General features: G+C 59.9%; 38 protein-coding genes and 2 pseudogenes. 29 read left to right on the forward strand and 11 right to left on the reverse strand.

Translation table 11 applies throughout. The features are described from left to right. A partial coding sequence (locus tag AC1DDS_RS22945; RefSeq protein ID WP_477480963.1) for a calcium-binding protein occupies positions 1 to 1,262 on the reverse strand: 1,262 nt, incomplete at its 3' end. Positions 1,263 to 1,828: 566 nt separating this feature from the next. Between AC1DDS_RS22945 and AC1DDS_RS22950 the strand changes: the two genes are divergently transcribed. Beyond that, positions 1,829 to 1,987: an entericidin domain-containing protein gene (locus tag AC1DDS_RS22950; protein WP_477480964.1), complete on the forward strand. Its 159-nt coding sequence runs from the start codon at positions 1,829 to 1,831 to the stop codon at positions 1,985 to 1,987. A gap of 189 nt (positions 1,988 to 2,176) precedes the next feature. After that, the gene (locus AC1DDS_RS22955; RefSeq protein WP_477480965.1) at positions 2,177 to 2,572 is read left to right on the forward strand and encodes a PRC-barrel domain-containing protein; all 396 of its coding nucleotides are present in this window, start codon (positions 2,177 to 2,179) and stop codon (positions 2,570 to 2,572) included. A gap of 53 nt (positions 2,573 to 2,625) precedes the next feature. Here AC1DDS_RS22955 and AC1DDS_RS22960 read toward each other — a convergent pair whose 3' ends face one another. Further along, complete coding sequence (locus AC1DDS_RS22960) at positions 2,626 to 3,090, reverse strand: BA14K family protein (protein WP_477480998.1); 465 nt, start codon at positions 3,088 to 3,090, stop codon at positions 2,626 to 2,628. A gap of 306 nt (positions 3,091 to 3,396) precedes the next feature. On the opposite strand from AC1DDS_RS22960, the gene AC1DDS_RS22965 reads away from it, so the two are divergent. From AC1DDS_RS22965 to AC1DDS_RS22975, 3 genes are all read left to right on the forward strand, one after another. Next, on the forward strand, positions 3,397 to 3,675 hold the full coding sequence (locus AC1DDS_RS22965) for a DUF982 domain-containing protein (RefSeq protein ID WP_477480966.1): 279 nt from the start codon (positions 3,397 to 3,399) through the stop codon (positions 3,673 to 3,675). 894 nt (positions 3,676 to 4,569) lie between these two features. Beyond that, on the forward strand, positions 4,570 to 5,565 hold the full coding sequence (corA, locus tag AC1DDS_RS22970) for a magnesium/cobalt transporter CorA (RefSeq protein WP_477480967.1): 996 nt from the start codon (positions 4,570 to 4,572) through the stop codon (positions 5,563 to 5,565). Between the two features lie 187 nt (positions 5,566 to 5,752). After that, positions 5,753 to 6,193, forward strand: coding sequence for a hypothetical protein (locus AC1DDS_RS22975; protein ID WP_477480968.1), 441 nt, complete (start codon positions 5,753 to 5,755; stop codon positions 6,191 to 6,193). A gap of 105 nt (positions 6,194 to 6,298) precedes the next feature. On the opposite strand, the gene AC1DDS_RS22980 is transcribed toward AC1DDS_RS22975, so the two are convergent. Next, positions 6,299 to 6,511 carry a hypothetical protein gene (locus AC1DDS_RS22980; RefSeq protein WP_477480969.1) on the reverse strand — a complete coding sequence of 71 codons (213 nt, stop codon included), beginning with the start codon at positions 6,509 to 6,511 and terminating at the stop codon, positions 6,299 to 6,301. Positions 6,512 to 6,735: 224 nt separating this feature from the next. Between AC1DDS_RS22980 and AC1DDS_RS22985 the strand changes: the two genes are divergently transcribed. From AC1DDS_RS22985 to AC1DDS_RS23000, 4 genes are all read left to right on the forward strand, one after another. Continuing rightward, positions 6,736 to 7,956 carry an efflux RND transporter periplasmic adaptor subunit gene (locus AC1DDS_RS22985; protein ID WP_477480970.1) on the forward strand — a complete coding sequence of 407 codons (1,221 nt, stop codon included), beginning with the start codon at positions 6,736 to 6,738 and terminating at the stop codon, positions 7,954 to 7,956. Positions 7,957 to 8,018: 62 nt separating this feature from the next. Further along, a complete protein-coding gene (locus AC1DDS_RS22990; protein ID WP_477480999.1) occupies positions 8,019 to 11,156 on the forward strand; it encodes an efflux RND transporter permease subunit in 3,138 nt (1,045 codons plus the stop codon). Positions 11,157 to 11,234: 78 nt separating this feature from the next. Further along, positions 11,235 to 13,832, forward strand: a complete 2,598-nt coding sequence (gene mprF, locus AC1DDS_RS22995) for a bifunctional lysylphosphatidylglycerol flippase/synthetase MprF (RefSeq protein WP_477480971.1) — start codon at positions 11,235 to 11,237, stop codon at positions 13,830 to 13,832. After that, a complete protein-coding gene (locus AC1DDS_RS23000; RefSeq protein ID WP_477480972.1) occupies positions 13,829 to 15,193 on the forward strand; it encodes an AcvB/VirJ family lysyl-phosphatidylglycerol hydrolase in 1,365 nt (454 codons plus the stop codon). The genes mprF and AC1DDS_RS23000 overlap by 4 nt, the downstream gene beginning before the upstream one ends. Positions 15,194 to 15,310: 117 nt before the next feature. Here AC1DDS_RS23000 and AC1DDS_RS23005 read toward each other — a convergent pair whose 3' ends face one another. The 3 genes from AC1DDS_RS23005 to AC1DDS_RS23015 form a co-directional block, all read right to left on the reverse strand. After that, entirely contained in the window at positions 15,311 to 16,918 is a 1,608-nt protein-coding gene (locus AC1DDS_RS23005; protein WP_477480973.1) for a DUF1254 domain-containing protein, read from the reverse strand. A gap of 431 nt (positions 16,919 to 17,349) precedes the next feature. Next, a complete protein-coding gene (locus tag AC1DDS_RS23010; protein WP_477481000.1) occupies positions 17,350 to 18,033 on the reverse strand; it encodes a B3/B4 domain-containing protein in 684 nt (227 codons plus the stop codon). A 43-nt stretch (positions 18,034 to 18,076) separates the two neighbouring features. Then, positions 18,077 to 18,700 (reverse strand): FMN-binding negative transcriptional regulator, encoded by a 624-nt coding sequence (locus AC1DDS_RS23015; RefSeq protein ID WP_477480974.1) that lies wholly within the window; start codon positions 18,698 to 18,700, stop codon positions 18,077 to 18,079. A 74-nt stretch (positions 18,701 to 18,774) separates the two neighbouring features. Between AC1DDS_RS23015 and pdxR the strand changes: the two genes are divergently transcribed. Then, positions 18,775 to 20,232: a MocR-like pyridoxine biosynthesis transcription factor PdxR gene (pdxR, locus tag AC1DDS_RS23020; protein ID WP_477480975.1), complete on the forward strand. Its 1,458-nt coding sequence runs from the start codon at positions 18,775 to 18,777 to the stop codon at positions 20,230 to 20,232. 81 nt (positions 20,233 to 20,313) lie between these two features. Here the strand turns inward: pdxR and AC1DDS_RS23025 are convergent, their stop codons facing one another. Then, positions 20,314 to 21,054: a sulfotransferase family 2 domain-containing protein gene (locus AC1DDS_RS23025; RefSeq protein WP_477480976.1), complete on the reverse strand. Its 741-nt coding sequence runs from the start codon at positions 21,052 to 21,054 to the stop codon at positions 20,314 to 20,316. A gap of 615 nt (positions 21,055 to 21,669) precedes the next feature. Here AC1DDS_RS23025 and AC1DDS_RS23030 point away from each other — a divergent pair. From AC1DDS_RS23030 to AC1DDS_RS23075, 10 genes are all read left to right on the forward strand, one after another. Continuing rightward, a complete protein-coding gene (locus tag AC1DDS_RS23030) occupies positions 21,670 to 23,103 on the forward strand; it encodes an extracellular solute-binding protein (RefSeq protein WP_477480977.1) in 1,434 nt (477 codons plus the stop codon). A gap of 10 nt (positions 23,104 to 23,113) precedes the next feature. Next, a complete protein-coding gene (locus AC1DDS_RS23035; RefSeq protein ID WP_477480978.1) occupies positions 23,114 to 24,064 on the forward strand; it encodes a carbohydrate ABC transporter permease in 951 nt (316 codons plus the stop codon). Between the two features lie 7 nt (positions 24,065 to 24,071). Next, the gene (locus AC1DDS_RS23040; protein ID WP_477480979.1) at positions 24,072 to 24,878 is read left to right on the forward strand and encodes a carbohydrate ABC transporter permease; all 807 of its coding nucleotides are present in this window, start codon (positions 24,072 to 24,074) and stop codon (positions 24,876 to 24,878) included. 31 nt (positions 24,879 to 24,909) lie between these two features. Then, positions 24,910 to 26,358 carry a sulfatase family protein gene (locus tag AC1DDS_RS23045; protein ID WP_477480980.1) on the forward strand — a complete coding sequence of 483 codons (1,449 nt, stop codon included), beginning with the start codon at positions 24,910 to 24,912 and terminating at the stop codon, positions 26,356 to 26,358. A gap of 75 nt (positions 26,359 to 26,433) precedes the next feature. Next, on the forward strand, positions 26,434 to 27,504 hold the full coding sequence (locus AC1DDS_RS23050) for an ABC transporter ATP-binding protein (RefSeq protein WP_477480981.1): 1,071 nt from the start codon (positions 26,434 to 26,436) through the stop codon (positions 27,502 to 27,504). Positions 27,505 to 27,581: 77 nt separating this feature from the next. Next, entirely contained in the window at positions 27,582 to 28,475 is an 894-nt protein-coding gene (locus tag AC1DDS_RS23055) for a formylglycine-generating enzyme family protein (protein ID WP_477480982.1), read from the forward strand. 261 nt (positions 28,476 to 28,736) lie between these two features. Next, a complete protein-coding gene (locus tag AC1DDS_RS23060; RefSeq protein ID WP_477480983.1) occupies positions 28,737 to 31,772 on the forward strand; it encodes a GAF domain-containing protein in 3,036 nt (1,011 codons plus the stop codon). After that, positions 31,769 to 32,158 (forward strand): response regulator, encoded by a 390-nt coding sequence (locus tag AC1DDS_RS23065; RefSeq protein WP_477480984.1) that lies wholly within the window; start codon positions 31,769 to 31,771, stop codon positions 32,156 to 32,158. The genes AC1DDS_RS23060 and AC1DDS_RS23065 overlap by 4 nt, the downstream gene beginning before the upstream one ends. Beyond that, the gene (locus tag AC1DDS_RS23070) at positions 32,155 to 33,408 is read left to right on the forward strand and encodes an adenylate/guanylate cyclase domain-containing protein (protein ID WP_477480985.1); all 1,254 of its coding nucleotides are present in this window, start codon (positions 32,155 to 32,157) and stop codon (positions 33,406 to 33,408) included. Before AC1DDS_RS23065 ends, AC1DDS_RS23070 begins: the two co-directional genes overlap by 4 nt. Before the next feature lie 505 nt (positions 33,409 to 33,913). Further along, complete coding sequence (locus AC1DDS_RS23075) at positions 33,914 to 34,180, forward strand: hypothetical protein (protein WP_477480986.1); 267 nt, start codon at positions 33,914 to 33,916, stop codon at positions 34,178 to 34,180. A gap of 158 nt (positions 34,181 to 34,338) precedes the next feature. Here the strand turns inward: AC1DDS_RS23075 and AC1DDS_RS23080 are convergent, their stop codons facing one another. Continuing rightward, positions 34,339 to 34,608 (reverse strand): helix-turn-helix transcriptional regulator, encoded by a 270-nt coding sequence (locus AC1DDS_RS23080; protein WP_477480987.1) that lies wholly within the window; start codon positions 34,606 to 34,608, stop codon positions 34,339 to 34,341. Between the two features lie 176 nt (positions 34,609 to 34,784). Between AC1DDS_RS23080 and AC1DDS_RS23085 the strand changes: the two genes are divergently transcribed. Next, a complete protein-coding gene (locus AC1DDS_RS23085) occupies positions 34,785 to 35,084 on the forward strand; it encodes a DUF6634 family protein (RefSeq protein WP_477480988.1) in 300 nt (99 codons plus the stop codon). Position 35,085: 1 nt separating this feature from the next. Further along, positions 35,086 to 36,948 (forward strand): AAA family ATPase, encoded by a 1,863-nt coding sequence (locus tag AC1DDS_RS23090; RefSeq protein ID WP_477480989.1) that lies wholly within the window; start codon positions 35,086 to 35,088, stop codon positions 36,946 to 36,948. Positions 36,949 to 37,601: 653 nt separating this feature from the next. Here AC1DDS_RS23090 and AC1DDS_RS23095 read toward each other — a convergent pair. Both AC1DDS_RS23095 and AC1DDS_RS23100 read right to left on the reverse strand, forming a co-directional pair. Beyond that, a pseudogene (locus AC1DDS_RS23095) lies at positions 37,602 to 37,862 on the reverse strand (PBP1A family penicillin-binding protein); the annotation flags it as partial. Positions 37,863 to 37,877: 15 nt separating this feature from the next. After that, complete coding sequence (locus tag AC1DDS_RS23100) at positions 37,878 to 38,474, reverse strand: helix-turn-helix domain-containing protein (protein ID WP_477480990.1); 597 nt, start codon at positions 38,472 to 38,474, stop codon at positions 37,878 to 37,880. Positions 38,475 to 38,674: 200 nt separating this feature from the next. Between AC1DDS_RS23100 and AC1DDS_RS23105 the strand changes: the two genes are divergently transcribed. From AC1DDS_RS23105 to AC1DDS_RS23135, 7 genes are all read left to right on the forward strand, one after another. Next, entirely contained in the window at positions 38,675 to 39,703 is a 1,029-nt protein-coding gene (locus tag AC1DDS_RS23105) for an ABC transporter substrate-binding protein (protein WP_477480991.1), read from the forward strand. A gap of 78 nt (positions 39,704 to 39,781) precedes the next feature. Next, complete coding sequence (locus AC1DDS_RS23110; protein WP_477480992.1) at positions 39,782 to 40,954, forward strand: ABC transporter permease; 1,173 nt, start codon at positions 39,782 to 39,784, stop codon at positions 40,952 to 40,954. Then, a complete protein-coding gene (locus AC1DDS_RS23115; RefSeq protein ID WP_477480993.1) occupies positions 40,954 to 41,736 on the forward strand; it encodes an ABC transporter permease in 783 nt (260 codons plus the stop codon). The genes AC1DDS_RS23110 and AC1DDS_RS23115 overlap by 1 nt, the downstream gene beginning before the upstream one ends. Positions 41,737 to 41,761: 25 nt before the next feature. Further along, the gene (locus tag AC1DDS_RS23120) at positions 41,762 to 42,835 is read left to right on the forward strand and encodes an ABC transporter ATP-binding protein (protein ID WP_477480994.1); all 1,074 of its coding nucleotides are present in this window, start codon (positions 41,762 to 41,764) and stop codon (positions 42,833 to 42,835) included. 14 nt (positions 42,836 to 42,849) lie between these two features. Further along, positions 42,850 to 43,209, forward strand: coding sequence for a cupin domain-containing protein (locus AC1DDS_RS23125; protein WP_477480995.1), 360 nt, complete (start codon positions 42,850 to 42,852; stop codon positions 43,207 to 43,209). A 51-nt stretch (positions 43,210 to 43,260) separates the two neighbouring features. Next, positions 43,261 to 44,565, forward strand: a complete 1,305-nt coding sequence (locus AC1DDS_RS23130) for an NAD(P)/FAD-dependent oxidoreductase (RefSeq protein WP_477480996.1) — start codon at positions 43,261 to 43,263, stop codon at positions 44,563 to 44,565. Between the two features lie 13 nt (positions 44,566 to 44,578). After that, positions 44,579 to 45,460 carry a DMT family transporter gene (locus AC1DDS_RS23135; protein ID WP_477480997.1) on the forward strand — a complete coding sequence of 294 codons (882 nt, stop codon included), beginning with the start codon at positions 44,579 to 44,581 and terminating at the stop codon, positions 45,458 to 45,460. Between the two features lie 78 nt (positions 45,461 to 45,538). Here AC1DDS_RS23135 and AC1DDS_RS23140 read toward each other — a convergent pair. Then, a pseudogene (locus AC1DDS_RS23140) lies at positions 45,539 to 45,871 on the reverse strand (integrase core domain-containing protein); the annotation flags it as partial. Positions 45,872 to 46,262 lie beyond the last annotated feature (391 nt).

The following is a 46,262-nucleotide window of genomic DNA, read 5'->3' on the forward strand; positions in this document are numbered from 1 at the left end:
GTGAAGGCCTGGTCGCCGCCGGTCTTCGTGCTGGCGTCGATCGCCTTGAGGTCGATCTTATCCTTCTGCGTGCGGTTGAAGTCGTAGATGACGTCGCTCGCAGTCACCGTGGAGTCACCTATCGCCGCGAAAACGAAGGTGTCGGCCCCGGATCCGCCGTAGAGCTTGTCTGTTCCCGCACCGCCATAGAGTCGGTCGTTGCCGGCTTCGCCCATCAGAGTATCGTTGCCGGCGCCGCCCTTCAGAGTGTTGATCCCTGCGGTTCCCTTGATCACGTTGGCAAGCCCGTTGCCAGTGCCGTCGATGTTTCCCGTCCCCGTCAGCGTAAGGTTTTCGACATTGGCTGAAAGGCTATGGCTGACGGATGCTTTGACGAGATCGGTGCCCTCATCAGCATTTTCGATCACCTTGTCACCGGTGCTGTCGACGACGAAGGTATCGTTCCCCAGGCCGCCGGACATCGTGTCCGCACCCACGCCGCCATCCAGCAGATCTTTGTCAGCTCCGCCGTTGAGCGTGTCGTTGCCGACACCGCCATAGAGCCTGTCATTACCTGCCTCGCCGTCGAAAGTGTCGTTGTCGATGCTGCCGCGGATCTCGTCGCTGCCTTCTCCGCCATAGACTTTGCCCGATAGGCGTCCGTTCGTGCCGTCGTACACATCGTCGCCCCGATAGAGATAGACGTCCCCGATCATACGGCCGGTGTTCGCGATGAGGTCCTTCGCCACGGCGCTACCTCCGCTGTATGAGGAAGTGCCTCCGGATATGGTTCCACTGTTTTCGAGTGAAATGATCCCATTAACATTGCCCGCGTTGTACCTGGTTATACCGCTGCCGTTGCTGGCGATTGTTCCTGTATTCATGATTTTCGACGTGGTCTCTCCATAGGAAAGCATGATAACGCCTGTATTGGCTCCCCATATGTCTCCGGCGTTGATGAGTTGGTTTGCTCTGCCGCCCATGCGAACACCGGCTGAAGACCACTCGTACCCCCGCACAACGCCGCTTGCCGCGATGTTCACGATGTTCCCAGAATCTTCCTCCGAATCGCCGATCTCGATTGCGATTTCGGGACCGAGAACCGTACCGGCGACGTCTACCCGGTGCTGGCTACCTGTGCCGACGATCGTGAAGTCCAAACCAACTGTGGCGTCGGTTCGAGCGACTATAACCCCCGCGCCAACATAAACGTCGTCACCCGTTGCAAGATTGACGCGAGCGCCCGTGCCGATCGAGTCGGCTGTTAAGACCTGAAATGCCATGCGTACTATCCTTGTTTGTACTACATCGCGAGGTTCTACGGCTGGGTGCACCCAGATATTCGCGGCTTTCTGCTGAAATCGACGAGTTCATTCCCCATCCAACCGACGTGGAGCCCTATTTCGACCGAGCAAACACAGAGTTCGTGATGTTTTGAACGAACCGAGTGCTCGACGGACTGGTGTTGCCGGCAGGCCGGACGAAACCGGCAGCAGCCGAGGGGACACGCGCCCGCACCCGCCGCTACCAACGCCGACGTTCATTCACCTGTCAGGAAGAGATGCACACCATGCCGGTCGGGGCCCCCATCGGGGCGCCGGCTTGACTTGGCGGTCGAGCGTGACCGGCGGGAGATGAGCTTCCGCCGGTCGCTCCATCGGTCTACGCGAGTAGTTCCATTTGGCTATCGCAATGATGGCAGGTGAAGGGTATACCTTAACTGTGGCGGCTCCCTTCCGCCACTTGCTTCCAACCGTGCTTTTGCCCGGCGTTTGCCCACAACGCCGGGCACTTTGGGAAAGCCGCTCTGTTGTCGCATTGTCCCCAAGTCTTCCAGAGGACATCTGCCATGACCAAGTCAACAATCGCCGGCATCGGCATCGTCTGCATCGCCATTTCGATGCTTTCCGGATGCGCCAATACCATCAGAGGAATGGGGCAGGACACCGCCAACACTGTCAACGCGACGCAGTCTGCTGGACGGTCGGTCGAAAAGGCCGCCCAATGACGGCATGCGTCGGCGGAGCGTCGCGTGGCCTACCGGATGAGACGCCGGACGCGGCACGCTGCTCAAAAGCGGGGCAAGCCGCTCGTTCACCGCAACGAATCGATCGCTGATTCTTGCAAACTCGTCGCTTCCGCCCGGAACTCTGGTCGCGTCACCGACGTTGGGGGAGTTTCACCGGAGGTGGTCGCCATGCGAAATTTATGGATTGCACTTGCTACGACGACGATGCTTGTCAGTGCGGCTCACGCCCAGACGGCACAAACCACGACGACCGAGACCTTCGTCTCGGCCCAGCCGACAGACGTCCTGAGCTACAACCTCATCGGCCTCAACATCACCAACGATGCCGGCGACACGATCGGGGAAATCAAGGACCTCGTCATCGGCGAGGGCAAACTGAACGGCTATGTCGTCTCGGTCGGCGGCTTTCTTGGCATGGGCGACCACTACGTGATGGTCGGCCCGTCGGCGGTAAAAGTCACCTACCTGGAAAACGACAAGAAGTGGACGGCCGTGATGAACGCGTCCAAGGAAGAACTGAAGAAGGCCCCTGCCTTCAAGTACGAAGGTCGTTGGGAGCGCTAACGGCGTCCAAAAAATTGCCCGCCGCGGTTGCCGCGGCGGGCCGGCCTATCGGGTCAGTAATAGGGCGAGACGCATTTCGCTCTGTAGCCGACCTGCGGGACATACGTGTTGTCGTACGCCCTGTAGGTGCGATAGCGCGATGCGCACCATTCGACATGAGCTGAGGCGTAGTTCGACCGCGGCGGCGGAGGCGCATATCTCGGAGGGCTTGCAATCGCTCCACCGATGATGGCCCCGGCTCCGAACGCAGCCAGCGGATACCACCAACCATCATTGTGACGACGATAACCCGGTCGGTGGTCTCTGTAGCCCCTGTGACCGTTATGCCAGCCATGGCGTGGTGGCGCGCGCCGATAGTCATGGCGCCGGTCATGACCGTCGCGCCGGTACTGGACGTCGTGCACATCAGCGGCTGCGCTCGCAAGCGGAGGAGCGACGTTGAACGGTGCTGCACCGGCGGGCAAAACGCCCGAGAAAGCGGTTAGCGCAGCCAAGACAACAACAGAGAGTTTTTTCATTTTCTGCCCTTTCAATTTGCGCCCCTAAAATGCGTGCGCCAGTTGAACAGGGCATGAACGGCTGCTGAGGGCCCTCCTCACAATCTCGTGAGGCGTTGCGTCGCGACGGTTGCGGAGGCTTGAAATCCGTGAGCATGCGGCTTGCCTTGCCTGCTTCGGCCTTCGCCACGCGGCGCGGCTGCACCTGCACTCGGTGTTGCGCGGTCGCGTGACTTGGTCTCTGCGAGTCCTCAAAAACCGTCGGTAGCGACGGGAACCCTCCTCATGCTTTCGAGGTTTTCCTGCTGCACGAACGGGAGACCGCTCATGAATGAGAACGAGCCTAAATCCGGGACGAACTGGGACACTCCGATCTGCATCAAGACACCCGGAGGCATGGCACTGCTGGTGCGTGGCCCGAACGAAGCGCTCTACGCACTTTCCCATGTTTGGTCGTCGACCGACGGGCCACATTGCAGAACGGCCAGGCGAGCCTGCATTGCTACGCTTTGCGGTAACCGAACGACGCAGGAGTGCCGCAAAGCTTTCCTCGCCGCATGCCGGGAGGCCGGAGTGTTCCTGGCAGAGTTGCCTCCCATCGAATAGCTGTGCGCTGATGGGCCGCTACCCGCCATCCTCCTGCTTCCCGGCACGGGCAGTTTCCCCTCCCAAGCCCCAAACCCGCCTTGGCGCGTTTCTTCTGGCCTGGTCGGTCAATTGACCGTCACGCCGGAGTGATCGTCTGGAACCGTGAAGTTACCGCATATATTGCACAGAGGGGTGTATATTATTGTTAGAGGATACGTGTTGGAAAAACGCGATGCCATAGTCATCTTTATGTACTGTTTTCTTTCAATGCACAAAAGAACCTGGAGATGTGCCATGCGCTTAGCCATAACAATCGCTTCGATAGCAACGATAGCGCTCGCTGCTTCATCGACTGGAGCACTGTCCAGAGAAAGTGGCTCCCATCACGAACATAACGAACGTAGCGAGCATGTTTTCCACGACAGTAATCTGGTCGGTCATTCAAACCAAGGCCAAGATCACTACGTCGACGAGTTCTGCAACCGGGCTTGGTGCCCGTGGCCTGCGCACTAGTCGATGCGAACTACACCGAACACTAGCGTTGCCGAGATCCGCTGTCGGTTGGACGAGTGATCGCCAACCGGCAGTTCCGCGAGTGCGGTTCAACACAGGGACCGGCCGACTGCTCTAACTGATTGCACGGGTGATTCTTTCCGGGTATCGCGCCGAGGCTGAGGTCCCCTTCCCCAGGGCGACAACATTTCCGCTTCACATCGGGCCCTTATCTTGCTTGACGACGCTCATTTTTGGGCGCATCGGGTAACCGTTGCGGCGCTTCACACCGCAGTTTCTGAGGACATGTTAATGGACCCCTCTAGTCGAACATCGACCGCGTTTTGCCGAACTGTCCGGTAAGGGATTCATTCACTTGATCCTGCTCCGGATGGCGAAAGCCCTGAAGGAGCGAATATCATGCTGCAAATCTTCGTCCGCGAAGCAGACCACATCGTTCTGAGCGAGAACAATAGTCTCGTCCACGTCGAGGCTGCACTTCCAGCGTTGTGGTACGACCTTATCCGTCCATCATCTGCCGAGCGCCACCACGTGGAAGAGGCTCTGGGGATTTCAATCCCAACGCGCGATGAGATGGAGGAGATCGAGCCATCCGCCCGCCTCTACCAGGAAAGCGGGGCGGAGATCATGACGCTCACCGCGCTTACGAACCTCGATGGCGATGGGCCAGTCAAGACCCCGGTGACCTTCATCCTGAAGGACCGGACACTCGTCACGGTCCGATATGCCGACCCGAAACCGTTCCAGATGTTCGTACATCGCGTCTTGAGGTCGAACGGCTCGAGCAGTTGCGCGTCCGGAGAAGAAGTCATGCTCGGGATCATCGAGTCCATCATTGACCGGATGGCAGACGTGCTCGAGCGCATTGGCAATGAAATCGATCTCATTTCGCGCGAGGTGTTCCGGAGCAAATCCAAGTCCTCGATCAAAATGACCAGCAACCTGCAATCCCTTATCGAGCAGCTTGGACAGAAGGGAGAATTCTTGAGCAGTGTTCGGGAGAGCCTGGTCAGCATATCTCGGCTGGTCGCCTACCATGTTGCCATCGAACATCCGACGACGAAACCATCCAAGGAAGTGCGACAGCTAACAAAGCTCCTGCAACGCGATGCAAGTTCACTGGGCGATCACGCTGCCTTCCTGTCGGGGAAGATCAACTTCCTGCTCGATGCGACCTTGGGGCTGATCAACCTTGAGCAGAACCAGATCATCAAGATTTTCACGGTGGCGTCGGTGGTGTTCCTGCCGCCAACGCTGGTGGCCTCGGTCTACGGTATGAACTTCGAGATCATGCCAGAATTGAAATGGGGCGCTGGATATCCCTGGGCCATCCTGCTGATGGTGCTCTCGGCAGCCCTTCCGTTCCTCTATTTCAAGCGTCGAGGCTGGCTGTAGCGGCAAGTTCGGGCAGCTTGTTCTTGCGTCGAGCCCATCGTCGAACTTGGACGAGCCGCCGCGAACGATCCGGTTGTCTCCGGAATCGCTGACAGCGAGACCGGGGACAGCTCTGTCAACTGCAACTGACATCAATTTGGCGTAGTTTGGTGGTGGCATGATCCGAGCACCATCGGAGGATATCGCCATGATGTCTCGTGTTGCACTCCTTGCCTCAATCGCCCTGCTTACCCTTGGAAGCGTTTCGATCGCAACGCCGGCGGCTGCCCTCACCATGAAGGAGTGCAGCGCGAAATACAAAGCCGCGCAGGGGAGCGGCAATACCATGAAGTGGAACGATTTCAGAAAAGCGGAATGCGGGCCGGACGCCACCGCTGAGCCGGATGTTACGCTGAATGCAAACGACAACACCGAGCCTGAAAAGCCAACGATGAAGGCACCTACGGGCGTCCAGTTCCCTTCAAAAGTTTCGACCAAATACTCAAGTGAAACACCCGGAAAGGCACGCATGCACACCTGCGTTGATGCCTACCATCAGAACAAGGATGCCAATTCACTCAATGGGTTGAAATGGATCCAGAAGGGCGGCGGCTTCTACAGCCTGTGCAACGCGAAGCTGAAGGGATAGGCCATCCGCAGACAGCAGATGCATTAGACGTATAGCGCACTCAAGATTCGCGCACGTCACTTAAAGGTAGAGCGGCGCTCTATGCGAACGCCGCTCTGTTTTGCGTCAATAACCGCACTCATGCGCCGACTTCATCGCATGTTCGGCTTCCGCCATCGTCTTCCATGCCGCGCCTATCTGCATCTCAGACTTGCCGTTTGGCTTGTGTTCCGAAACCGTGCACTTCCCGCCGGGCTTGTGTTGTACGAAGTATTCGGTAGCTGCGAAGGTCGACCCTGCGCTCAGTATCATACAGGCTGCTAAAACAATCCTGAACATGACGTTCTCCTTGCTTGGGAAACGCCGCTCGCTACGGCGGCGGTCAGTATACTCCGGCTCGGCAGTCAGAATTCTTACATCCCGTTAATCTTGATCACATTATGGGGACCACGCAGCCGAAACCCCGTCAGAGCGCGACATCTCCGGTTAAATCTCTGTAATCTGCTTGAAAGAGCAGGATTGGGGGGCCAATTTTTGAGTCTTGGCCAAACCCAGAGGCCGCCATGGTCAGCCTACGCGCCATCCTCATCGTTGTCTTCATCGCGCTCTTGGACGCTGCAGCAATCGTCTGGATCACGTCTGGCGCCAATTCGCCGCTCGCCGCAACCGGGTCAGGTTCCGGGGCTCATGATGCCGTTGTCGCCGAAAAGCAACGAAACCGGGGCCCGGTCGCGCCCCGGACCGATGGTATTGCGGTGCAAGCAGCGACCGTTGAAAGTCGTGATTTTCCGGTTGTTTTGCATACATTCGGCAATGTCGTGGCGCCCGACACGGTCGTCGTCGCAGCGAGGGTTCCAAGTCAAATCACGGCGATCCCCGTGAAAGACGGACAAATGGTCAAAGCGGGCGATCTGTTGTTCAGCCTCGATGACCGCCAGGCCAGGACGGACCTCGCGCGGGATCAGGCGATCCTTGCAAAGGACCAGGCTTTGCTCGCTGCCGCGAATACCGAGCTTGTGCGAACACGTACGCTTCGTGATGAAAGCACCGGCACCCAGCAAGCCTACGAGACTGCCCTTTCCGTGCAGCAATCCACCGAGGCTACCGTGAGCGCGGATCATGCAACGATCGAGGCGGACCAGGTCGCGCTCAGCCTCATGCAGATCACCGCACCGATCGACGGTCGCCTTGGCGCACTGCAGGTGGCGATCGGTGATCTTGTCGGACAGACCGGAACGGCGGCGACGAACCTCGTGACGGTCACGGCCATCGACCCGATCGATGTCAGTTTCCGCCTGCCGGAAGAAAAGCTGCAAGCCTTCAAGAAACGGCTCGACGCCGGCAATCCACCAGGCGTGGAAGCGAAGGTCAGCGGCACCGACACAGTGATTGGCCAAGGCAGGCTCGATTTCATCGATTCCGCTGTCGATACCGCCTCGGGCACGATCATGATGCGCGCCAGCTTCCGCAATGACGAGCAGAAGCTCTGGCCTGGTCAATATGTGGACGTGAACGTCGAAGAGGAAACGCTGCCGCAGGTTCCGGTCATCCCGACGGTGGCGGTGCAGTTCGGCCAGAACGGTCCCTACGTGTACCGGGTGAAGGACGACAAGACCGTGGAGACGCGTTCCGTCATCGTGGCAACCGACGATGGAACGCTTTCGGCGATCCGCACGGGACTGGCCCCCGGAGACCAGGTCGTGGTCGAAGGACAGTCACGGCTGAAGCCCGGCGACAGGGTTACGATTACGGCGGCAGGCGCGAGCCCGTCGGCGATGGACTGATGGTTTCGGTCGGGACGAGCGGCGTGCCGCATGATGGTCCCGGCCCATGGAAGTGAATGGCCATGGCGCTTTCGGAGTTCTGCATCCGTCGTCCCGTTGCAACGATCCTTCTGTCGGTTGCCCTGGTGATCGCCGGCCTGTTCGGCTATGCCGCCCTGCCGATCGCAGCCCTGCCGCGCACCGATTTTCCGGTCATCAATGTTTCGGCAAGCCTGCCGGGTGCATCCCCGGACATCATGGCGACCTCGGTCGCAACGCCGCTGATCAAACAGTTTGCCACCATTGCCGGAATCAACACGATCTCGACGACCAACGCGCTTGGCTCTACCTCAATTTCCATCCAGTTCGATCTCGGCCGCAACATCGATGCCGCCGCCGCCGATGTGCAGGCGGCCATCACCCGCACGCTGAGGACCTTGCCGCAGGATCTGCCGGCGCCGCCGAGCTACCGCAAGGTGAATCCGGCCGATGCGCCCGTGCTGCTGCTGGCGCTGAGAAGCGAATTGGTGCCGCTGACACAACTCGACGCCATTGCCCAACAGGTCATCTCGCCGACGCTGTCGACGCTGGAGGGCGTCGCCGAGGTATCGATATTCGGCAGCCAGCAGTACGCCGTGCGCATCCAGATCGATCCCGATGCACTCGCTTCCCGGGGCATCTCGTTGAACGACCTCAAGTCTGCGGTCGCCGCGGCGAACGACAGCTCGCCCCTCGGCACCGTGCAAACCAGCGGCCGGCAGACGTCGATCGTCGCAAACACACAGCTCGACAACGCTGCAGCCTTCGCCAAGGTCGTCATCAAGAGCAGCGACGGCAAGGCCGTACATCTCGGCGAAGTGACGAAGGTCATCGACTCGGTCGCAAACAACCAGACCGCCAGTTGGTCCGACGGCTCGCGCGCCATTATCCTGGCCATCCAGCGCCAACCGGACGCAAACACCGTCGCGGTGGTCGACGAGGTGATGGCGATGCTGCCGTCGCTGCGTCAATCATTGCCCGCGCAAGCGTCGATCAACCCATTGGTCGACCGCTCGGTCTCGATCCGCGGCGCCGTTCGGGACGTGCAGTTCACGCTCGCCTTAACGGTCGGCCTGGTGATCCTCGTCATTTTCGCCTTCGTCCGGCGCCTGTTCGCCACGGTCATCCCGGCGCTCGCCGTGCCGATCTCGATCATTGCCACCTTCGCGGCGATGTATCTCTTCGGATTTTCCATCGACAACATTTCGCTGATGGCATTGACGCTGTCGGTCGGCCTCGTCGTCGACGACGCCATCGTCATGCTGGAAAACATCGTTCGCCATATGGAGGAAGAGGGAAAATCCGCCTTTGCGGCCGCACTCGACGGCGCGCGAGAGATTGGATTCACCATCATCGCGATCTCGCTGTCGCTGGTGGCCGTGTTCATTCCCGTGCTGCTGATGGGCGGCGTGATCGGCCGCATCTTCAACGAGTTCGCCATCGTCGTCACGGTCTCGATCCTTGCCTCGGCCTTCGTCTCCCTGACCCTGACCCCGATGCTGGCCGCCCGCCTGCCTGACAAGGTGGACACGCGCACCGGCGGCGGCCTCACCGGATGGCTGGACAAAACATTCGAGCATGCTTTTAACGCCCTGCTGAAATCCTATGACCGGGCCCTTGCGGTCTGCCTGCGGTTCCGCGGCCTCATGCTCGTGCTGTTCCTCGCCACCTTGGGCATCACCGCCTATCAGGTCGGCACGATCCCCAAGGGCTTTTTTCCGCAGGAGGATATTGGCCAGTTGCAGGTGACGACCCGCGCCCGCGAGGACGTGTCCTTCGCCGCCATGTCGGACCTGCAGGCCAAGGTGGAGGCCGTGTTTGCCGCCTCACCCTATGTCACCCATGTGGCAAGCTCGGTCGGCTCGGCCGGTGGCGCGGCCGCCAGCCTCAATTCCGGACGGCTGTTCGTGGAACTGAAGCCGCAGAAGCAACGTCCGCCGCTGCCGGTCATCCTGTCCGAACTGCGCGCACAGCTCGCCCCCATCCCCGGCATCCAGACCTTCATGACCCCGGTCCAGAACCTTTCCGTCGGCTCGCGCGCATCGGCCAGCCAATACCAGCTCGTCGTCCAAAGTCTCGACGAGACCATGATGAACCTGTGGGCGGAGAAGCTGTCCGAAGCGATGCGAGGCGACCGGGCGTTCTTTGCCGATGTCAACAACGACCTCCAGAACGATGCGCCGCAGACGCGGCTTGTCGTCGATCGCGATAAGGCATCGGTGCTGGGCGTCAGCGCCAGCGAACTGCGTTCGACGCTCTATGACGGCTTCGGCACCGAGCAAATCTCGACGATCTACACCCCGAGCGACAGCTACGACGTCATCGTGGAACTCGATCCGAGGATCAACTGGTCCGCCGGAAAGCTGGCCGAGCTGCAGGTCGGCACTGCCGGCGGCGGGCTTGTGCCGCTTGGAGCCTTCGCGCGGATCGAGACCGTGCCTGGGCCGCTGACCATCAACCAGCTCGGCCAACTCCCGGCCGTCACGATCTCCTACAACCTTCCAGAGCATGTGGCGCTCGGCGACAGCATCCAGGAAATCAACCGGTTGAAGGACCGGATCGCCATGCCGCCGGCCGTAACCACGCGTTACTACGGCACCGCACAGCTTTTCCAGGACGCCGCGGCCAATCAGGGCATGCTGATCCTCGCAGCGGTGGTGACCATCTATATCGTCCTCGGTGTGCTCTATGAAAGTTTCATCCACCCGCTGACCGTGCTGTCCGGCCTGCCGTCGGCCGCGTCCGGCGCATTGCTTGCCCTGTGGCTGTTCGGGTTCGACCTCTCGATCATCGCCGTCATCGGCCTGTTGATGCTGATCGGGATCGTCAAGAAGAATGCGATCATGATGATCGACGTGGCACTGTCGCTGCAGCGCGACGGCACGCCGGCGGAAGAGGCGATGCGCAGGGCCTGCCTGATGCGGTTCCGGCCGATCATGATGACCTCCGTCGCCGCGATCATGAGTGCGCTGCCGATTGCGCTCGGCAGCGGGACCAGTGCCGAGCTGCGTCAGCCCCTCGGTGTGGCCGTCGTCGGCGGACTGCTCGTCTCCCAACCCCTCACCCTGTTCGTGACTCCCGTGATCTATCTCACCATGGAGCGTCTCAAAGCCTCGGTTGCGCAGCGGTTTCCGAGGCACCGCCGGACGGACCGTGACCGCGGCAGGGTTGCACTTGACTAGGGGCTCGCGAGGCATTTCCCTAATGCGATGGCCTGATGCGCACACCGATCGATTTCCAGGATGTGAGACAAAAGGGCAATGACAACTGAAAGCCATTCGGCGGGCGAACTTTCCAACAGCCATGTCGGTCAATTCTTCGTCCGGTATCGGCTGTATGTAACGGCGGCAAGCGTCATCGCCGTCTCCGGCCTGGTCGCGGCGGCCATCTACCGGCTGACCTCTGAGGTCCGTTACGAGGACGTGCTGGCAGCCCTGACCGCGACGCCGTGGTCCGCCATCGCGCTTGCCATCTTCTTCACAGGCTTGAGCTTTGTAGCCCTCGTCTTCTACGACATCAACGCGCTGGACTACATCGGTCGCAAGCCGCCTTTGCCGTCCGTGGCGGCGAGTGCGTTTGTTGCCTATGCTGTCGGAAACACGGTCGGCTTCGGACCCTTGAGCGGCGGGGCCATCCGCTTCCGCGCCTATTCGCGGCTCGGCCTCGTGCCCGGCGAAATCGCCCGCGTCATCGCTTTCGTCACCCTGTCATTCGGCCTCGGGCTCCTGATGGTCAGCGCATTGTCGACACTGACCGTGGCCCCGCAGATCTCACGCACGATCGGCATGAACCCTGCCTGGCTGCAGGGGGCGGCCCTCGCCGTCGTTGCGGTCATGGGGCTCGTCCTGTTCCTGTCGCGCAACGGCAGGACCGTTCAGCTCAAGGGCTTCACGCTGCGCCTGCCCGACAGCCGGACATCGTCCCGCCAGTTTCTCGTCTCGGCCTTGGATATAGCAGCTTCCGCCTCCGCGCTCTATGTCCTCTTGCCGGAGACACACGTCAGTTGGCCGACTTTTCTGGCAATCTATGCGACCGCTGTCGGCATCGGCGTGCTCAGCCACGTGCCGGCCGGCCTGGGTGTCTTCGAAACGGTGATCATGGCGGGCCTCTCGAACGCCATCAGCGTCGACCAGCTCCTTGGCAGCCTCGTGCTGTACCGGCTCATCTACTACGTCCTGCCTCTGCTTCTTGCCGTTGTCCTGATGCTGGTCAGCGAGATGCGCCAGCTCGCGTCGAGACCGTTTGCTGCCGAGGTCGGACAGATCGCGATGCGGCTGTCGCCCGCCCTGCTCTCCGCATTTTCCCTGCTGCTCGGAACGATGCTGATCTTCTCGAGCGTGGTGCCGACGCCCGATGCCGACCTCGACTTTCTCGCGGCGCTCCTGCCTTTGCCCATCGTGGAAGCGGCGCACTTCATTTCGAGCCTGTTGGGCCTCGGATTGTTCGTGACATCGCGTGGTCTCGGGCTTCGACTGGACGGGGCCTGGTGGATGGCACTCGTCTGCGCCGCGGCGGCACTTGTCCTCGCCTTTCTCAAGGCGATTGCGGTTTTCGAGGCTGCGCTGCTGGCGCTGTTCATCATCGCCCTGCTCTTCAACGCTGGCCGCTTCACCCGGCCGGCATCGCTGATAAGGCAAGCGCTCGGCCCCACCTGGCTCGCCGCAATTGCCGTCATCATCGTGGCCGCCCTCGTCATCTTGCTGTTCATCTACCGCGACACCGAGTACACCCATGAACTCTGGTGGCAGTTCGAGTTTTCGCAAGGAGCGCCGCGCGGCCTGCGCGCGTTGCTCGGCCTTTCGATCGGCGCCTCGGTGGTCGCAATCTTCAGCCTGTTGCGCCCGGCAGCCCATCGACCAAAACCGCCAACCCCCAAGGAGATGGCGCGTGCCATCGATATCGTCGCGAGGCAGGGCGTTGCCGACGCAAATCTCGTCAGGATGGGCGACAAGAGCATCCTATTCTCCCAGTCGGGCAACGCCTTCATCATGTATGGCATACAGGGGCGCTCGTGGATCGCGCTGACCGATCCGGTTGGCGCGAAGGAGGATTTCGACGAACTGGTCTGGCAGTTCGTCGAGGCTGCACGGACGGGCGGCGGGCGCGCTGCCTTTTACCAGCTCTCGCCGCTGCTGCTGTCCTCCTGCGCCGACGCCGGACTGCGGGCATTCAAGCTCGGGGAGCTTGCAGTCGTCGACCTTGCGCGCTTCGATCTGAAGGCCAGCGGCTTCTCCGGCCTGCGGCAGTCCTTCAATCGCGGCGTGCGCGAAGGCCTGTCCTTTTCGATAGTCGAAGCGCCAGACGTAGCCGGCATCATCGACCAGTTGCAGGCGATATCCGATGGCTGGCTCGCGCATCACAACACCCGGGAGAAGACATTTTCCCTCGGCGCCTTCGAGCGGGACTATGTGATGTCGCAACCCGTCGCGGTGGTCCGCAAGGATGGCGATATCATTGCCTTCGCCACGTTGCTGCTGACCGACTTGATGATCGAGGCGACCGTCGACCTGATGCGGTTCAGCCAGGACGTGCCGCGAGCGACCATGGACTTTCTCTTCGCCAGCATCCTGAACCATTCGAAAGCTGCGGGCTATCGGACGTTCAACTTAGGGATGGCGCCGCTGTCCGGAATGGCGCGCCGCGAGGCAGCGCCGACCTGGGACCGCATCGGCGGCTTGCTGTTCGAACACGGCGAACGCTTCTACAATTTCAAGGGCGTGCGTGCCTTCAAGTCGAAGTTTCATCCGCGCTGGGAGCCGCGATATCTCGCCGTGTCGAACGGCACGGGAGCCGCTCTCGCGCTGATGGATGTGACACTGCTTATTGGCGGCGGCATCACGGGAGTGCTGAAAAAATGAGAGCACCAGAGTTACTTCTGGCCTTGGTGACGGGCCTGCTACCGATCGGCGCTCTTGCCCAGCAGCGGCAAAGCTTCGACACGGGCATGATCCCTGGCGATCACATCCTGTTGCCGGACGTCGAACCGCGCGCCAACGTGTTTCTGATATCGGATGCCGACGGCTGGGATGCCGTCGAGCAGGCGAAGGCCGAGGCGCTGGTCGCGAAGGGAGCAGCCGTCGTCGGCATCGACTTTCCAACCTACCTGAAAGCGCTGCGCGCAGATGCAGGGGATTGCGTCTACATGATTTCCGACGTGGAGGCGGTGGCCCATCAGGTGCAGCGCGCAACCGGCGCTGCCAGCTACAAGCCGCCGGTCGTCGCCGGTGTCGGCGAAGGAGGAGCGTTGGCGCTGGCGATGATCTCTCAAAGTCCTGCCGCAACGATTGGCGAAGCGGTCGCAATCGATCCGCAAGCCGGCATTCCGCTCGACAAGGTCCTCTGCACGCCCGCCGCGAAGACGCACGCAGGTGGAAGAACCATTTACGGTTTTATTGATGGCGACCTGCCCGCGGCGGTTACCGTCCGTTTCTCCGCGGCCGCCACGCAGGCCGGCCGCGATCATGTCGAACAACTGGCCAAGGCACACCCGGATATCGACGTGAACGACGTGGACGCGGCGGCGACGGATGCCCTTTTGCAGATCCTCGCCGATCGCATCGACGTGTCCGGCGACAGCGGCGACCCGCTCGGCCTGCCGATTACGGTGCTCGAGACGAGGCCGACAATGGACGCCATGGCGATCATCTATTCGGGTGACGGCGGCTGGCGCGATCTCGACAAGGAGGTCGGCGGCGCCCTGCAAGGCATGGGAATCCCCGTGATCGGCGTGGATTCCCTTCGCTACTTCTGGTCCGAACGAAAGCCGCAGGAAACGGCTGACGATCTGGCACGGATCATCGAGGCCTATCGGAAGGAATGGAACGTGCGGCACGTGCTGCTGGCCGGTTACTCGTTCGGCGCCGATCTTCTGCCTGCCACCTACAACCTCCTGTCCGAGAAGGACAAGGCGCGCGTGCCGCAGTTGACCCTCATGGCGCTATCCCGACGGGTCGATTACGAGATCTCGGTCGAAGGGTGGCTTGGCCTTGCCAGCGGCGCCAGCATGGGTGATCCGGTCAAGGACATCGGGAAGATCAACCCCCGCATTGTCCAGTGCATCTATGGCAGGGACGAGGATGACGACCCTTGCCCGACCCTCCCCCCCAAGGGCGTAGAAGCGATCGGCATCGACGGCGGTCACCATTTCGACGGCGACTACCAGGCGCTGGCCCAACGCATTGTCGATTCGCTCAAGGCTCGACTGGCCAAACCGCAATAGTGCGGCGGGACAAATCAACGCCTACGGCGGTCAGATGAAGCACGCCGCTGTCAGTCTTCTCGGCGGTCATGTCGCGACACAGCGCGCGACATGGCCGCAACTGGATAAAGCAGTGCCTCACTGGACGAGTTCGATTTCACTCGGCCGCCAAGTCTTCGCAAAAAACGGTTCTAGTGGGCTATAGAGGCGCAGGATCGTGAACCAGCCCTTCTTCGGGTCGGTCTGGATCCAGTTGCCACGCGGAACGCCTTGCGGCTGCTCAGGCGCAAACCAGATGGTTGTCGAACCGTCGGCACCAACCTCGGCAGCGGGTGACGGATAGCTTTGGCTGCCGGCCCGGGGATAGCGCTGCGGCGTGTCGAGCATCGAGCGGGTCATGTTGTCATACACTGTGAACGACCAGAAATTTGCCTCTGGGATGCCCTTCGGCAACGTCACTTTGTAGGTTTTGGCCCCGTCGAAGTGGCTTTTGTCGGCATCCGTCATCGCCAGCAGATACTGTGAACCAATGCCCGGGAGCCGCATTGCCATGGCCGGCGTGATGCCGGTAATGCCGTAGAAGAAGTTCGTCCGCGCATCCATCGTCCGATAGCCGGTTGGCGGAAATGGCTTCACGCCCTCGGCGGTGATCTCCGGTATGGGTGTTTCGAACTCGTAGCCAGTGTTGAAGAGAAAATTGGTCCAGGCGGAGTTCGGGTAGTAGGACCAGCTCGCGTCGCGCGGGGACAGGAAAAGGCTGCGCGAGGTCGCGTTGCCCACCGCGAGCGCCTCGGTCATGATCTTCTTCATGCGCTCATCAGGCGCGAAGGGTTTCCCCTTGACGATACCGATCGCCGCCAGCGGCCCCATCAGCTCCGGGTCGAGCGACGTGGCTGGCTCCCGCTGCACCACCTCGTTCAGCATCTCTAGGTAGCTCCAGTCGTTGGGCGGGATCGTGTTCATCACCTTGCCGCTGCCTTCGTGGAACACGGTGGGCGCCGGCGGCTCGATTTTGCCCAATTTGGCCTTGGCGGCAAGGAACTCGGCAATGGGGGTGCCGACGCCGCCGGGCTCGTACGGGTAGACCTTGGTGAACTTGCGGATTGTCTCGACGACCGGCTTGGGATCGTCATGGTTTTCAAGGAACGATCGGCCGAACCACAGTATCGTGTTGGTCCGGGCGCGGGCGACGTAGTATCCGCCCTGCGGCAGCGGCCCGTCGTAGTCCGGGGGCACAATCAGGTATTTGCCGCCTTCTCCGCGGTCGGGCCCAGGCCCGCCGAGGTCGATGACCCAGCGGAACCAAGCATCCTGGACGACGCCCAGGAACTTGGGCGGAGCCTCCAGCACCACGGGGCCTTTGGAAAGGTCGAGATAACCCATCACATAGATCGTGTCGGCATTGGCTGTGAGAAACAGCGAGTTGGCGTCCATCAATTCGGAGAAGACGAGGACCTCGTTCTCCTTCATACCGATGTCCTCCATGCTCTTGCGCAGCGCATGAATGCTGACGCCGCGCATGTTGTCCATGAAAGCGCGGTAGGCATAGGTAAAGTCGAGATTGTCGTAGAGCCTCTTGGCGGAGGATTTGCTCGGCACACCGTCCTTGAATTCGAACTTGCCGATATTGGTATCGACGACATTCGGTGTTGAAATGGATTCGGGGATCGGCGGTGGGTCCGCCAGCGCGACAGCAGATTGCGTGGCAAGGAACATGACTATCGCTGTCGTGGAACGCCTGATCATAGGTACCCTCCAATTCATCGTTGTCATAAAATCTGTTCAGTTGCCTTGGTTGGCGAAGGGAGTCAGCCAGTCTAATGACCGGATGAATTTTCAGCTTCTGGCCGCTTGCAAACGGCGGCTCACTGAACCTAACCAAATGAAGTCGTTCGGCACGGTCGACTGTTTCAGCCCTATTTATTGCAGCCGACGGAAGTAAAATGTTGCATGACTTGGTTCAGATTGAAAGTTACTGGCTTCTGGCGAATTGAAATTAACTTCAAACTCTCCAGCCATTTTGCAACGGCAGCCCGTGACCGAACTACATCGAATGTGCAGTCGACCAGCCATCCATTACGGATTCTCCGTCACTGATCGGTCAGGAGGGCACTGGGAGCGGCAAGCTTGGTGCTTCGTTTGATGGCTGCTTTGGGCGCAAGCGGACAAACCCATCCTCACACGGCAATCCTTTGGGCTGACACCGAGCAATCAGGCATCAGCATCTTGAGCCCTTCCACCAGCATATCCGACGCCTCTTCAAGTGCGTCGTCAGGCATTGTCTCAAGGCTTTCCAACACGAACCACATGCGGCCAGCGGCAGCCTCCAGTCGGGTGCGCGTCCCCTGTCGCCAGTTCCAGCGCCGGCATGTGACGCCGACGTCGTCTCGCCAGATGACCTCTCCAGGAAGGGGACGCTCGATCGTCGTCTCGCCATTCATGACGGTCTCGAACGTCTCGGTGCCGTCGGCCAGGGTCAAGAACGGAAACCCAGCATAGGCGTCGTAATTCTCGCCACCCACGGGAATGGCATATTTGAGACTGACGGCGTTATAGAGATCGACGACGGGATTGATCGAAGGGATTATGCCATCCTTCAACACCCGCTTTCTCAGCGACTGCGCCGAACATGGTGTGCGATTGGGCTTTGCTCCGAACCGGGTATAGGCATCGGCCCAACTGGTCAAATGAGCGTCAGCCCAAGCTGGACCGCCCTGCAAAACGTACTGGCAGGCATCCGACAGAAGCCCGGTCGGAAGGCTTCCTTGTCCAACATTTGTCGCATCGACATGAATGCTCATTGCTCTGAAACCGGGAGCGATTTCCCTGATCCGTTCGTCGATCACTGGGGCCTCAAACATCATTGCTAACTCCAGAATTCCACTCAAAACTCGATCGCTTATCTCAGACCGGGATCATGCCAGAAACGATCTGATCGGTGGGGTTGCGGCTATCGCCAAGTCCCTGTTTCACCCCTTCACGATCAGCCTCGGGGCGGTTTTGGCTCATCTTTCGTTTCCCCTGCAGCGAAACGACGGGCATGCGAATGCCGACAATGCCGCGAAGCTGAGCCCTGATGAAAGCTTCGGGAGCGTCAGTGACCGCCCACGGCAGCGGGCGCGCTGCCTCGTGAATGGCAGTGAGGCGTGACACCACCTCAAGCAGGCGGTCGGCATCCTGGAAGAACTCGACCGGTCCGCTCGCCTGGACGGCTGTATAGTTCCACGTCGGGACGACCTTCCCATGCTCGGCTTTTGAAGGGTACCAGGACGGCGTCACGTAGGCGTCCGGCCCCATAAAGACTGCAAGTCCATGTCCGATGACAGGAGCCTGCCACTGCGGATTCGGCCGCGCCAGATGCGCATAGAGGACGCCTCTTTCCCCCTCGGCCTCATCGAGGAACATCGGCAAGGGTGTGGCCAACGGGCCATCTGGGGTGGCCGTGATGAAATTGGCAAGGCGGCATTGCCGTATCATTTCATAAAGCTCGGTCGTGTCATCCACGGCAAAGGCAGGTGGGGTGTACATAAGCATCTCCTTGACGTGAACGCATTATTCACATCAGGTGGACCAAGATACACTGCCAGTTTCGGTATATTTCATTGGTCCAGTCTGGAAAAACCTCACGAGAGATCGGTGCGTCCCGCCGCATCTATCTGTCCGTGCGCGATCAGATCACGTCTGGCGTTTACGCTGCGGGCGGCAGATTGCCCTCGAGCCGCGCGCTTGCGGACGAGCTCGGCGTGTCCAGAACCACGGTCACGGCCGCCTATGACCAGTTGATCTCTGAGGGGTACATTCAGGTGCGGCAGGGCGCAAAGCCAACGGTTACAGCCGATGGGAGACCTTCGTACGCCAGATCTGTACCGCCAACTCGGGAAACCACTCCCCAGCTGTCCGCCTATGCCTCCCGTGCAATGGCATTGCCGAAGCATATCAGCGCCGATCAGGCTACGCTTCAATACGATTTCCGATATGGCGACGTCGCTTCATCGGACTTTCCAAAGCAGGCGTGGCGGCGTGCCCTGAACGCCGCAGTTTTGGCGCACCGAGAGCGGCTTGGCTATGAGCATCCAGCCGGAAATCTGGCACTTCGCCAAACCTTGCAAGGCTACCTCTGGCGAGCCCGTGGCATTGAATGCGATGTCGCCCAGCTCGTCATCGTGAGCGGTTCCCAGCAGGCGCTGGACCTGTGTGCGCGGGTACTTGTCGATGACGGAGGCCGGGTTGCTCTCGAGGAGCCGTGCTATGCAATGGCCCGGAACGTGATGCTTGCGACGGGCGCAGATCCCATCGCCGTCCCTTGCGACAAGGACGGAATGGACACCTCCCGCCTTCCCGATCCGAAGGGTGTCGCACTGGCCTTCGTAACGCCCAGCCACCAATTTCCGCTGGGTGGCGTCCTACCCTCCGGACGTCGCAAGGCCCTGATCGAATGGGCGGTCGCCGGGAACACCTACATCATCGAGGACGACTACGACGGGGAGTATCGATATGACGTGCGTCCAATTCCGCCGCTGTGGATGACCGGCCAGGATCGGGTCATCTATGTCGGCACCGTCTCCAAGACGCTCTCGCCGACGCTCCGGCTTGGTTACATGGTATTGCCTGATGCGCTGGTGGAGCCCTTCGTCCGATGCAAGCAGATCACCGATCGTCATAGCACGAGCTTCGAGCAAGAGGCGCTCGCTTCGATGATCGAAACGGGCGCATATGAAAGCCACGTTCGAAAGATGAGGCGACTGAACGCGGAAAGACGTGCGGTTTTCCTCAAAGCTATGGCCGACGCGTTTGGCGACGAGGTCGAGATCGTCGGAACGTCGGCGGGTCTCCATGTCGTCGTGTGGTTCAACCACGTTGCGGCCAGCGATGAAGAACGTTTCGCCGCCTGCGCGAGGCAAGAAGGCGTAGGCATCTATCCGATCTCACGCCTGTTCGCGGCTCCGGCGGACCAACGCGCGGGGTTCATCTTCGGATACGCGTCCATGCCCGTTACGTTGATTGGAAAGGGCATAGATCACCTGGCATCGGCCTGCCGATCCAAACTACGGTTGGACTGACCGCTGGAATGCGCCAGAAGCGGAAATCGCATCAGTGCGCAGAGCTTTGAGATCCCCACTCCTCTCAAGGACATGGACGCTCTAATCGGGAAAACGGTATTTAAAATGCTCGATCTCGGGGCCGAAAAGCCGTTCTACGCGTTCGCGGTCGCCCGGCTTATAGTAGTTGCAAATATCAGGCCTCGTTGGGCTCGCCTTCGCTCTTGTCAGAAAGCGATCATCAAACGGCAGGCAGAGTATGTCGCATATCAAGCGTAGATCATCCGAGAGGCGCTCCTGCCGCCCTACGAAATCCACAACGATCTCGTCGTTGTGGGTGTAGAGCGGCCAGGATTCCCAGTTAATACGCCCCCTCTCGGCGGCACCTTCTTCAATCAAGCGGAGCATTTGCGAGAAGCTCGGTCGCGTTTCCGACTTCCTGTAGTGCCAATTGTAAAGAGAAACGGCACGCTCGAACGGATTCCGCACGAAGCAGAACTTAAAATACTGTTTCCAGGCAGAAGGATCGAAGGCCTCGATTTCGCGTGCGCCTGAGTGATCCGCGAGCTTGCCTGCAAAGCGACGGCTGAGAGCTGCCCCGGCCAATGAATCGACTTTGCCGTAGCGGTTGAGCGTTTTCGCGATCTTTAATGGAGAGAGATGGCAGAAGATAGCGATCAATGCGAGCCGATTTGCACTCGCTCCATTGTCGAGCGAATCTTTCCAGGACCCGAGTTGCATATCCCATGGCCCGAATTCGCGAGCAAGATAGGCGGAGATCGTACTGCCTGCGGTTTTGGGTACGTGGATGAAAATGAATTTATGGCGACGGGATATAATCATTGCCTCGCCAACTCCTTAACCGGGAACGTTGAACCCGCGAGTGATCATACGACCGCAGCAAGCTGACACCAATATCCGCCGTCGTAATGCTCGCCCATGGTTTAGTTTTAATCATCTCGGCCGCACCTGACCTTTTGAATTAAGATTGAAGACAGCTGCTGGGCGGGAATTCTCGTTGACCATCTGCGACGTACTGCCCCCCATCAGTTGGCCGATGAACGTTTCCACAGTGCATACGGCAAGACAATCGATGAAACACGCAGGGCAATTCTTCTCGGCGAACTGATCCTCATCGAACTGTCGAGCTGCGAAATCGAAGCCCTATGCAGAGAGATCATCCTGTCTCGTTAAGTCGTCTGTCCGCCTTGGGCCGAAAGCGGACTTCGGCGGACAGCCAATCCCAGTCCGGAAGGTGCCGTCGGTGCCCTTCTCACTATGGGCGGGAGCGGCGTCGTTCTATGCCTCCTCATTCCCGTCGCGTCGAATTTCGATGCCTCAAAACTTCGCGACCGTGCACCGGCTTTTCTCCTGAAGCACCGTCTTTTAGATCATCGATCCTTACCAACGCTCGATTTCCCATTAATTTTATAGAAATCATCAATTGGGGAAACGACGATGCATATTCCATCACGCCTCATCGCAGGTGCAGCGATCTCACTCGTGCTCGGGAACGCGGCATCTGCGGCCGCCCAGGAGTTCAACTGGCGGCAATTTGAAGGCCAGACGATCAACGGTATCCTGAACGAAGGGCCTTTGGTCAGCGCTTACATCGAACCGCAGTTGCGCGAATTCGAGGATCTGACCGGGATTACGGTCCGGCTTGAAAAGCTTGCCGACAGCCAGGCACGTCAGAAGCTCGACATCGTGCTGTCGGGCAAGGATCCGAGCGTGGATTTCTTCAACGTCCAGATGGATGAACGCGGCGGTGCTTACACCGTCGCCGGCTATCTGGAAAACCTCGAGGGTTATCTAGCCAATCCGGCGCTTACCCCGGCAGACTACAATTATCCGGGCGACTGGGCGAAGGGGTGCCTGGCCACCACGAAGGTCGTGAAGGATGCTCCGCTCAACAACCTCGTCTTTTCGGCCCAGGCACAGCTTCTCCACATTCGCGAGGACCTGTTCTGGCAGCATGGCGTCAAGATCCCCGAAACGCTCGATGAACTGGAGGAGGCCGCGAAGAAGCTGACAATCCGCGACGCCAACGGAAACGTCGAGACCTATGGCTTCATTTCCCGCGGCGCAGGTCTGCAAGCCACGGCGAGCTTCGGAACCTACCTGCGCAACTTCGGCGGTTCCTGGTTCAGGGAGGAGAATGGCGTCAAGACCGCGAACTTCGCGTCGAAGGAATCGATCGATGCCTTCGAATATTACGGGCGGTTGATCCGGGAGTACGCACCGCCGGCCGCGCTCACCAATCAACACGCCGCCAACGCAAATCTCTTTGCGTCCGGCAAGGTCGCCATCCTGTCCGAACTGAACTTCTACATTTACAATTTCAACGATCCGGCGCGTTCGCGGATCGCCGGCAATGCGACCACGATCCTGGTTCCTCGCGGTCCCGCCGGCAGCTATCCGAACATTCCGACGACCTCGTTCGCGATATCGAGCTTTTCGCAGAAAAAGGATGCAAGCTGGCTTTTCCTCGCCTGGATCACCGGCAAGGAGCAGCTCCTTTATGCGCAGAAAAACGGAACTCCCGTGTGCCGTGAGTCGGCCTGGGTCGATCCGAGTTACCAAGCGCCGTCGCCTGCCTGGGGCGAAGCCAGCCGCCTCGCGGTCCAGTATGGCCGGGCGCTGGCGAAGCCGCCGGCGATCGCCATCAACGAAGTCCGCGAAGCTGTCGGCAAAGTCATCGACGTCGCCATACGCGACGGCTCGCGCGCCGCGATCGAGGCGGAAGCCGCCAAGCAAGCTGCAATCGTCGATGAACTGATCGCAAGGACGGAGAAGAACAGCCCGTTCACGGGACCAGAGCAAACTGGCCAGCCGTCGGCTCCAATCGAAGACCAACGTCGCCCGATCGAGTTGATCGGCTTGGCCAACTAGGTCCTGACCGATGGTAGAGCAGGCATTTCATGGCACTTCCGTGCGCGCTTTCCCGCGCGCGGAACGGGCTCGGCCCGCAAGGGCGGCGCTGGAATGGGTCGATCGCAACCTTGCGGTCATCTTCAACATCCCCACGGTCGCTGTGCTGAGCGCACTGGTCGCCATTCCGGCGATCATGGTGGTCTACACGAGCCTTACCGACTGGCATCTCTATCTCGCCGACCAGAGGCAGTTCGTCGGCTTGGACAACTATGTCAGCGCCTTTCGTGACGAGCGCTGGATCACAGCCATTTTCCAGACGATCTATTTCGCTGGTGGCTCGGTGATCCTGCAGTTCTTGATCGGCTTTGCGATTGCCCTGCTGTTCAACCAGAAGTTCAAGGGCAACAGGTTCTATCGCGGCATCTTCATGCTGCCGATGCTGGCGATGTCGACGGCGATCAGCCTTGTCTGGCTCATCCTCTACAACAGTTCGTTCGGCCCGCTGAACTACTGGCTGGTCTCGCTCGGGCTTTCGTCGGTGGAATGGCTCGGCGATCCCCGCTGGGCCATGTCCTCGCTGATCGTGGTCCAGGTCTGGCAATGGACCCCGTTCATGACGCTGCTGCTGCTTGCCGGGCTCCAGTCACTTCCGGACGAGCCGTTCGAAGCAGCCAAGCTCGACGGCGCGAGTGCTTTTCAGTCCTTCATCCACGTGACGCTGCCGCTGATGCGCGGGCACATCGTGGTCGCCTTGGTGCTGCGCTCGATCATCGAGATCAAGGAGTTCGATTCGATCATGACGATGACGGAAGGCGGTCCGAACGGAGCCACCGAAACGATGAACATGAACATCTATCTCAACGCCTTCTCCTATTCGCAACTGGGCATGGCTGCCGCCAAGGGGGTCATCTTCTTTGCCTTCATCCTGCTCATCCAGGCGCTGCTCTTGAAAATACGCGCCCGCCGCTGGTCGTATTGAGGACGTCATGCTCCACTTCAGAACGCTTGTCTTGCATGCCGCCGCGATCGCGGTGATCGCCCCCTTCACCTTCGTTTTTGTGTTCATGGTCTGGAATTCGTTCAAACCCGACTTCCTGTTCTTCGAGCCTGGCGTGTGGTTTTTCGAGCCGACCCTGATGCACTATCGGGACGTGATCCAACAGTCGGACCTGGTCGAGAACATCACCAACAGCCTGGTGGTGTCGGGAATTGCCACAATCATCGGCATCGGTTGTGGACTGATGACCGCCTACACGATCGCCCGCTACAAGCTGCGCAAGCTGGCGCTGGCGATCCTGTTCACCCGCATGATCCCATACATCACCATGCTGATCCCGCTGTGGCTGGTGTTTCGGGAGGCGGGCCTCATCAACACGATCCCCGGCCTCGTTCTCGCGCACCTGCTGATCACCATTCCCTTCGGGGTCTGGATACTGATCGCCTATATCGAGGATATTCCGAAGGACCTGGAAGACGCGGCCTTGATGGACGGCGCCAGCCGCGTCCAGGCCTTCTGGCACGTCGTGCTGCCCCTGTGCCGGCCAGGCATCATCGCAACGGCCATCCTCTGCTTCGTGTTCTCCTGGAACAACTTCCAGTTTGCGCTTGTCCTCGGCGGCATGGACGTCAAGACCGCGCCGGTCTCGGTCTTCCAGTTCGCCAGCCCCGACACCGGCAGCATGGGGGCAATGTTGGCCGCGGCGACCCTCGTCACCATCCCAGGCTTCCTCCTGGTGATGTTCGCCCAGAAGCAGATGGCCGCCGGCCTGACGATCGGCGGCATCTCAAAATGACATCTCCAAAAAGCAAGGACAGGACTTCTTCATGAGCTCAGCAAACAACATTCTCGTCATCATGGCGGACGAGCACGCCAAGCAGGTGCTAGGCGCATATGGCAACACCATCGTGCATACTCCCAATCTTGATCGGTTGGCGTCACAGGGCACGCTGTTCGAGAACGCCTATTGCAACGACCCGATCTGCGTTCCGAGCCGGGCAAGCTTTGCCACCGGCCGCTACGTGCACCAGACCGGCCACTGGGACAATGCGCGCCCCTATACCGGGCAAGAGCCGAGTTGGGGGCACAGGCTTCAACAAACAGGACACGAAGCCGTGTCGGTCGGCAAGCTGCACTATCGCGACCCGTCCGACCCGACGGGCTTTACCGATCAGATCCTGCCGCTGCACATCCTCAACGGGCAAGGCGATATTTCGGGCATCATCCGCGACCATCCCCGCCGTGCCGTCAGCAAGCTGGCGACCGACGCGGGACGCGGCGACAGCACGTACCTGCAATATGATCGGGACATCCGTGACGCGGCGATCGGCTGGCTGAGGCAAGCCGCCGAAAAGTCCAGCGACAAGCCCTGGGCGCTGTTCGTCTCCTTCGTTTGCCCGCATTTTCCATTGGTCGCGCCGCCCGCGTTCTTCGACCTTTATCCGCTGGATTCGTTGCCATTCCCGACCGGGCGCGACCTGGCGGGCGACCATCCGGTGCTCGCCGCCATGCGCGAAAACATCAACTATGACAGCCACTTCCGAGACGAGGCCCACATCCGCACAGCGCTTGCCGCTTATTACGGCATGGTCTCGTTCCAGGACGACAATGTCGGACGTCTGCTGGCCGCACTGGAGGAAACAGGTTTCTCGAAGGACACAGTGGTCGTCTACACCGCCGACCATGGCGACAATCTCGGCAACCGGCGCTTCTGGGGCAAGTCCAACATGTACGAGGAATCGGCAGCTGTGCCGTTGATCCTGAAGGGTCCGGGCGTGCCAGAAGGAAAGCGGGTGCGGACCAACGTGTCACTGGTGGATGTTTTTCCGACAATCGTCGAAGCGGTCGGCGAGCAGGCGCACCCCGAGGACGCGCGATTGCCCGGGCGATCGCTTTTGCAGATCGCCCGCGAACAGGACGACACCGACCGCACCGTGTTCAGCGAGTACCACGCCACAGCCGCCATTACCGGCATCTTCATGGTGCGGTGGGACCGCTACAAATACGTTCATTACGAAGGCTATCGCCCGCAGCTCTTTGATCTAGAAAGCGACCCGAAGGAGCAGAACGATCTCGCCAGCGAACCGGCCTACAGCGACATCCTGGAGGAAGGCGCGCGGCGGCTCGCCGCCATCTGCGATCCGGCGGCCGTTACCGCGGAGGCTTTTGCCGACCAGCAAAGGCGGATCGACGCGCTCGGCGGTCGTGAAGCCGTGAAACAGATCAAGGGCTTCACCTACACGCCGGCACCTGGAGAAATCCCCGTCCTCGCCTGACCCGGCGACAGGGTACCCACAGTTGTCACCACAGTCGCCCGACGCATAGCGGCGGGCGCAATCCCAGGAGTAGAAATGTCCTCCGTCGCAATTCAGAAGATAGAAAAATCCTACGGCGCAGAGCCTGTCCTGCGGAGCGTCTCGCTCGATGTTCCCGATGGTGAGTTCGTGGTTCTGGTGGGCCCATCCGGTTGCGGAAAATCCACGCTTCTGCGGCTCATCGCCGGCCTGGAGGAAATTCAGGGCGGTACCATTACGCTTGGCAGTCGCCTTATCAACTCCGTGCCGCCGCGCGACCGCGACATCGCCATGGTCTTTCAGAACTACGCGCTCTATCCGCACATGACGGTACGCGAAAACATGGCGTTTTCCCTCAAGCTGCGGGGAGCGGACAAGCAGGAGCGCGAGAGAGCGGTTCGCAAGAGCGCGGAAATCCTCAACCTCGAACCCTATCTCGACCGCTACCCCCGCCAACTCTCTGGCGGGCAGAGGCAGCGCGTCGCCATGGGACGGGCGATCGTGCGCAATCCGCAACTTTTCCTGTTCGACGAACCCCTATCCAACCTCGACGCCAAGCTGCGGGTGCAGATGCGTGCGGAAATCAAGGAGCTTCACCAGCGATTGCGGACCACCTCGATCTACGTCACGCACGACCAGATCGAGGCGATGACGATGGCCGACCGCGTCGTTGTCATGAATGGCGGACGCGTGGAACAGGTCGGGGCTCCGCTGGAAATCTATGATCGGCCCGAAAATCTGTTCGTTGCCGGCTTCATCGGTTCGCCGACCATGAACTTTGTCGATGTGACCGTTCGCCACGACAACGGCTTGGCAAGGGCAGTCACCGAAGACGGCACGGTGCTGCCACTGCCTCCAAATCGCGCCTTCGCCGAAGGACGCCACCTCGTCTACGGGATTCGGCCCGAACATGTCGAAATCACGCAAGATGGCGCGAATGCCGAATTGCTGGTCATAGAGCCGACCGGGCCGGAGACGTTGCTCTACGTCGCCTTTGCCGGCGCTCATTGGAATGTCCTGACGCGCGAGCGGCCGATTGCGCGAGCGGGGGACAGATTGTCGCTTTCGCCGCAACCGGAACGCATCCATCTGTTCGACAAGCAATCCGGTCGGAGGCTTGACGGTTGAGCGCGTCTGATCCACGCGCCACAGGCGTCCAGCAGCAGAGCACGTGCTGCGTCCAACCGAACGCAAGGGCGATACCGATGTCGGCACCGTCTGGTATACCGCAGGTCCTGGGCCGCCACCCCGCGCCTGCGCGGGTCGTGCGGCTTCTGGGCGGGCCCTTTGCGATGGGCAGCGATGAGGAGCTTCTGCCGTTGGACGGCGAAGGACCGTCGCGCACCGTCACCGTGAAATCGTTCTCGATCGATCCGTTTGCGGTCACGAACGAGTGGTTCGGCGAATTTGTCCGGATAACGGGCTACGTGACCGACGCCGAACGGCTGGGCTGGTCCTACGTCTTCTTCGCCTTTCTCGGGAACACGCATCGACATTTCCTGTCCCCGCCAGGAACCTCCTGGTGGCGCAACGTGCCGGGTGCCTGCTGGCGCGCACCGGAAGGCGAAGGCTCGACGATAGCAGGTCGTGAAAACCATCCGGTGGTGCACGTATCGTGGAATGACGCTGCGGCGCTCGCAGCCTGGGCTGGAGGCAGATTGCCGATGGAGGCGGAATGGGAGTTCGCCTCTCGCGGTGGGCTGGAACGGCAGCGTTTCCCTTGGGGCGACGAGGAACCCACAGATGCTCGTGCGGAACGCTGCAATATCTGGCAGGGAACTTTCCCGACACAGAACACGATTGCCGACGGCTTTGCCGGCACCGCCCCCGTGGACAGCTTCGCGCCAAATGGCTACGGCCTCTACAACATGGTGGGAAATGTTTGGGAATGGTGCGCCGAAGCCTTTCAAGTTCGGTCGCTCAAAAAGGCTGCGCGGGAAAGAAATCTGATCGCGCGCCGCGAAAACCGCAAGGTTCTGAAGGGCGGGTCGTATTTGTGCCACCGCTCCTACTGCTACCGGTACCGCAATGCCGCACGCACGTCCAATACGCCTGGCACCTCCTGCGGGCACATCGGGTTTCGCATCGTCTTCGACTGACGTTGCGACTGCACGATTGCGTCGCCGTGTCAGTAAGGGACGCACCCGCCAATCGACACCCTAAGGGCCTGCGGTCATCGATCCTCGTCCGCTTCGCGCCAGTGCATTGCCCTGCTTCGACGGCAATCGCATTCTCTCGTCACCGCTGGTCAGATAGGCTATTCTCTCCTTCTGCCGAAGTTGATTGTTGATCACTTGCATGTCGATGCGGATCGCTGGGGGTCCTCTCCGAGCGCGTCGCTGTAGACCGAGGGGGCAGAAATGGAGGTTTCGGACCTCAGCCTCAGGCATCAAGTAAACCTGCTGAAGCGCGAGCTTGCCGAGGCGATCGAACGTCAGGCGGCGACGAGTGAAATTCTGCGTGTGATCTCGACCTCACCGGACGACGTACAGCCGGTGTTCGACGCGATAGCGGAGAGCGCAGCAAGGCTATGCGCGGCGGAATTTTGTTTCGTATTTCGATTTGATGGAGAGTTTCTACATCCAGTTGCGTATCACGGCATTTCGCGCGAGGGCATCGAAGCGGTACGTGCCATGTTCCCGCAGCAACCCAATAGAGGCAACGTCACGGGAAGGGTCTCTATCAGCGGTGTTATCGAGCAGATTCCCGACGTCTTTACTGACCCTGATTATCAGGGGTTGCCGCTGGCGAAGATCGTGGCGTACCACAGCGCTATTGGCGTACCACTCTTGTGGAAGGGGCGTCCGGTCGGATCGATCGTCGTGACTCGGCGCGAGATCGGTTTCTTTCCAGAGCGGCAGGTCGATCTGCTGCGAACGTTCGCCGATCAGGCGGTGATCGCCATCGAGAACGTTCGGCACTCCAATGAGGCCAGGGCACGCAACCAAGAGCTCACCGAGGCCCTCGAACAGCAGACTGCAACAAGCGAAATCCTGCGCGTCATCTCGACCTCGCCCACCGATGGACAGCCGGTGTTCGACACGATCGCCCAGCGTGCCGCCCGACTTTGCGGCGCTCAACATTGCCACGTGTTTCGCTACGATGGCGAATTGTTGCATTTCGTGGCGCATCACGGGTTGAAACCGGAAGGCGCAGTGCCTCCAGCCCCGCCGCATCGAGGCAGTGCCGCCGGGCGTTCGATCCTCAGCCGATCGGTGGAGCAGATAGAGGACTGGCGCGTCGATCCCGAATACACGGCCCATACCGTCATCGGTCCTCAATCCTCGAACTACCGAAGCGTGGTGGCTGTACCGATCATGCGCGAGGGTGTTCCGATCGGAACCATTGTCGTCGCACGACCCGATCCGGGGTTGTTCCCCGTTCGCCAGGTCGCACTTCTCAAGACTTTTGCCGACCAGGCAGGAATAGCCATCGAGAATGCTCGGCTGTTTACCGATTTGGAGGAACGGAACCTCGAGCTGAAAGAATCGCTGCAACAGCAAACGGCAACGGCCGATGTTCTCAAGGTCATCAGCCGGTCGGCCTTCGACCTCCAGACCGTCCTCGACACGCTAGTCGAGTCCGCCGCGCGATTGTGCGAGGCCTACGACGCGGCGATATTCCTCAAACATGGAGACATGCTCCACCTGCGAGCACACCATGGCCCAATTCCGATCGATTTCCCTGGCTGGGCTGTGGCACGGAGCTGGGTGACTGGGCGAGCTGTGGTTGATCGAAGTCCCGTCCATGTGCCTGATATGATCGCCGTGCCCGATGATTTTCCGGACGGATACAAGATGGCGGTTCGCATGGGCCACCGCACAACTCTGGCAGTTCCTTTGCTGCGGCAGGGCGAAGCGATCGGCGGCCTCGTCATTCGTCGGACCGAAGTCCGGCCGTTTACCAGGAAGCAGATCGAGCTCATCCAGACCTTTGCCGACCAGGCCGTCATTGCGATCGAGAACGTGCGACTGTTCGACGAAGTGAAGGCGAGAACGGCAGAGCTGTCCGAAGCGCTGGAGCAGCAGACTGCGACCGCTGAGGTCCTGAAAATCATCAGCCGCTCCGCATTCGACCTGCAGGCAGTGCTCGATACCCTGGTCGCGTCTGCTGCACGCCTTTGCGAGGCGGACATGGCGACGATGACCCGACCGATGGGAGACGCCCACTACCCTGTCGCAGGTTTCGGCTTCTCGCAGGAATTCGACCACTATTTTCGAGCTCTCCCGCTGGAGCCGGGCCGCGCGAGCATCGTCGGGCGAACCCTTCACGAAATCCGACCAGTCCAGGTTGCCGATGTCCTCGCTGATCCGGAGTACGCAATGCCGGAGGCACAAAGACTTGGCGGATTCCGCACCGTGCTTGGGGTGCCGCTCTTGCGGGAAAAAAAACCAATCGGGGTGCTCGCACTAACCCGCACGACCGTGCGGCCCTTTACCGACAAGCAGATCGAGTTGGCGTCAACCTTCGCCGATCAGGCCGTTATCGCCATCGAAAACGTGCGTCTCTTTAAGGAAGTCCAGGCGAGAACCGAGGAACTGTCGCGCTCGCTCGAGGAACTCAAAACCGCCCAGGACAGGTTGATCCAGACGGAAAAGCTCGCCTCGCTCGGACAACTCACTGCCGGCATCGCGCACGAGATCAAGAACCCGCTGAACTTCGTCAACAATTTCTCGGCGTTGTCGGTCGAATTGATCGACGAGCTTCAGCAACTGTTCGACGGCGCGGCAACCGACGACGCGACGCGCGCTGAGATTGCCGAGCGCACGGCGATGCTCAAGGGCAACCTTGAAAAGATCATCCAGCACGGCAAGCGGGCGGACTCGATCGTCAAGAACATGCTCCTGCATTCGCGTCAGGGCGCAAGCGAGCACCGACCAGCCGATATCAATGCCATCGTCGAGGAGAGCCTCAGTCTCGCCTATCACGGGGCCCGAGCCGAAAAGCAGGGTTTCAACATCACGCTGGAGAAATCGCTCGATCCGACAGCCGGGGAGATCGACCTTTATCCGCAGGAGATTACGCGCGCGCTTCTCAACCTGATCTCCAACGGCTTCTATGCAACCAGCAAACGCGCCGCGTCAGAGCGGGGCGACGGTTACGAGCCGACGCTTGCAGCGCTGACCAGAAATCTCGGCGACAGCGTCGAGATCATTATCCGCGACAATGGCCTCGGCATTCCCGCGGAGCTGCGGGAAAGGATATTCAATCCCTTCTTCACGACCAAGCCTGCTGGCGAGGGAACGGGCCTCGGCCTTTCGCTCAGCCACGATATCATCGTCAAGCAACATGCCGGTACGATCGTAATGGACACGGAACCTGGCCGATACACCGAGTTTCGCATCCGGTTGCCGCGGAATGCGGCCGTCATAGCGATACCGGAGGGCAGATCATGAGCCTTCTTATCCTGGTGGTCGATGACGAACCTGACATCGAGCTGCTCTTCAAGCAGCAGTTCCGCCATGACCTGCGCACAGGTCGGTTTTTGATGGAGTTTGCCCAATCCGCGGCGTCAGCACTCGAGCGGATCGCCAATGCGGCCGACGTGACGCTCATTCTCATATTGTCCGATGTCAACATGCCGGGGATGAGCGGGCTCGAATTGCTGCCCAAGGCGAGGAGCTTGCGGCCTGACGTGCCAGTGATCATGATTACCGCCTATGGCGATCCGGACACGAAACGAAGGGCCATCGAAAACGGTGCAGAAGCGCTGTTGACCAAGCCGATCGACTTTGTCGCATTGCGGGAAGAAATCGACATCCGAATTGGGCGCGCCGCATGAGCACGAACATACTCGTTGTGGACGACGAGCCGGACCTGGAGATGCTCCTCGTCCAGAAGTTCCGCAAAGAGATTCGCGACGGCACGCTGCGTTTCCTGTTCGCCCGCGACGGCATCGACGCGTTGGCCGTGCTTGGGGCCAACACCGACGTCGATATCGTGCTAAGCGACATCAACATGCCGCGTATGGATGGTCTGTCGCTGCTGGCGAAGCTTCGGCAGAGGGACGAGGATCTGTCCACGATAATCGTCTCCGCCTACAGCGACATGGCCAATATCCGGATCGCGATGAACCGCGGCGCATATGACTTCATAACGAAGCCGATCGATTTTCCCGACCTGGAGGCGACGATCGTCAAGACGATCCACCACGTTGAGGCGCTGCGCGAGGCGCAGCGCAGGCAGTCGGCGGCCGAGCAGGCGCGCGCATCGCTTTCCCGCTACTTCTCGCCAAATCTCGCCGAACGCCTGGCCAGGAGCGCCGATGCCCCTGATCTTGGCGGAAAGCGCCGGGAAGTTGCGTCGCTTTTTACCGATCTGACGGGGTTCACGACGCTGGTGGAAACGATCGAGCCGAACGTGCTCGGTCAACTCCTCAATGATTACATCGTCGGCATGACGGACATAGTCTTCGCCCATGACGGTACCGTCGCCAAGATCATTGGCGACGCACTCCACGTGCTGTTCGGCGCGCCGGTCGAGCAGCCGGACCATGCCAGTCGCGCGATCGCCTGTTCACTTGCACTTGATGCCTTCGCACGGTCTTTCCGCCAACACTGGTGTCGGAAGGGAATAACCCTTGGCCACACGCGGATAGGCGCGCATGCCGGCACGGCCGTGGTCGGCAACTTCGGCGGAGGAAGGTTCTTCGACTACAGCGCCTACGGCGACACCATCAATGTCGCCGCACGCTTGGAAGCGGCCAACAAGTCGCTTGGCACCCGCATCTGCGTGAGTGCCAGCCTCGCAGCGAACATGCAGCGGTTCTGCGGCCGCCCGGTTGGCGACCTCCTGCTCAGAGGCAGGACCAAGCCGATCCGCGCTTTCGAGCCGCTTGAGGCCGAAAGCTATGCCAGTGCCGCAACACAGGCGTACATGGCCGCCTTCGAAGAGTTGGAGACCGGCGATCCTCGTGCCGTGGCTTCGTTCGCTGCACTGGTTGGTCGCAACCCCGAGGACCCGCTTGCCGGCTTTCACCTGAAGCGACTGATGAACGGCGAATTCAGCACGACCATCGATCTCAAAAATTGATACGCTTTGCAGACGCATCGCCATGGCGGGCGTAATGCCGGTTATACCGTTGAAGAAATTGGTGCACGCATCCATCGTCCGATAATTGGCCCCCTCCCGACTCGCTCGCGATCCCATGTCTCGGTTGACCCAAGAGCATTCAGGGCAAAAGCCGCGTGGCTAAGCCGCCTGGCTAACCACTCTGCAAGTTATTGATTTTAAAGAATTTTGGTGGGCCCGGAGGGACTCGAACCCCCAACCAAGCGGTTATGAGGCGTGCGAGGCAAACACCCAGGAGGGTTCGTAGCCGTGCAGGAACATCGCAACGTCATGAACTAAATGAGCATTATTCGAAACGAGGGGATCGGAAGCGTCCAGGCGCATTCACGGTCGCCGTGCCCGAAGTTGCCATTTCCGATGTCATCTGCGTTGCCACTTCCGTTGTCATAGAAAAGGCCCTACCCGACTGCTGGAAGATCCCGAGGAGGCCATGCCCTCCCGCCCCAGCGCGGCTGCAGAACAACCAATGGCCAGACGCCGGTCAGCGGCCTTTCGAAAGCGTATCCAACGTTGCGAGCAAACGCAGCGAACCGATCCGCGGCGGAAGAGTTGCGAGCGATCTACCACCAGTGTCACCTACCTCGGAAAAACAGCGGAGGGCTTCGAGCCGTGGCTGAACCACCTCACGGCGATTATCGATGCGGACGCGCTGGATCTTGGCGGCAACATGCAGCAGATCATCGGCGCCCTCCCGGGCGCGGCAGGGGAGCTTTCTCCCACGCATTTTCGTTAATCGGCGCGGGTCCACGGTTCAAGCCCGTGGTCATGCGCAGGGCTTCGCCAAAGCTAGACGAGCACAGATCAACGGAAGAATCCCGAACTGAATTCTAAATGCGCGGAGTTGGATGCGCGTGCGGAATAGGGCCCTAAGTCCCGGATTCGAGGCGGCCGCTACCCTTCGATCGAATCTTGCCTGCCAGCCTTGGTCCCCTGCGAATTATCGATCAGCCCCCAACCTTGCCCGCTCGCCGGTCGCATAAACACGACACCCTGCTCCTCGTAACAGGTCTGGAGCAAGATCGACGCACGCGTCCGATCGAGTTCGCCTGACTCGAGACGTTGAATCGTACGCCTCGAGATTCCTGCCGCCTCGGCGGCTTCCACTTGTTTCAGGCCGAGCAGCTCGCGCGCGGCGCGCAGGACATTGGGCGGTGCGATCATCCACTTCAGATCGCACGTGTCACGAGACCGAGCAATCCTTCATAACTTGAGATCGCTTTCTGGAGGGGGAAATCAAGGATTCAAAAAATGAACGACGCCCAAGGCGTCGGTGGTGACGCCATCGAACCTGCGTGCTATAGGGCCCCGGCGAACGATAACCACGAAGGAATGGATCTTTGACCTTTCGATTCGACAGCCCGGCGACGACCCGGCGATTGTTTGACGATCTCAGGCAGCTCGATGACGGCACATTGGACATATCTTCTGTCCTTGCCGATGCCCCGGCGCTGAGCGACCATAAACTTGTCCTTGGTTGGTCGCACGCTCTCAGCGGAGTGGTTCATGGCCATCCCCGTCTGCCCGACGGGAACAAGGTCGTCACCAGCCAGCTCTTCTTCCTTGATCCGCAGCTCGGACTGGCGCGTACGATGAACCGCTGGTACCGGCTCGGCGGTGCCGTGCGTCAGGGGCACTGACATGAGAGACAAGGATTTTGACGTCCAATTCCGCCAGCTCATCAAGAAACCCGCCACCTACATCGCCTATCGTGGCCTGCGTCGAGCTCTGAAGGAAGCCGGCCGACCGCTGCGTCCCGGCTCCGCTGGGTTTGTCATCTTCGTGGTTCCGCCCGGCTATCGAACACATGACTATGAGGTCGCTGCCTACGACGTGATCGCTGCCGACCGGGAGGAGTGGGTGTCGCGGCGTGCCGTGATACGGCTCGCCAGTCCGCCCAGGAAGAAGGGCAAGGCCCACGAGCCCGTGACGGTGTTCGATCTCGAGGGATTGGCGGTATTGATTGCCAAGCACATCAACGAGGTCCCAAAGGACGTCCGGTTTGCTGCCCTGGCGGTGATGTTTGTCAAGCCTCCGACCGCAAGCCACATTCATGCCGCGCGTCGCCTTTCGGGGAGACCTCCGATTTCCGACCAGCATGCCGCTCTGCTCGCTCCGAAACGGCAAAACGTTGTGCTTGCCGCTATCCTCAAAAGCGATCTCGGAACTCAGGAGGTCGCCACGCTCGAAGAGCTGGAACGTCCAGACGCAGAAGGACCAAGCCTTTTCGAGCTGCCGGGATACGACGAAGCGAAGCTCTGGGCGCGAGGACTACGGTCCGACGTGGCCAGATGGCGCGAAGGCAAGTTGCCATGGCAGGAGGTCGGTGGTGGCGCGCTGATTTCCGGCCCTCCCGGGACAGGCAAGACGTTCTTCGCGGCCGCGCTGGCGAGCGCACTGGGACTGAGGCTGATCTCGACGACCATCGGAGAATGGCAGTCGGCCGGAGCCCTCGACGACACGCTGATGGCGATGAGAAGCTGCTTCGAGGATGCGAACGACGGTCGAGGGGCCGTCCTCTTCATCGACGAGCTCGACAGCATCGGCAGCCGAACGAGCAAGCCCACCGGACGCCGCGGCAACCACTATTGGCAGATCGTCCTTAACGAATTTCTGAGCCTGCTGACGGGATTGGGCGAGGGTGTCGTGGTGATTGGCGCCACGAACTTTCCGGACTGGATCGACCCCGCGATATTGCGCGCCGGTCGGCTGGAACAGCATTTCTCCCAGCCGCTTCCGGATAAAATCACACGTACCGAGATCCTGGACTACCACGTGGAGGGAAGCTTGCCGCTCGAATCCTTGGCCGAGATTGCCGAACATTTGGATGGCAAGTCTGGCGCGGCTTTGGAAAAGATCGTGCGCGATGCGCGGAAGACCGCCCGCGATCAGGATCGAGGGCTGGAACTACGGGATCTGAGCGCTCAGCTTCCGAAACGGACACGCTACACACCACAGGACTTGCTTCGGCTGGCGGTGCACGAAGCCGGTCATGCGTTGGTCTCGCTTGCGGTCGGATACGCGACCAGCGCCACCATCGAAATCAAGGACTCGTTTGAATCATCGGCTCAAGCATACCTTGGCGGGCTGACTTCATACGAATTGACGGAAGACCACGTCCCGACGGAAACGAGCCTCCTCAACCGCATGGCAGTGGCGCTGGCCGGCATGGCCGCCGAAGCGGCGGTGTTCGGTGATCGGTCGCTGGGCTCAGGCGGCGCGATCGGCAGCGATATCGAGCGGGCTTCGTCGATAGCTCGGCGGTTGGTCGGCTCCTACGGTCTCGGTTCGACGCCGATCTTTATCGGCCCCGTTGAAGAGCTGGACGAGAAAGGATTGCCCGAAAACCTTGAGAAGGAAGTCAGTGAGATAGTCGCGGCCCAATATCATCGAGTCCTTGCAATGCTCACCGGCGAGCGGGACCGTTTGGCCTCTCTGGCGGCGGATGCGGTCAACCACCGTTCTGTAAGGATTGAGCGCGGGGCGACGGCGGATGCCGCCTAGCTCGCATCTACGTCCCGCCTGGCAGCTCCTAACGGGGAAATATGGATTCGGACAGGTGCGAACCTGTCCGGCCACGCCCTCGCGATCGCGGGCTGGCGAAATAGGAAACTGGCATGCCACACGATGATCATGCCGCAGGCAAAGCCGGGGACGTCGGCCCGATCGGGAAAACGGCAGACGCCAACGAGTCGTTTGGCGAAGCGCTGTCAAAGGCGGAATTCGAGCCGGCCAAAGTCGGGCGCAAGATCGTGTCCCAAGGGAAACGCAGAGAAACGCTGAAGAGGCGGCGAGTACCGGAGCGCTGTTGCGACCCCTCTCCCGGTTCGAAGGATTCGTGCAGTGAGGCTTAGCATAAGTCGGTAGAGCGGTGCTGGGTCGGGCACAGTTCCTGAGGACTCTAATGACTTCGCGTTCGTGCTCGAACTTCGCTCAGCTAAATTCCTGCTCATCAGAAGTGGTCGAGCGAGTTCAAGGGCTGGAACGCAGGTCGCTTGAATTACCGCAATGGGGGTCCAAATGCGACATCTGCACGTGTCCGCTTTGCGCCCCTCATCGGACGTAGGAGCCGTAATCACGCCTGCCTGGAAGCAGACATCGATTTGGCAGCGGCGTGACGGCGCCGGGGCCGCGCCGATGGCCTTTGTGAAACAGCATCATTTCTCGCAAAGCTGCCGTCCCCCAGAATAGGCTGGTAGGTGCAGTCTGACCAGTGATGTTACAGGACTGTGGTGCGGCTTGGCCGCCGAAAACCGGTTCCCGTCGCGCCCCATCCGCCGCAGGGGCGGCCATCCGCCTCCCGCATGAAGTCCCGCCAAATACGTGCCGGCAAGGCCCCACCTGTGACTCCGCATCGGCATATCATCGTCATTGCCCACCCATACGCCGGCGACGAGGGGTTCCGTGAAGCCGACGAACGAGACCACCGCCCTTCAAACCGTCGCGGGGGCCACGACCCAGATCACTTCGCACTGAATATCGCCTACCGCCCAAAAGCGCACCATCGTCGTGGCGGGAAAGGCAAAACTGTCGCCGGTATTGATAACAAATTTCGAGCCGTTCAGCTCGAGGCCTAAGGTGCCGGCCAGAACGATGCCGCACTTGCCGCCTTCGGCATTGCAGTAGGGTTCTCCAGAGGAGGCGCCGGGACTGAGCACAAATCGCAGCATTTGGATGTCTGGCTGCGTGTCAGGGGTCAGAAGTTCCTTCACCAGCGTTCCGTCGTGATAGGTCAACGAGCGTCGCGCGCTCCGCGGTACGATGTATTCGGCCGCCCGGCCTTCTTGCTCTCCGTCCAAATGGAACAGCCAATTGACCGGCATGTCCATCGCGGCGCAGATCGCGCGCAGGGTCTTTATTGATGGCGCGGCAAGTCCACGCTCGACCTGGCTCAACATGCCTACCGAAATCCCGGCTGGTTCGGCGACCTGCTTAAGTGACAGCCCGCGCATTTGCCGGCGCAGCCGCAGGGTCTCTCCAACCTTCACCGTGTCGCCATGCGACTCGTGGGAATTCAGTTCTGATCGCATCAGCATTCCTTCAGGCTTGCGCATCACTATGAATGTAAGCAAACTTAGATTGTTTTACAAGCATTAAAATTTATTGACACTTATTTTAACGTGGCCATAATCTGTTGCCGAGCTGTCCATTTGCAACAAAGGCTTGGAGGAGCCTGCAGCCGTGACCGCTCTTGGCACGCAAGATCTTGCGGATTTTGGGAGGAAACATCATGAGAGCCATCAAGGTTGCGACGTTGTGTGCGATGATCATTTCGGTCTCTGGCATTGCCACGGCCCGGGATCTCACCATCGCCGGCTGGGGCGGTAACTATCAGGACGCCCAGCGTGAAGCCTACTTCGAGCCGTTTACGGAAAAACATGGGCTGAGACTCGTCGAGACCACCTATCTGGGCGGGCTGGCCGAAATTAAGGCCATGGTCGACACCGGCAATGTCACTTGGGATTTTCTGATCATGAGTGGGGACGAGATGCAACTGGCCTGCGACGAAGGCCTGCTTGAGGAACTCGACTGGGAAGCTATCGGTCAGGACAATCTGCTGCCGGGTGCCGCGACGACATGTGGTGTCGGCAATGTGGTAATCGGTAATGGCTATGGGTATAACGCCGAAGCCTTCGCCGAGCCGCCGCAGGACTGGAAAGACTTCTTCGACCGCGAGAAGTTCCCCGGCAAGCGCGGCATTCGCAACAGCCCAAGCATGAACCTCGAATACGCCCTGATGGCGGACGGCGTGCCGCCAGGTCAGGTTTACAAGGTGCTTTCGACACCCGAGGGCGTAGATCGTGCGTTTGCGCAGTGGGACAAGATCAGGGACTTGCTGCAGTTCTGGGAATCCGGCGCGCAGCCGGTGGAATGGCTGGCCAGCAACAACGTGGCGATGTCGACGGGCTACAACGGCCGCTTCGTCATGGCCAAACGCGAGGGCAAGCCGCTCGAATTCGTATGGAAGAACCATCTGGTGAACATGGACGGGTGGGCCATGGTCAAGGGTTCTCCCTACGCGGAAAACCTGACGGATTTCATCAAGACGGTCAACGACCCAAAAAACCAGGCAAAGTTCTCGTCGCTCATGCCATATGGTCCGTCAAATACCGCGGCAGGGGAGCACCTTGCGCCCGAGATCCTCGCCGGCCTACCGGCGGGTGACAACATCAAGGATGCGGCCTTCTATTCAGACGCTTTCTGGATCGACAATCGCGACGAACTGACCGAGCGCTGGAATCGCTGGTCTACCCAGTAGACCGCACAACGCACATTCCCCCCACATACTCCTCCGGCGTGAGCTCGCCGGGGGGCACCGACCGGAAAGGTGATCCGAATGATCGCGGCTTCCCGCAAACCGGGCGGCGCAAGGCTGGCGGCCCTCGTCCTGCTGGTCCTTCCGCTCGCCACCTACATCTTCCTGTATATCATGCCGATCAGCTCGGTCATCTCGCTCAGCTTTGAGAACGGTGCGTTGGGGCATAGCCTATCGAACTATCGTAACGCCGATTCCGGCGATCCCGATTTACGCGCCGCTGCTCTTCTTGCCGACATGCAGGCAATGACCTCCGGCCAGCAAGCGACCGTCGCGCGGGAGCTCAATCAGGAACTCAGTGGATTTCGAACGCTGTTTCTGAACACTGCGCGCAAGTCCGCTGATATTAAGCCAGATGTTGCCGGCTTTGTCGCTTTTGACCCCCGATGGGCCGAGGCGAAGTACTGGGCGGTGATCGATGAGAATTCGGCCACCATCACCTGGCGGCATTTCCAGCGCGCAACCGGACTGGTCGTAGGGGACGACGGGAGGGTTACCACCGGAGGCGATGACATCTACCTGCAGATCATGTTCCGCACACTGGTAATTGCAGTGCAGGTTACCATCGTCACCTTGCTCATCAGTTATCCCTTGGCGTTTGCCGTCGCCAATGCACCGCGAAGACTGGCCGCATTCATTCTGGTTGCGGTCCTGTTGAGTTTCTGGACCTCGATACTGGTTCGAACGACGGCCTGGGTGATCCTGCTTCAGACCGCGGGGCTGGTGAACACCTTCCTTCTGTGGACCGGCGCAATAGCCGAACCTCTTCAACTCATCTTCAACCGCTTCGGCGCGATCGTCGCGATGACGCACGTTCTTTTGCCCTTTGCCATCATTCCGATGATGAACGTAATGCGCACCATTCCGAAGTCTCAGGTCGATGCATCGCGCAGCTTGGGAGCGGGGCCGATCGAAACTTTCCTGCGGGTCTATTTCCCGCAGACCCTGCGCGGCGTGGCCGTGGGCGGGGGCACAGTATTCATCCTGGCACTGGGCTTTTACATCACCCCTGCGCTGACCGGCGGACCGAAGGATCAGATGTTGTCGTTCTACATTGCCGACTTTGTAAAACGGTCGTTGAACTGGGGCATGGCATCGGCCTTGTCGGTTCTACTTCTGTCCACCGTCCTCGTGCTCGTCGTGATCTACGGCACAGTTCGCTGGTTGGTCAGCCGCAAGGGAGCGCAAGCCTGATGTCACGCGTGATCTTCTGGATTTCGACCCTATTGGCTCTTGCGTTTCTCGTCGTCCCGCTCGCGTTGGTGATGCCTTTGGCTTTCAATGAAAGTTCGTTCCTTACCTACCCCATAGAAGGCTTTTCGCTAAAATGGTTTGCAGAGGTCTTCACTCAGGACCAGTGGACTCGATCATTTGTCAACAGTGCGAAAGTCGCGCTCGGGACAACGGTCGTGGGATTGTTGATCGGCGGCCTAGCGGCGACGGGCGTGATGCTGACCAGCCGGTGGATGCAGGTCGTATTGACCGCGCTCTTCGTTTCGCCCCTGGTCGTTCCGTCCATCGTGGTCGGGGTGGCCTTCGCCTATTCCTTTGGCCGCATCGGCTTGTCAGGAAGCTACTGGGGACTCGTTCTTGCGCATTCGATCCTAGCGGTGCCGCTCGTCTTTCTGTCGGTGATGACGTCGTTGCGCGGACTTCACCCCGATCTTGACCTTGCCGCAGCCTCGCTCGGCGCCTCGCGCAGTCATCGCTTCCGGCACGTGACCCTACCGTTGGCGGCGCCGGGTTTCCTGGCCGGCGGGCTCTTTGCCTTCACGACGTCGTTTGACGAGGTCGTCGTGGCCCTTTTCCTGGCCTCACCCGAGTCCACCACCTTGCCAGTGACGCTGTTCGCTGGTCTGCGTGACAAGCTGCAACCGACCCTGGTCGTCGTGGCGCTTCTCCTGTCATTGCTAAGCTTCGCCTTACTCTCGCTGATGTTCTGGCTCCAGCGCCTGAACAAGCCGCACAAGCACTAAATTCCGGACTCGACGGAGACTCTTCATGGCATTCATCGATATCTGCAACATCGACAAGTTGTTCGGCCAGGTGCAGGCCCTTTACGATGTATCTTTGAGTATTCCGAAAGGCAGCTTTGTCACGCTGCTGGGGCCATCCGGTTCGGGCAAGACGACCTTGCTCAAAATACTTGCCGGGTTCGAGGAAGTCTCCCGCGGCGTAATCCGGCTCGAAGGGCGCGACATTACCGCGCTCAAGCCCGAAAAGCGGAATTTTGGACTCGTCTTCCAGGGCTATGCGCTGTTCCCGCACATGACGGTTTTCGACAACATCGCGTATCCGCTGAAGGTTCGTCGCAAGGGCCGCGACGAAATCTATGCGCAGGTGACATCCATGCTTGAGCTTGTCCAGCTTCAGAAATTCGCCCGTCGGAAGCCGCACGAGTTGTCAGGAGGCCAGCAACAGCGCGTCGCATTGGCTCGGGCTCTTGTGTTCGAACCGGACCTTCTGCTGCTCGATGAACCAATGTCCGCCCTGGACAAGAAGCTGCGCGTCGATCTTCAGGACCAGTTGCGCGACATCCATCATAGGTTGGGCACCACCTTCATCAACGTCACTCACGACCAGGAAGAGGCGATGCACATGTCCGACAGCATCGCTGTGATGAACCATGGCCGCATCGAACAATACGACACGGGTCACCGCCTCTACCGCCAGCCAGCTTCGCGTTTCGTAGCGGATTTCATCGGCAAGTCGAACATTTTTGCAGGCAGTATCAGCAGGAATGGAAAGGGGCTGGAATTCACCACCGATGAATTCCGCCTTTCCTTGGGCAAGACAGATGGTGGCGCCACCCGTGAAGGCAGGGCGAATTTGGTGATTCGGCCTGAAGACATCCGCCTTGGTCTTGTTGGTGATGCCGCCCAAGTTACGGGCGGCGTTACGCTGACCGGGGCGGTGGCGGCCTCGACCTATTCCGGAGATCGCGCGCTTTATTCCATTTCGTTGCCCAGCGGTCGCGTGATGCTGACCTATGGCAGCGCCAGGGATGGGGCGCTTCAACCCGGCGCGCCGGTGCAGATCGCTTTCGATGCAATGGACAGCATCTTAATTAACTAGGAGGAAAACGCCCCATGAGCAAACTCAAATCGGCGCAGACCGGTAACCTTGGCGGAGGAGAATCCGGTCTGCCCCAGTTGGACCGGGTACTTGAAGGATCGCCGGAATTCCAGTCGTGGCAGCTCATCGAAGGCCCGATCGCAGCCGGCGTTTGGTCGGCTACCCCCGGGCACCACCGGGTTGTTCGCGACGACGACCTGATTGAGAGCTTTTACATTCTCGAAGGAGAGATCGACGTTTTCGAGGACGGCTCAGAAACACCCAGACGATTTGGACCAGGCGACCTGGTCGTCATGGAACCGGGATTCACCGGCAGTTGGAAGACCATTAACACGGTCAAGAAGATCTATTTCACGACGCGGCTGACCGATTAAAGCCCTGCCTCGGCAGGAATTGCAAAACACCGTTGATCATAGAGGGATACTATGAAGACCACGCCATTCTGGTGGGAAGAAGCTGAACCGCAACACGGCGAGCGTCGGTTTGACAACACAAAGTGCTCCGTCCTGATCATCGGGGCCGGTTATACTGGCCTGTCGGCCGCCATAACGCTGGCCGAGGCGGGGCAGACAGATATCATTGTGGTCGATGCCATGCGGATCGGCGAAGGCGCCAGTTCGCGCAACGGCGGTCAGATCGGCAATGCCGCGAAATTCACGCTCGCTCAGGCGACGGCTCGCTTCGGCGAGAAGCGAGCAAAAGAGATCATGGACGACTACGGATCATCGATGAATTTCATGATCCAGCGCGCTCGATCATTGAAGGACCCGATCGACCTGAACCTGAGTGGCAGTGTTGTGGGCGCACACACGCGCAAGGACGTCGCCAAGCTATCCGAACTGCGCAATCGTCTAGCACCGGAGGAACGGCAGAATTTCGAAATCCTCGAGGAATCGCAGGTCCACAAGGTTCTGAAAACAAACATCTACCTTGGGGCCATGGTCCGGCATGATCACGGCACGATCCATCCTGCAAAATACGTCCAGGCGCTTGCTAACCGCGCGCGCGAACTGGGTGTCCGCATTTTTACCGGTTGGCGTTACAAGGGTGCTCGGAAAAGCAGTCCGGGCCATGTTGCACTGTTGGAGAGCGTGCAGGATCAGTCCATGGTGGAAATCCAAGCCGATAAGATCCTGCTGGGCATGAACGGCTACGTGGGCTCCGAGGTGCCTTGGCTACGTAGGCGCACGATCCCGGTGCAAAGCTACATGATTGCCACCGAAGAGATGCCCTACGATTTGCTGGAAAACCTGATCCCCAACAATCGTGCGGTCGCTGACACCAAGCACATTCTTTATTATTTCCGCCGGTCCCCAGACGGAAAGCGCATACTGTTCGGCGGGCGCGCACGGTTCCGAAACTCGACCGAAGCGCAAGGCGCAGAGGGTTTGCGGCGGTTCATGGAACACACCTTCCCAGAAACGCGCGGGGTGAGACTGTCCCATGCCTGGCATGGAAATGTCTGCTTTGCCTATGACTTCTGTTCGCATGGCGGGCGGATGCAGGACGGAATCTACTATCAGTCCTGCTGCAACGGCGGCGGCATTTCGAACCAGACCTATCTAGGTCACCGTATCGCGGAATACATGCTCGGCGTGCCCAACAGCGATCGTGGCGTTATCGGTAGCCATTTCCCACGGCTGTATTTCTACAACGGCCATCCGTGGTTCCTGCCAATAGTCGGTAGCTGGTACCGGCTTCTGGACAAATCTGCACGTTGGTTTGACTGAACGGCACCCAGGCATGTCGATCGAAGTCACCGCTGCGCGCCACGGCACCAATGGCGCAGGTATTCTGACGATGGTGTTGGCGATGGCGCTGGTGCCGATGATTGACGTCCAGGCCAAGTTTCTGGTCGTCAACGGCATCTCGGCCATGCAGGTCGTCTTCCTGCGCTTTCTGTGCGGCACGCTTCTTCTGCTGCCGGTCATGCTGGCCGGTCGGCAGACAGAGATCGTACCGCCGCAGGGCTGGCGAAACGCCTTCCTCTTGGGGTTCTTCTCCATCTGCTCCGGCTTCTGCTTCTTTGGAGCGCTCGAATACCTGTCGATCGCCGACACGGTGGCGATCAGCTTCGTTCAACCACTATTCGTTACGCTCTTTTCGAGTCTGTTTCTGAAGGAAAAAGTGGGCGCAGCGCGCTGGGTTGCCCTTTTCGTCGGCTTTTGCGCAGCGCTTCTGATCATCCGGCCAAGCCACACCTCGCTGGAAATTGGAAGTCTTCTCGCGTTGGGGTCAGGAGTGACGATGGCGTGCTATGTGATTCTGGTCAAAAAGGGGACAAGTGGCCAGCGTCGGGTTTCGCCGATCACTCTAAGTTTTCAAACCCATCTCACCGCAGTGCTGGTGGCATGGCCCCTGATGATCTTGACTTGGAATGGCCTGAGTCTTTCCGAATGGGGGATGGTGCTGGGGATGACCCTGTTCGGTCTGATGGGCCAATATCTGATCATCAAGGCCTACGATTACGGAGACGCGTCCCTTGTCGCACCCTTCGCCTATATCGAAATCATCACTTCAACGTTCGTGAGCTGGTTGTTCTTCAGCGAGATTCCGGACCAGATCACCTTCGCCGGAGTCGCAATCCTGATCTGCAGTTCTCTTTATATAGCTTGGCGACGCTAGTTAGCTCAGGATGGGTTTGCCGATGTGGTCGGTTACCTGCCATTGAACTTTCATCCGGCGGCGACGATCCCGACATAGCCTGCCCGGGGTCTGGTATCCGAGCGAATGAGTGCATTCGGCGATGGCGGGCATGATCTGTGCCGAAGATCAGGCTTTCGTGCAAGAGCTCGGCACGCATGCGGCCGTTGGAAGGACTCGACACCAGCGGTTCTGCATCGGCTTTCCTGGTGCGATGCAGTGCCACTCGACCTTGTGATCCCTCAACCGGGCCAGGATCGCGTTGGAGGTGAACTCCATGCCGTGGTCGGAAACGATCGTGCCAGGCCTGCCGCGCCGTTCGAGGAGCGAGGTAAGGTCGCGGCGACGCGTGAGGGCGCGGAAGCGCCTGCTACAAGCGAACTGATCTTCTAGCCCTCTTAGGGTGCAATTTGGCTACCTACTCGTGACTACCAAAAGCTCTGGGAAGAGCGGCCACGTCGCTTTGATGCTGCTGCGCGTAAGCTGACCGGCCGTCGGCAGGCCGGGCGGAGGTCTCGTGAGAAGGCGACACCAACCGCTTTCAGGATTCGCAGCAAAATTATTGAACCACCTAAATGGGAAGCGAAGCCGCCGGGCCAATTGCGCGCGACGGCATACAATCAGTCTGTCCGCTTTGACGTGCTCCCGCCAATTTAGGCCGATCGGAACTGGAATTTTCCACTTATGATCCCGCTGGGGACAGGAGAAGAGTTCCATGAAGGCATCGAAGTTTTCGGAGGCGCAGATCGCCTTTGTTCTGAAGCAGGCGGAGGACGGATCGTCG

It is taken from the genome of Mycoplana sp. 10N416 (assembly GCF_056394765.1).

What these genes read in the sequence shown, in the direction of transcription:
- AC1DDS_RS23105 (WP_477480991.1), top strand. Translation starts at nt 38,675, where the DNA reads ATGAGAGCCATCAAGGTTGCGACGTTGTGTGCGATGATCATTTCGGTC.
- AC1DDS_RS23100 (WP_477480990.1), bottom strand. Translation starts at nt 38,474, where the DNA reads ATGCGATCAGAACTGAATTCCCACGAGTCGCATGGCGACACGGTGAAG.
- AC1DDS_RS23040 (WP_477480979.1), top strand. Translation starts at nt 24,072, where the DNA reads ATGCTCCACTTCAGAACGCTTGTCTTGCATGCCGCCGCGATCGCGGTG.
- AC1DDS_RS23005 (WP_477480973.1), bottom strand. Translation starts at nt 16,918, where the DNA reads ATGATCAGGCGTTCCACGACAGCGATAGTCATGTTCCTTGCCACGCAA.
- AC1DDS_RS23045 (WP_477480980.1), top strand. Translation starts at nt 24,910, where the DNA reads ATGAGCTCAGCAAACAACATTCTCGTCATCATGGCGGACGAGCACGCC.
- AC1DDS_RS23015 (WP_477480974.1), bottom strand. Translation starts at nt 18,700, where the DNA reads ATGTACACCCCACCTGCCTTTGCCGTGGATGACACGACCGAGCTTTAT.
- AC1DDS_RS23025 (WP_477480976.1), bottom strand. Translation starts at nt 21,054, where the DNA reads ATGATTATATCCCGTCGCCATAAATTCATTTTCATCCACGTACCCAAA.
- AC1DDS_RS23055 (WP_477480982.1), top strand. Translation starts at nt 27,582, where the DNA reads ATGTCGGCACCGTCTGGTATACCGCAGGTCCTGGGCCGCCACCCCGCG.
- AC1DDS_RS23000 (WP_477480972.1), top strand. Translation starts at nt 13,829, where the DNA reads ATGAGAGCACCAGAGTTACTTCTGGCCTTGGTGACGGGCCTGCTACCG.
- AC1DDS_RS23030 (WP_477480977.1), top strand. Translation starts at nt 21,670, where the DNA reads ATGCATATTCCATCACGCCTCATCGCAGGTGCAGCGATCTCACTCGTG.
- AC1DDS_RS22965 (WP_477480966.1), top strand. Translation starts at nt 3,397, where the DNA reads ATGAATGAGAACGAGCCTAAATCCGGGACGAACTGGGACACTCCGATC.
- AC1DDS_RS23050 (WP_477480981.1), top strand. Translation starts at nt 26,434, where the DNA reads ATGTCCTCCGTCGCAATTCAGAAGATAGAAAAATCCTACGGCGCAGAG.
- mprF (WP_477480971.1), top strand. Translation starts at nt 11,235, where the DNA reads ATGACAACTGAAAGCCATTCGGCGGGCGAACTTTCCAACAGCCATGTC.
- AC1DDS_RS22955 (WP_477480965.1), top strand. Translation starts at nt 2,177, where the DNA reads ATGCGAAATTTATGGATTGCACTTGCTACGACGACGATGCTTGTCAGT.
- AC1DDS_RS22985 (WP_477480970.1), top strand. Translation starts at nt 6,736, where the DNA reads ATGGTCAGCCTACGCGCCATCCTCATCGTTGTCTTCATCGCGCTCTTG.
- AC1DDS_RS23080 (WP_477480987.1), bottom strand. Translation starts at nt 34,608, where the DNA reads ATGATCGCACCGCCCAATGTCCTGCGCGCCGCGCGCGAGCTGCTCGGC.
- AC1DDS_RS22990 (WP_477480999.1), top strand. Translation starts at nt 8,019, where the DNA reads ATGGCGCTTTCGGAGTTCTGCATCCGTCGTCCCGTTGCAACGATCCTT.
- AC1DDS_RS23090 (WP_477480989.1), top strand. Translation starts at nt 35,086, where the DNA reads ATGAGAGACAAGGATTTTGACGTCCAATTCCGCCAGCTCATCAAGAAA.
- AC1DDS_RS23110 (WP_477480992.1), top strand. Translation starts at nt 39,782, where the DNA reads ATGATCGCGGCTTCCCGCAAACCGGGCGGCGCAAGGCTGGCGGCCCTC.
- AC1DDS_RS23075 (WP_477480986.1), top strand. Translation starts at nt 33,914, where the DNA reads ATGGCCAGACGCCGGTCAGCGGCCTTTCGAAAGCGTATCCAACGTTGC.
- AC1DDS_RS22950 (WP_477480964.1), top strand. Translation starts at nt 1,829, where the DNA reads ATGACCAAGTCAACAATCGCCGGCATCGGCATCGTCTGCATCGCCATT.
- AC1DDS_RS23010 (WP_477481000.1), bottom strand. Translation starts at nt 18,033, where the DNA reads ATGTTTGAGGCCCCAGTGATCGACGAACGGATCAGGGAAATCGCTCCC.
- corA (WP_477480967.1), top strand. Translation starts at nt 4,570, where the DNA reads ATGCTGCAAATCTTCGTCCGCGAAGCAGACCACATCGTTCTGAGCGAG.
- AC1DDS_RS23070 (WP_477480985.1), top strand. Translation starts at nt 32,155, where the DNA reads ATGAGCACGAACATACTCGTTGTGGACGACGAGCCGGACCTGGAGATG.
- AC1DDS_RS23125 (WP_477480995.1), top strand. Translation starts at nt 42,850, where the DNA reads ATGAGCAAACTCAAATCGGCGCAGACCGGTAACCTTGGCGGAGGAGAA.
- AC1DDS_RS23065 (WP_477480984.1), top strand. Translation starts at nt 31,769, where the DNA reads ATGAGCCTTCTTATCCTGGTGGTCGATGACGAACCTGACATCGAGCTG.
- AC1DDS_RS23135 (WP_477480997.1), top strand. Translation starts at nt 44,579, where the DNA reads ATGTCGATCGAAGTCACCGCTGCGCGCCACGGCACCAATGGCGCAGGT.
- AC1DDS_RS22975 (WP_477480968.1), top strand. Translation starts at nt 5,753, where the DNA reads ATGATGTCTCGTGTTGCACTCCTTGCCTCAATCGCCCTGCTTACCCTT.
- AC1DDS_RS23035 (WP_477480978.1), top strand. Translation starts at nt 23,114, where the DNA reads ATGGTAGAGCAGGCATTTCATGGCACTTCCGTGCGCGCTTTCCCGCGC.
- AC1DDS_RS23060 (WP_477480983.1), top strand. Translation starts at nt 28,737, where the DNA reads ATGGAGGTTTCGGACCTCAGCCTCAGGCATCAAGTAAACCTGCTGAAG.
- AC1DDS_RS23115 (WP_477480993.1), top strand. Translation starts at nt 40,954, where the DNA reads ATGTCACGCGTGATCTTCTGGATTTCGACCCTATTGGCTCTTGCGTTT.
- AC1DDS_RS23130 (WP_477480996.1), top strand. Translation starts at nt 43,261, where the DNA reads ATGAAGACCACGCCATTCTGGTGGGAAGAAGCTGAACCGCAACACGGC.
- AC1DDS_RS22960 (WP_477480998.1), bottom strand. Translation starts at nt 3,090, where the DNA reads ATGAAAAAACTCTCTGTTGTTGTCTTGGCTGCGCTAACCGCTTTCTCG.
- AC1DDS_RS23120 (WP_477480994.1), top strand. Translation starts at nt 41,762, where the DNA reads ATGGCATTCATCGATATCTGCAACATCGACAAGTTGTTCGGCCAGGTG.
- AC1DDS_RS22980 (WP_477480969.1), bottom strand. Translation starts at nt 6,511, where the DNA reads ATGTTCAGGATTGTTTTAGCAGCCTGTATGATACTGAGCGCAGGGTCG.